54 protein-coding genes (2 of these 54 only partly in view) are annotated in these 55,869 nt (G+C 70.4%); 25 read left to right on the top strand and 29 right to left on the bottom strand.

The window, feature by feature from the left end:
- The 4 genes in view from ACIPSE_RS05160 to ACIPSE_RS05145 are tightly spaced (at most 52 nt apart) and all read left to right on the top strand, a layout consistent with a single transcriptional unit that may run on beyond the window.
- On the top strand, window positions 1-609 hold the 3' portion of the coding sequence (locus tag ACIPSE_RS05160; RefSeq protein WP_401657503.1) for a cytochrome c biogenesis CcdA family protein. The gene continues 177 nt to the left of window position 1, outside the view; 609 of the gene's 786 nt are visible here — the last part of the coding sequence; its start codon lies beyond the left edge, outside the window; its stop codon occupies window positions 607-609.
- Between the two features lie 4 nt (window positions 610-613).
- A complete protein-coding gene (locus ACIPSE_RS05155) occupies window positions 614-2,362 on the top strand; it encodes a cytochrome c biogenesis protein ResB (RefSeq protein WP_401657501.1) in 1,749 nt (582 codons plus the stop codon).
- Window positions 2,359-3,462 (top strand): c-type cytochrome biogenesis protein CcsB, encoded by a 1,104-nt coding sequence (gene ccsB / locus ACIPSE_RS05150; protein ID WP_401657499.1) that lies wholly within the window; start codon window positions 2,359-2,361, stop codon window positions 3,460-3,462. The genes ACIPSE_RS05155 and ccsB overlap by 4 nt, the downstream gene beginning before the upstream one ends.
- Window positions 3,463-3,514: 52 nt before the next feature.
- Window positions 3,515-3,916: an SRPBCC domain-containing protein gene (locus ACIPSE_RS05145; protein WP_401657497.1), complete on the top strand. Its 402-nt coding sequence runs from the start codon at window positions 3,515-3,517 to the stop codon at window positions 3,914-3,916.
- Between the two features lie 19 nt (window positions 3,917-3,935).
- Here the strand turns inward: ACIPSE_RS05145 and ACIPSE_RS05140 are convergent, their stop codons facing one another.
- Together ACIPSE_RS05140 and ACIPSE_RS05135 are read right to left on the bottom strand one after the other, a co-directional pair.
- Window positions 3,936-4,913, bottom strand: a complete 978-nt coding sequence (locus ACIPSE_RS05140) for an isopenicillin N synthase family dioxygenase (protein ID WP_401657495.1) — start codon at window positions 4,911-4,913, stop codon at window positions 3,936-3,938.
- Entirely contained in the window at window positions 4,906-5,349 is a 444-nt protein-coding gene (locus tag ACIPSE_RS05135; protein ID WP_401657493.1) for a nucleoside deaminase, read from the bottom strand. Before ACIPSE_RS05135 ends, ACIPSE_RS05140 begins: the two co-directional genes overlap by 8 nt.
- Before the next feature lie 91 nt (window positions 5,350-5,440).
- On the opposite strand from ACIPSE_RS05135, the gene ACIPSE_RS05130 reads away from it, so the two are divergent.
- Complete coding sequence (locus tag ACIPSE_RS05130) at window positions 5,441-6,694, top strand: PucR family transcriptional regulator (RefSeq protein WP_401657491.1); 1,254 nt, start codon at window positions 5,441-5,443, stop codon at window positions 6,692-6,694.
- A gap of 32 nt (window positions 6,695-6,726) precedes the next feature.
- Here the strand turns inward: ACIPSE_RS05130 and ACIPSE_RS05125 are convergent, their stop codons facing one another.
- The 8 genes from ACIPSE_RS05125 to ACIPSE_RS05090 form a co-directional block, all read right to left on the bottom strand.
- The gene (locus ACIPSE_RS05125; RefSeq protein ID WP_401657489.1) at window positions 6,727-7,089 is read right to left on the bottom strand and encodes a hypothetical protein; all 363 of its coding nucleotides are present in this window, start codon (window positions 7,087-7,089) and stop codon (window positions 6,727-6,729) included.
- Window positions 7,086-7,691, bottom strand: a complete 606-nt coding sequence (locus tag ACIPSE_RS05120) for a DUF6232 family protein (RefSeq protein WP_401657487.1) — start codon at window positions 7,689-7,691, stop codon at window positions 7,086-7,088. Before ACIPSE_RS05120 ends, ACIPSE_RS05125 begins: the two co-directional genes overlap by 4 nt.
- Before the next feature lie 204 nt (window positions 7,692-7,895).
- Window positions 7,896-9,350 (bottom strand): argininosuccinate synthase, encoded by a 1,455-nt coding sequence (gene argG / locus ACIPSE_RS05115; RefSeq protein ID WP_401657485.1) that lies wholly within the window; start codon window positions 9,348-9,350, stop codon window positions 7,896-7,898.
- Window positions 9,351-9,450: 100 nt separating this feature from the next.
- A complete protein-coding gene (locus ACIPSE_RS05110; RefSeq protein ID WP_401657483.1) occupies window positions 9,451-11,103 on the bottom strand; it encodes a bifunctional aspartate transaminase/aspartate 4-decarboxylase in 1,653 nt (550 codons plus the stop codon).
- 24 nt (window positions 11,104-11,127) lie between these two features.
- Window positions 11,128-12,831, bottom strand: coding sequence for an aspartate-alanine antiporter (aspT, locus tag ACIPSE_RS05105; protein ID WP_401657481.1), 1,704 nt, complete (start codon window positions 12,829-12,831; stop codon window positions 11,128-11,130).
- Between the two features lie 21 nt (window positions 12,832-12,852).
- Window positions 12,853-14,532, bottom strand: a complete 1,680-nt coding sequence (gene aspT / locus ACIPSE_RS05100) for an aspartate-alanine antiporter (RefSeq protein WP_401657479.1) — start codon at window positions 14,530-14,532, stop codon at window positions 12,853-12,855.
- Window positions 14,533-14,641: 109 nt separating this feature from the next.
- Window positions 14,642-16,063: a purine-cytosine permease family protein gene (locus ACIPSE_RS05095; protein ID WP_401657477.1), complete on the bottom strand. Its 1,422-nt coding sequence runs from the start codon at window positions 16,061-16,063 to the stop codon at window positions 14,642-14,644.
- Window positions 16,064-16,175: 112 nt separating this feature from the next.
- Window positions 16,176-16,565 carry a PLD nuclease N-terminal domain-containing protein gene (locus ACIPSE_RS05090; RefSeq protein WP_401657475.1) on the bottom strand — a complete coding sequence of 130 codons (390 nt, stop codon included), beginning with the start codon at window positions 16,563-16,565 and terminating at the stop codon, window positions 16,176-16,178.
- Between the two features lie 96 nt (window positions 16,566-16,661).
- Between ACIPSE_RS05090 and ACIPSE_RS05085 the strand changes: the two genes are divergently transcribed.
- The 8 genes from ACIPSE_RS05085 (at window position 16,662) to ACIPSE_RS05050 (ending at window position 23,113) form a co-directional block, all read left to right on the top strand.
- Entirely contained in the window at window positions 16,662-18,119 is a 1,458-nt protein-coding gene (locus ACIPSE_RS05085) for a menaquinone biosynthesis decarboxylase (RefSeq protein ID WP_401657473.1), read from the top strand.
- Window positions 18,116-19,018, top strand: coding sequence for a menaquinone biosynthesis prenyltransferase MqnP (gene mqnP, locus ACIPSE_RS05080; protein WP_401657471.1), 903 nt, complete (start codon window positions 18,116-18,118; stop codon window positions 19,016-19,018). The genes ACIPSE_RS05085 and mqnP overlap by 4 nt, the downstream gene beginning before the upstream one ends.
- Before the next feature lie 107 nt (window positions 19,019-19,125).
- On the top strand, window positions 19,126-19,797 hold the full coding sequence (locus ACIPSE_RS05075; protein ID WP_401657469.1) for a UbiX family flavin prenyltransferase: 672 nt from the start codon (window positions 19,126-19,128) through the stop codon (window positions 19,795-19,797).
- A gap of 58 nt (window positions 19,798-19,855) precedes the next feature.
- The gene (locus tag ACIPSE_RS05070; RefSeq protein WP_401657467.1) at window positions 19,856-20,311 is read left to right on the top strand and encodes an Lrp/AsnC family transcriptional regulator; all 456 of its coding nucleotides are present in this window, start codon (window positions 19,856-19,858) and stop codon (window positions 20,309-20,311) included.
- Window positions 20,312-20,364: 53 nt separating this feature from the next.
- Window positions 20,365-21,528 (top strand): aminofutalosine synthase MqnE, encoded by a 1,164-nt coding sequence (gene mqnE, locus ACIPSE_RS05065; RefSeq protein WP_401657465.1) that lies wholly within the window; start codon window positions 20,365-20,367, stop codon window positions 21,526-21,528.
- Window positions 21,529-21,532: 4 nt separating this feature from the next.
- Window positions 21,533-22,060: a GNAT family N-acetyltransferase gene (locus ACIPSE_RS05060; RefSeq protein WP_401657463.1), complete on the top strand. Its 528-nt coding sequence runs from the start codon at window positions 21,533-21,535 to the stop codon at window positions 22,058-22,060.
- 98 nt (window positions 22,061-22,158) lie between these two features.
- Window positions 22,159-22,458, top strand: a complete 300-nt coding sequence (locus tag ACIPSE_RS05055) for a DUF4229 domain-containing protein (RefSeq protein ID WP_401657461.1) — start codon at window positions 22,159-22,161, stop codon at window positions 22,456-22,458.
- 10 nt (window positions 22,459-22,468) lie between these two features.
- Window positions 22,469-23,113 (top strand): TetR/AcrR family transcriptional regulator, encoded by a 645-nt coding sequence (locus tag ACIPSE_RS05050; protein ID WP_401657459.1) that lies wholly within the window; start codon window positions 22,469-22,471, stop codon window positions 23,111-23,113.
- A gap of 9 nt (window positions 23,114-23,122) precedes the next feature.
- On the opposite strand, the gene ACIPSE_RS05045 is transcribed toward ACIPSE_RS05050, so the two are convergent.
- On the bottom strand, window positions 23,123-23,968 hold the full coding sequence (locus ACIPSE_RS05045; RefSeq protein WP_401657457.1) for a MaoC family dehydratase: 846 nt from the start codon (window positions 23,966-23,968) through the stop codon (window positions 23,123-23,125).
- Window positions 23,969-24,294: 326 nt separating this feature from the next.
- Here ACIPSE_RS05045 and ACIPSE_RS05040 point away from each other — a divergent pair, with 326 nt between their 5' ends.
- Window positions 24,295-26,220: an AMP-dependent synthetase/ligase gene (locus ACIPSE_RS05040; RefSeq protein WP_401657455.1), complete on the top strand. Its 1,926-nt coding sequence runs from the start codon at window positions 24,295-24,297 to the stop codon at window positions 26,218-26,220.
- Here ACIPSE_RS05040 and ACIPSE_RS05035 read toward each other — a convergent pair.
- Both ACIPSE_RS05035 and ACIPSE_RS05030 read right to left on the bottom strand, forming a co-directional pair.
- Window positions 26,217-26,408 (bottom strand): DUF397 domain-containing protein, encoded by a 192-nt coding sequence (locus tag ACIPSE_RS05035; RefSeq protein WP_401657453.1) that lies wholly within the window; start codon window positions 26,406-26,408, stop codon window positions 26,217-26,219. The genes ACIPSE_RS05040 and ACIPSE_RS05035 overlap by 4 nt on opposite strands.
- Entirely contained in the window at window positions 26,405-27,259 is an 855-nt protein-coding gene (locus ACIPSE_RS05030; RefSeq protein WP_401657451.1) for a helix-turn-helix domain-containing protein, read from the bottom strand. Before ACIPSE_RS05030 ends, ACIPSE_RS05035 begins: the two co-directional genes overlap by 4 nt.
- Before the next feature lie 189 nt (window positions 27,260-27,448).
- Between ACIPSE_RS05030 and kstD the strand changes: the two genes are divergently transcribed.
- Window positions 27,449-29,206, top strand: coding sequence for a 3-oxosteroid 1-dehydrogenase (kstD, locus tag ACIPSE_RS05025; protein ID WP_401657449.1), 1,758 nt, complete (start codon window positions 27,449-27,451; stop codon window positions 29,204-29,206).
- Here kstD and ACIPSE_RS05020 read toward each other — a convergent pair.
- From ACIPSE_RS05020 to ACIPSE_RS05010, 3 genes are all read right to left on the bottom strand, one after another.
- A complete protein-coding gene (locus tag ACIPSE_RS05020; RefSeq protein ID WP_401657447.1) occupies window positions 29,203-29,901 on the bottom strand; it encodes a class I SAM-dependent methyltransferase in 699 nt (232 codons plus the stop codon). The two genes, kstD and ACIPSE_RS05020, sit on opposite strands and share 4 nt — an antisense overlap.
- Window positions 29,902-29,968: 67 nt before the next feature.
- Window positions 29,969-30,283, bottom strand: a complete 315-nt coding sequence (locus tag ACIPSE_RS05015) for an AzlD domain-containing protein (RefSeq protein WP_401657445.1) — start codon at window positions 30,281-30,283, stop codon at window positions 29,969-29,971.
- Window positions 30,280-30,954: an AzlC family ABC transporter permease gene (locus ACIPSE_RS05010; protein WP_401657443.1), complete on the bottom strand. Its 675-nt coding sequence runs from the start codon at window positions 30,952-30,954 to the stop codon at window positions 30,280-30,282. The genes ACIPSE_RS05015 and ACIPSE_RS05010 overlap by 4 nt, the downstream gene beginning before the upstream one ends.
- An 82-nt stretch (window positions 30,955-31,036) precedes the next feature.
- On the opposite strand from ACIPSE_RS05010, the gene ACIPSE_RS05005 reads away from it, so the two are divergent.
- Entirely contained in the window at window positions 31,037-31,594 is a 558-nt protein-coding gene (locus tag ACIPSE_RS05005) for a helix-turn-helix domain-containing protein (protein ID WP_401657441.1), read from the top strand.
- A gap of 105 nt (window positions 31,595-31,699) precedes the next feature.
- On the opposite strand, the gene ACIPSE_RS05000 is transcribed toward ACIPSE_RS05005, so the two are convergent.
- Window positions 31,700-31,903, bottom strand: a complete 204-nt coding sequence (locus tag ACIPSE_RS05000) for a cold-shock protein (protein WP_003992177.1) — start codon at window positions 31,901-31,903, stop codon at window positions 31,700-31,702.
- Between the two features lie 285 nt (window positions 31,904-32,188).
- Between ACIPSE_RS05000 and ACIPSE_RS04995 the strand changes: the two genes are divergently transcribed.
- Both ACIPSE_RS04995 and ACIPSE_RS04990 read left to right on the top strand, forming a co-directional pair.
- Entirely contained in the window at window positions 32,189-33,037 is an 849-nt protein-coding gene (locus tag ACIPSE_RS04995) for a menaquinone biosynthetic enzyme MqnA/MqnD family protein (RefSeq protein ID WP_401657439.1), read from the top strand.
- Window positions 33,038-33,143: 106 nt separating this feature from the next.
- Window positions 33,144-34,838, top strand: a complete 1,695-nt coding sequence (locus ACIPSE_RS04990; protein ID WP_401657437.1) for a serine/threonine-protein kinase — start codon at window positions 33,144-33,146, stop codon at window positions 34,836-34,838.
- Window positions 34,839-35,496: 658 nt separating this feature from the next.
- On the opposite strand, the gene ACIPSE_RS04985 is transcribed toward ACIPSE_RS04990, so the two are convergent.
- The gene (locus tag ACIPSE_RS04985) at window positions 35,497-40,080 is read right to left on the bottom strand and encodes an FtsK/SpoIIIE domain-containing protein (protein ID WP_401657435.1); all 4,584 of its coding nucleotides are present in this window, start codon (window positions 40,078-40,080) and stop codon (window positions 35,497-35,499) included.
- 357 nt (window positions 40,081-40,437) lie between these two features.
- On the opposite strand from ACIPSE_RS04985, the gene ACIPSE_RS04980 reads away from it, so the two are divergent.
- The 5 genes from ACIPSE_RS04980 to ACIPSE_RS04960 all read left to right on the top strand — a co-directional run bounded on the left by ACIPSE_RS04980 (window position 40,438) and on the right by ACIPSE_RS04960 (window position 44,095).
- Window positions 40,438-40,737, top strand: coding sequence for a WXG100 family type VII secretion target (locus ACIPSE_RS04980; protein ID WP_401657433.1), 300 nt, complete (start codon window positions 40,438-40,440; stop codon window positions 40,735-40,737).
- A 97-nt stretch (window positions 40,738-40,834) separates the two neighbouring features.
- Window positions 40,835-41,140, top strand: a complete 306-nt coding sequence (locus tag ACIPSE_RS04975; protein WP_401657431.1) for a hypothetical protein — start codon at window positions 40,835-40,837, stop codon at window positions 41,138-41,140.
- A 2-nt stretch (window positions 41,141-41,142) separates the two neighbouring features.
- Entirely contained in the window at window positions 41,143-42,459 is a 1,317-nt protein-coding gene (locus tag ACIPSE_RS04970; RefSeq protein WP_401657429.1) for a putative T7SS-secreted protein, read from the top strand.
- Complete coding sequence (locus ACIPSE_RS04965) at window positions 42,459-43,193, top strand: hypothetical protein (protein ID WP_401657427.1); 735 nt, start codon at window positions 42,459-42,461, stop codon at window positions 43,191-43,193. Before ACIPSE_RS04970 ends, ACIPSE_RS04965 begins: the two co-directional genes overlap by 1 nt.
- On the top strand, window positions 43,190-44,095 hold the full coding sequence (locus ACIPSE_RS04960) for a hypothetical protein (protein WP_401657425.1): 906 nt from the start codon (window positions 43,190-43,192) through the stop codon (window positions 44,093-44,095). The genes ACIPSE_RS04965 and ACIPSE_RS04960 overlap by 4 nt, the downstream gene beginning before the upstream one ends.
- 69 nt (window positions 44,096-44,164) lie before the next feature.
- Here the strand turns inward: ACIPSE_RS04960 and ACIPSE_RS04955 are convergent, their stop codons facing one another.
- The 8 genes from ACIPSE_RS04955 to ACIPSE_RS04920 all read right to left on the bottom strand — a co-directional run bounded on the left by ACIPSE_RS04955 (window position 44,165) and on the right by ACIPSE_RS04920 (window position 50,213).
- A complete protein-coding gene (locus tag ACIPSE_RS04955; protein WP_401657423.1) occupies window positions 44,165-44,863 on the bottom strand; it encodes a hypothetical protein in 699 nt (232 codons plus the stop codon).
- A 17-nt stretch (window positions 44,864-44,880) separates the two neighbouring features.
- On the bottom strand, window positions 44,881-45,744 hold the full coding sequence (locus ACIPSE_RS04950; protein WP_401657421.1) for a hypothetical protein: 864 nt from the start codon (window positions 45,742-45,744) through the stop codon (window positions 44,881-44,883).
- A gap of 17 nt (window positions 45,745-45,761) precedes the next feature.
- Window positions 45,762-47,009 carry a hypothetical protein gene (locus tag ACIPSE_RS04945; protein ID WP_401657419.1) on the bottom strand — a complete coding sequence of 416 codons (1,248 nt, stop codon included), beginning with the start codon at window positions 47,007-47,009 and terminating at the stop codon, window positions 45,762-45,764.
- Complete coding sequence (locus ACIPSE_RS04940; RefSeq protein ID WP_401657417.1) at window positions 47,006-47,284, bottom strand: hypothetical protein; 279 nt, start codon at window positions 47,282-47,284, stop codon at window positions 47,006-47,008. The genes ACIPSE_RS04945 and ACIPSE_RS04940 overlap by 4 nt, the downstream gene beginning before the upstream one ends.
- A 543-nt stretch (window positions 47,285-47,827) precedes the next feature.
- Window positions 47,828-48,907, bottom strand: a complete 1,080-nt coding sequence (locus tag ACIPSE_RS04935) for a hypothetical protein (RefSeq protein WP_401657415.1) — start codon at window positions 48,905-48,907, stop codon at window positions 47,828-47,830.
- Entirely contained in the window at window positions 48,904-49,575 is a 672-nt protein-coding gene (locus ACIPSE_RS04930) for a hypothetical protein (protein ID WP_401657413.1), read from the bottom strand. The genes ACIPSE_RS04935 and ACIPSE_RS04930 overlap by 4 nt, the downstream gene beginning before the upstream one ends.
- Before the next feature lie 219 nt (window positions 49,576-49,794).
- The gene (locus tag ACIPSE_RS04925) at window positions 49,795-49,977 is read right to left on the bottom strand and encodes a hypothetical protein (RefSeq protein ID WP_401657411.1); all 183 of its coding nucleotides are present in this window, start codon (window positions 49,975-49,977) and stop codon (window positions 49,795-49,797) included.
- On the bottom strand, window positions 49,974-50,213 hold the full coding sequence (locus ACIPSE_RS04920) for a hypothetical protein (RefSeq protein ID WP_401657409.1): 240 nt from the start codon (window positions 50,211-50,213) through the stop codon (window positions 49,974-49,976). Before ACIPSE_RS04920 ends, ACIPSE_RS04925 begins: the two co-directional genes overlap by 4 nt.
- A gap of 163 nt (window positions 50,214-50,376) precedes the next feature.
- Between ACIPSE_RS04920 and ACIPSE_RS04915 the strand changes: the two genes are divergently transcribed.
- A complete protein-coding gene (locus ACIPSE_RS04915; RefSeq protein ID WP_401657408.1) occupies window positions 50,377-50,655 on the top strand; it encodes a winged helix-turn-helix domain-containing protein in 279 nt (92 codons plus the stop codon).
- A 99-nt stretch (window positions 50,656-50,754) separates the two neighbouring features.
- On the opposite strand, the gene ACIPSE_RS04910 is transcribed toward ACIPSE_RS04915, so the two are convergent.
- Window positions 50,755-53,130, bottom strand: a complete 2,376-nt coding sequence (locus ACIPSE_RS04910) for an endonuclease/exonuclease/phosphatase family protein (protein WP_401657696.1) — start codon at window positions 53,128-53,130, stop codon at window positions 50,755-50,757.
- 334 nt (window positions 53,131-53,464) lie between these two features.
- On the opposite strand from ACIPSE_RS04910, the gene ACIPSE_RS04905 reads away from it, so the two are divergent.
- Window positions 53,465-53,941 (top strand): hypothetical protein, encoded by a 477-nt coding sequence (locus ACIPSE_RS04905; RefSeq protein WP_401657406.1) that lies wholly within the window; start codon window positions 53,465-53,467, stop codon window positions 53,939-53,941.
- Here ACIPSE_RS04905 and ACIPSE_RS04900 read toward each other — a convergent pair.
- Complete coding sequence (locus ACIPSE_RS04900) at window positions 53,904-55,235, bottom strand: hypothetical protein (protein WP_401657404.1); 1,332 nt, start codon at window positions 55,233-55,235, stop codon at window positions 53,904-53,906. The two genes, ACIPSE_RS04905 and ACIPSE_RS04900, sit on opposite strands and share 38 nt — an antisense overlap.
- Window positions 55,236-55,308: 73 nt before the next feature.
- Window positions 55,309-55,869: the end of a hypothetical protein gene (locus ACIPSE_RS04895; protein WP_401657402.1), read on the bottom strand. It continues 1,542 nt past the right edge of the window; the window shows 561 of its 2,103 coding nt (coding positions 1,543-2,103); the start codon falls outside the window, past its right edge; it ends in the stop codon at window positions 55,309-55,311.

Here is a 55,869-nt window from a genome sequence, read left to right as displayed (position 1 = left end):
GTCAGCGGCACCGATCTCGCCGAGGCCCGGCGCGGGCGGATGGTCGCCGGGGCCTCGCTGTTCGTCCTCGGCTTCACCGTGGTGTTCGTCTCCGGCGGAGCCCTGTTCGGGTTCTGGGGGCAGAACCTCCAGGACAACAAGGACGTCCTGTCGAAGATCCTCGGCGTCCTGATGATCCTCATGGGTGTCTTCTTCATGGGGCTCATGCCCTGGCTCACCCAGCGGGAGTTCCGCTTCCACAGGCGGCCCGCGAGCGGGCTCGTCGGCGCCCCGCTGCTCGGCGCGCTCTTCGGCATCGGATGGACGCCGTGCATCGGGCCGACCCTCGCCTCCGTGCAGACCCTGGCGATGACACAGGCCAGCGCCGGCCGCGGCGCCATACTGACCGTCGCCTACTGCCTGGGTCTGGGCATCCCCTTCGTGCTCGCCGCAGTAGCCTTCCGCAAGGCGCTCGGCGCCTTCGCCTGGGTGAAGAAGCACTACGTCTGGGTGATGCGCATCGGCGGCACCATGATGATCGCGACCGGCGTACTGCTGCTCACCGGCGCATGGGACCGCATCGTGCAGGAGATGCAGGTCTGGTCCAACGGCTTCACTGTGGGGATCTGACGCGATGAGCAAGACGACAACGGACACACCCGAGGGGACCGGGCCCGCCGGACCGGCCGGTGACGAGGATCTCGGCGCCGCCGGCTCCCAGCTCTCCACCGCGCCCGAGGACAGCCTGAACATGCCCTCGCTGGGCCTGATCGGCTGGGCCCGCTGGTTCTGGCGGCAGCTCACCTCCATGCGGGTCGCGCTGCTGCTGCTCCTGCTGCTGGCCCTGTGCGCGATCCCCGGCTCGCTGATCCCGCAGACCGGCAACGACGAGACGAAGGTCGCCGACTTCGCGAAGGCGCACACCACGCTCGCGCCGGTCTACGAGAAGCTCGGCCTCTTCCACGTCTACAGCTCGGTGTGGTTCTCCTCCATCTACATCCTGCTGTTCGTCTCCCTCATCGGCTGCATCGTCCCGCGCACCTGGCAGTTCGTCGGCCAGCTCCGCGGCCGTCCGCCGGGCGCCCCCCGGCGGCTGAACCGGCTGCCCGCGTACACGACCTGGCGCACCGGCGCCGAGCCCGAGCAGGTCCGTGAGGCCGCGCTCGCGCTGCTGAAGAAGCGCCGCTTCCGCGCCCACCCGGTCGGGGACGCGGTCGCCGCCGAGAAGGGCTATCTGCGCGAGGTCGGCAACCTCGCCTTCCACATCGCGCTCATCGTGATGCTGATCGCCTTCGCCTGGGGCCAGCTCTTCAAGATGGAGGGCAACAAGCTGATCGTCGAGGGCGACGGCTTCTCCAACACCCTCACCCAGTACGACGACTTCAAGTCCGGCAACCTCTTCGACCAGGACGAGCTGGAGCCGTTCAGCTTCACCCTCGACGACTTCCTCGGCACCTACGAGAAGAGCGGCCCCAACAAGGGCACCGCCCGTACCTTCCAGGCCACCGTCGACTACAGCCTCGGCGCGTACGGCAAGGCCGAGAAGCATGTCGTCAAGGTCAACGAGCCGCTGAAGGTCGGCGACTCCAAGGTCTATCTCACCGCCCACGGCTACGCCCCGGTGATCACCGTCAAGGACAGCGCGGGCAAGGTCGTCTACAGCGACGCCGTCCCGCTGCTCCCGCTCGACTCCAACGTCACCTCCACCGGTGTGATCAAGGTCCTCGACGGCTACAAGAGCGCCAAGGGCGTCAGCGAGCAGCTCGGCATCTCGGCCTTCTTCCTGCCGACGTACACGGCCGGCAGCGAGACCGTCTCGACCTTCCCGGCGCTCGACAACCCCGTCCTGAACCTCACGCCCTACTACGGTGACCTCGGCGTCAACTCCGGCATCCCGCAGAGCGTGTACCAGCTCGACAAGACCCATATGAAGGGCTTCAAGGACGCCGAGGGCGAGCAGGTCCGGGAGAACCTCAAGCCCGGCGAGACCATGAAGCTCCCCGGCGGCAACGGCACCATCACCTACGAGAAGACCGTGGAGTGGGCGAACTTCCAGGTCACCCGGCAGCCCGGCAGCGGCTGGGCGCTGGCCGGTGCCATCGCCGCCATCTTCGGTCTCGCCGGGTCCCTGTTCATCCAGCGCCGCCGGGTGTGGGTGCGCGCGGTGAAGGGCGCCGACGGCGTCACCGTCGTCGAGATGGCCGGGCTCGGCCGCAGCGAGTCCGCCAAGGTGCCCGAGGAACTCGGCGACCTCGCCGGGATCCTGTACGACCAGGCGCCGGGGGCCCCCGACCCGGACCCCGAACCCGACGGGGGCGCCACCGACGCCTCCGACACCCCCGAACCCCCAGTCGTACCTGCCGAAGGGGCTGACCAGCAGTGACCCCCGCTTCCGTGACGACGACGCTCGCCGTTGCCACCAACGAACATCTCGCGAACCTCAGCAACACGCTGATCTACTCCGCGATGGCCGTCTACACACTGGCCTTCTTCGCGTACATCGCCGAATGGATCTTCGGCAGCCGCAGCAAGATCGGCCGTACCGCGGCGGCGCTCACCAGCAAGCCGGGCGGCGCCAAGGCGGCACCCGCGGTCACGGTGAAGAAGGGCGGCTCCACCGCCGTACTGGAGCGCCCGCAGGTCGTCGTGCGGGCGGCTGCCGGGCAGCGGGACGTGCCGGACGGGCCCGGTGCGCACGGCGGTGACGAGCAGGGCGACCTCTACGGCCGTATCGCCGTGTCCCTCACCGTCCTGGCGTTCCTCGTCGAGTTCGCCGGGGTGCTGGCGCGGGCGCTGTCGGTGCAGCGGGCGCCGTGGGGCAACATGTACGAGTTCAACCTCACCTTCTCCACGGTGGCGGTCGGCGTGTACCTGACGCTGCTGGCGCTGAAGAAGAACGTGCGCTGGATGGGCCTGTTCCTGATCACCACGGTCCTCCTCGACCTCGGCCTCGCCGTCACCGTCTTGTACACCGCGAGCGACCAGTTGGTTCCCGCGCTGCACTCGTACTGGCTGTACATCCACGTCTCCACCGCGATCCTGTGCGGTGCCGTCTTCTACGTGGGCGCGGTCGCCACCCTGCTGTACCTCTTCAAGGACAGCTACGAGGCCAAGCTCGCGGGCGGCGGCAAGCCCGGCCGGTTCGCCACCTCGTTCCTGGAGCGGCTGCCCGCCTCGTCGTCCCTGGACAAGTTCTCCTACCGCGTGAACGCGGCGGTCTTCCCGCTGTGGACGTTCACGATCATCGCGGGCGCGATCTGGGCGGGCGACGCCTGGGGCCGCTACTGGGGCTGGGACCCCAAGGAGACCTGGTCCTTCATCACCTGGGTCGCCTACGCCTGCTACCTGCACGCCCGCGCCACCGCCGGCTGGAAGGGCCGCAAGGCCGCCTACCTGGCCCTGATCGCCTTCGGCTGCTGGCTCTTCAACTACTACGGCGTGAACATCTTCGTCTCCGGCAAGCACTCCTACGCCGGGGTCTGAACCGTCCGTCACGCGGGCTGCGGATCGCGCGGTCCGGGGTCAGGCTGGTGTCATGAGCGGATCCGTCGAGCAGGGCACCGGCCAGACCCACGGCAGCACGCGCCTCCTCCACTTCCTGGTCCGTCTGTCCGGGCCCATGGGGGAGGTCTGGACGGCGGTGGCCACCCCGGAGGGGCTCGCCGCCTGGTGCACCACCGTCGACGTCCTGGAACCCCACCTCGGCGGCGCGGTCACCCTCGGTGACGGCGGCGGGGGCCGCATCACCGCCTGGGACGTGGACCGGGTCGCCGAGTACACGCTGGAGAGCGGCGGCCGTCTCCGCTTCCACCTGGAACGCGACGGCGACGCGGCGACCGTCCTGCGCTTCACCCACGAGTCCATTGGCGCACAGGCCGACGAGCCGCTCTGGCGTTCCCGCTTCGAGCGGCTCGTCGCCGTGTTCGGCCCACCGTGACCGAGGCCGGCCGGCGTGTTCAGCCCACCGTGATCGAGTCCAGCTGACCGCGCAGGTACACATGGGAGTCGACCGGTTCGTACGCCACGCGGCCGATCGGGGCCGGGACCGACTCCACGAGGGTGCCCGGGGTGCACTCGCCGAAGTAGACGAGGGACATGAGTTCCTCGGCCGGGGCGTCGGCGGGCGGGGGCAGGACGCGGTGGCGGCCCGAGCGCCAGCGGTCGCCGGTCCAGCGGGCCATCAGATCGCCGATGTTGATGGTGAACGCGTCGGGATCGAAGGGTGCGTCCTCCCAGCCGCCCTCGTCCGTCCACACCTGGAGGCCGCCCTTGCCGGCTTGGCGGTCGAGGATGGTGACCGTGCCGAAGTCGGTGTGCGGGCCGATGCGGAACTGGCCGGGCTCCGGCGCGCCGACGACGTCCGTGCCCGGGTACCAGTTGATGTTGAAGCCGTACGTCGGGTGCCCCATGTGCCGGGAGAAGAAGTCGGGTTCGAGGCCGAGCGCCTCGCCCAGCAGCGACAGCAGCTCCTTCTCCAGGTCCTCCATCCGGGCCAGGTACTCCTCGACGAGCCCGCGCAGCTCAGGGGCCTCGTCCGGCCACACGTTGGGCGCGGACCACTCGGCGTTCACGGCCGGGTCGTCGAACGGCTCGTGCGTCGCGAACGACAGGGACTCCTTGAGGTCCGGCGGGGTCTCGGTGCCCTCCGAGTAGCCGTTGGCCTCCGCGCCCGGGCCGAGCCAGCCGCGTCCGCCGACCTTCACGGCGTACGGCTCCTTGACCTCGGCGGGCAGCCGGAAGAAGGCCCGTGCGGCGTCGCGGATCGCGGTCCGCAGGGCGGGGTCCACGCCGTGCCCGGTGACCAGCAGGAACCCGGCGGTCTGGAGCGCCGAGTCGACGGTCCGGGCGATGGCGGCCCGGGCCTCGGGGCCGCCCTCGACCCAGGGCCGGAGGTCGACGGTGGGGATACGGGGCTGCGTTTGCGGTTCAGACACCGATGTCCTCGTTCCAGAGTGCCGGGTTGTTCTCGATGAAGTCGCGCATCAGCGCGGTGCATTCGGCGTCGTCCAGCAGGACGATCTCCACGCCGTGCTCGGCGAGCCAGTCGTGGCCGCCGTGGAAGGTGGCCGCCTCGCCGATCACCACCCGCGAGATCCCGAACTGGCGGACCAGACCGGAGCAGTACCAGCAGGGGGAGAGGGTGGTGACCATGGTCGTGCCGCGGTACGACCGCTGCCGCCCCGCCGCGCGGAACGCCGCCGTCTCCGCGTGCATGGAGGGGTCGTCGTCCTGGACGCGCCGGTTGTGGCCGCCGCCCAGCAGGGTGCCGTCGGCGCCGTAGAGCGCCGCGCCGATGGGGATGCCGCCCTCGCCGAGGCCGGTGCGGGCCTCGGCGACGGCGGTCGCGAGCCACGTGCGGAAAAGGTCCATGTCCTTACTCTCCTGTGGCCGAAACACGAGGGCAACGTGCGGAAAGTACTCTCCGGGCAGCTCACAGCCGGACGAACTGTCGGGAGGCGCGATGCCCGCTCTCACCCTCCGCGAGATCCTCGCCCTCGACCCCGTCCGCGCCACCGAGCCCGAGCTGCTCGCCGGAGCCGGGGGACTGGACCGCCCCGTGCGCTGGGTGCACTCCAGCGAGGTGTACGAGGGCGCCAACTTCCTCGACGGCGGCGAACTGCTGCTCACCAACGGGTTCGGGCTCGCCGAGCACGGTGACGAGGAGACCCGGCGGCGCTACGTCCGGGAGCTGGCGGCGCGGGGCGCGGCCGGGCTGGCCGTGGAGGTGGGCCGCTCCCTGCCCGCCATGCCGGACGAGGTGACCGACGAGGCCCGGCGGCTGGCGCTGCCGCTGCTGGCGCTGCACCGGGTGGTGCCGTTCGTCAGGATCACCGAGGCCGCCAACCGGGCGATCGTCGCGCGCGGCCTGTCCGGGCGCTCGGTGGTACGGCCCTGGGGCGGGGACCACACGGCGGCCCTGCTGGCCGACCTCGCCGACCGGGCGGCGCTGAACCAGCCGGAGGTGGAGGCGCGGGCGGCGCTCGCCGGGTTCCACCCGGGGCCGGGGGCGCGGCTGGTCGGGGTGTCCGTGCACGGGACGCGGGAGACGGCGGTCGTGGACCGGGCGGTGCGGACGCTGGGCGGGCCCGCGGCGCTGCGGGCGGTGTTCCCCGGTGACGTGCTGGCGCTGCTGTCCCTGCCGTCGGGGCGGTCGGGGGACCTGGTGCGGGCCGTGCAGGAGGCGTTCCGCGCGCGGGCCTCGGCCGGGGTCACGGTGGCCGTCGGGCACGCGGTCGCCGCGGGCGGGGGCTGGCTGCGCTGGAGCGACACGCTGCGAGCGGCCCGCACGACCCTGGAGCTGGCCCTGACCGTGCCCGCCGCCGAACCCGGCGCCCCCGAGGGGCCGTTGGTGACCTCCTCTCGCGCCCTCGCCCTCGAACGCGAGCTGACCCGGGGCGGGGTGGACGCCAACCGCGAACGTCTGACGGCCATGGTCCAGCACGTCCTCGGCCCCCTGCTCGACTGGGAGTCGGCGCACGCCAGCGACCTCGTCCGCACCCTGGAGACCCATCTGCGCAACGGCTGTTCCCCGACCCGCACCGCCGCCCTGCTCCACATCGGCCGTCAGTCCCTCTACCAACGCCTGGAGCGCATCGAGTCGTTGCTCGGCCTGGACATCGGGGACCCGGAGCTGCTGGGCGAGCTGCTCTCGGCGGCCTGTGCGCACCGGGTGGTGCGCGGCGAGGTACGGGACCGGCTGCGGAGGGTGGCCTGACTCCGGCGCACCCTCCGACGGCCCCTTGCCGCCTACGGGTTGCCGAGCAGGCCGAGGATGCGGTTGACGGCTTCCAGGACCGGCTGGCCCACCGCGCCGATCGTCGCCGCGATGCCCGCGACGGCCATCAGCGCGCGGTGGCGGTCCTGCGGCACCGCGTCGGCGCCGGTACGGATCGCGGGCAGCGAGTCGTCGATGGCCTCGGCGCTCGCCTCCGGGACCTGGCCGCGCAACTGCTCGACGAGCAGGCGCAGTTCGTCGACCGCTTCCTGGAGGGCGGAGGAGGCCGCCGCCGGGTCCGCGGCCGGGCCGTGGTGGTGGACGATGCCGGTGTTGCCGGTGCCGCCGTGGATGTTGACGTTGTCGCCGTAGTAGTGGTTGTCGCCGCCGCTCATCGGTTCGCCACTCCTACGTTGCCGCTGCCGCCGTACATGTTGACGTTGTCGCCGAAGTAGTAGTTCCTGGGGTTGACCATGAGGCGGTCCACCTGGACGAGGAACTCGGTCTCGGGGTTCTCGATGGCGTGCACGACGGACCCGACGAGCTGGTCCAGGACGCGCGGGTCGGCGCTGGTCACGATGGCCATGGACGGGCCGGACGTCTCGACGGCCAGCACGTACCTGTCGGGCGACGTCAGCACGGAGATCAGCTCGACGGCGCTGAAGACGAGCGCGGCCAGCGCGCCCAGCCAGACGGCGGTGACGATCCCGCCGGCCGCGTCCTCGCTCGCGAGGCTGGTGATGCCGCCGAGGATCGTCATGGCGAACGCCACCGACAGGATGATCGCCAGCCGCTTGAGGAAGGTCACGGTGGCGTCCCGGCGCCGGGGCGTGAGGGTGAACGTGTGCACGCGGGTGACGTTGGCCAGCGGGTACGCGGCTCCGTCGACCCACAACAGGTGCTTGCCGACGCGCAGTTCGACGCTGCCGTGTGTCCGGGGCGGGACGGGGGGCGGCGGCGGGACGGCGGGCGGCGCGGGCGGTTGTGTTCTCTCCATCGGCTCCCCCGAGCTCTGCTGTCTCTGACTTCTCGTCATTAACCACCTGGCGCGGCGGTCGGCGCAAGCCGGTATTCGCGAGCAACTGTGAGGCGGACGGGGAGAGTTGGACGGGGAGAGTTGAGAGGGAATCGCAGAGGGCCGGCCCACGGTCGCGTGGGCCGGCCCTCTGCGAGTGCTCCGGCTACGGGTGCTCCGGTGACGTCAGTCCGTGCCGAACTCCATCGCCGCGCTGTCCAGCAGCTCGTCGTGGTCGGAGACCTCGCCGCGGGAGGCGATGGCCTCCGCGCCGCCCTCGGGAAGTTCGGGCATGGTGCCGATGAGGCCGGTGGCGGCGGCCTGGGCGGCGCCGATGGCCGGGTTGCCGGCGCCGAGGAGGCCGAGGCCCGCGTACTGCTCCAGCTTGGCGCGGGAGTCGGCGATGTCCAGGTTGCGCATGGTCAGCTGGCCGATGCGGTCCACCGGGCCGAACGCCGAGTCGGCCGTCCGCTCCATGGAGAGCTTGTCGGGGTGGTACGAGAACGCCGGGCCCGTGGTGTTCAGGACCGAGTAGTCCTCGCCGCGGCGCAGCCGCAGGGTGACCTCGCCCGTGATCGCCGCGCCGACCCACCGCTGGAGCGACTCGCGGATCATCAGCGCCTGCGGGTCCAGCCAGCGGCCCTCGTACATCAGCCGGCCGAGGCGACGGCCCTCGATGTGGTACTGGGCGAGGGTGTCCTCGTTGTGGATGGCGTTGACGAGACGCTCGTAGGCGGCGTGCAGCAGGGCCATGCCGGGGGCCTCGTAGATGCCGCGGCTCTTCGCCTCGATGATGCGGTTCTCGATCTGGTCGGACATGCCCAGGCCGTGGCGCCCGCCGATGGCGTTGGCCTCCATGACCAGGTCGACCGCCGTCGCGAACTCCTTGCCGTTGATCGTGACGGGACGGCCCTGGTCGAAGCCGATCGTGACGTCCTCGGTGGCGATCTCGACCGACGGGTCCCAGAACTTGACGCCCATGATCGGCTCGACGGTCTCCAGGGAGACGTCGAGGTGCTCCAGCGTCTTCGCCTCGTGCGTGGCGCCCCAGATGTTGGCGTCGGTGGAGTACGCCTTCTCCGTCGAGTCCCGGTAGGGCAGGCCGTGGGCGACCAGCCACTCCGACATCTCCTTGCGGCCGCCCAGCTCGGTCACGAAGTCCGCGTCCAGCCACGGCTTGTAGATCCGCAGGTGGGGGTTGGCGAGCAGGCCGTAGCGGTAGAACCGCTCGATGTCGTTGCCCTTGTACGTCGAGCCGTCGCCCCAGATCTGGACGTCGTCCTCCAGCATCGCCCGCACCAGCAGCGTGCCGGTGACGGCACGGCCCAGCGGGGTGGTGTTGAAGTACGCCCGGCCGCCGGAGCGGATGTGGAACGCGCCGCAGGTGAGCGCGGCCAGGCCCTCCTCGACCAGCGCCGCGCGGCAGTCGACCAGACGCGCGATCTCGGCGCCGTAGGCCTTGGCGCGGCCGGGGACCGAGGCGATGTCGGGCTCGTCGTACTGGCCGATGTCGGCCGTGTAGGTGCAGGGGATGCCGCCCTTGTCACGCATCCACGCGACGGCGACGGACGTGTCGAGACCGCCCGAGAAGGCGATGCCGACGCGCTCGCCGGCGGGCAGGGAGGTGAGGACCTTGGACATAGGAAGATTATGCATCGGAACGCATGGTCATGCAAACCCCTGTATGCCTTCCTCCGGAGTGGTCCCTGTCACTCTCCCCGCCGCTCCGGACTCCGTCCGGCTAGCCCTTCGTCGCGCGCCATTCCTCCGCGTAGTCGTCGAAGATCCGGCGGAGATGGTGGCCGATCTTCAGGTAGTCCAGGTCGTCGAGGTTGGCGAGGGAGACGCGGACGGACCATTGCGGGCCGTCGAAGCCGCCGCCGTTGAGCAGCACCACATGGGTCTGCTCGGCCAGCCGGAACAAGGGGTCGATCGGCTCGTAGGTCTTCTCCAGGAAGGCGGCGAAGTCCTTGCCGTGGACGCGTTCGGCCTCGGCGAGCAGGTCCAGCTCGATGTAGTAGCCGGCCCGGCGCGGATCGTCCGCGATCTTCATACGGGCGCCTTCGAGGAGCAGGTCCAGGCGCTGCTGGACGATCGAGCGGACCTTGAGCTTGTAGGCCTGCCCCTCCTCCAGCAGGTCGAAGAGGGAGAAGAGCGTCATCATCACCTGCTGGGGCAGCGACAGCCCCGCGGTGTGGTTGAGGGCCACCTGCCGGGAGTCCGCTACCAGCCGGTCGATGAACCTGATCCGCTCCGGCTCCAGGGTCAGCGTCCCGTACCGCCTGCTCAGCCGGTCCTTCTCCGCCTGCGGGAGGTTCGCGATCATCTCGTCGACGACGTTGTCGTCGTGCAGCCCGATGACGCCCAGCCGCCAGCCGGTCGCGCCGTAGTGCTTGGAGTAGGAGTAGACGAGCAGGGTGTTGCGGGGGAGGTCCGCGGCGATCGAGCGGAAGTTCTCCACGAAGGTGCCGTAGACGTCGTCCGTGACGATCAGCAGGTTGGGGTTCCGCGTCGCGACGATGTCCTTGATCTGCTCCGTGACCCGCTCGCTGAGCGCCAGCGAGGGCGGGTTGGACGGGTTGACCAGGCACACCAGCTTCACCGAGGGGTCCGCCAGCTTGGCGACCTCCTCGGCCGGATAGCGCCACTCCCGCACCCCGACCTCGGTGAACAGACTCGCGTTGACGTGGACGACGTCGAACTCGTACGTGTCGAGTTCGGGGATCTCGATGTACGGCGTGAAGACCGGGACCATCAGCGCGATGCGGTCGCCCCTGTGCAGCAGCCCGTTCTTCATCAGGGAGTCGAAGATGTAGCACATCGCCGCGGTGCCGCCCTCGGTGGCGAACAGGCTCAGCTCGTTGCCCTCCGGGGGACGCCGGTCGTACAGCTCGTCGCCCACGTAGGCCCGGACGACCTGCTCGGCGTGGGCCAGCATGCGGTCCGGCACCGGGTAGTTGTCGGCGGTGACGGAGTCCGTCAGCTCATGGACGAAGGCGTCCTTGTCGAAGCCGAACCGCTCCAGCGCGTACGCCACGCACTTCTCCAGCAGCGGCACCCCCGGCAGATCCGGATGCTGCCGCACGAAGAGGTCGAACCGTTCGCCGCAGCCCGGGAGTTCGGGCATCCCGCCGAGGTTGTCCGCGGTCCACACCCGGCGGGACTCGGCGAGCGCGAAGTAGCCGAGCGCGTAGAACGCCTCGCGCGGTCCGGTCGCCACCCAGTTGGGGTTGCCGCGGCCCGCGTTGAGCATCTGGACGCTGGACTTGCCCTTCTGGCCCGGCTTGTCGGCCTGCACGGCCTGGGCGAGCCGGATGAACCTGTCCTTCAGCTCGAAGGGGGACAGCTGGGCGAGGGACTGGATCTCCTCGCGGGAGAAAGAGGTTTCGGGCATGGTGTCGGGGCTCCTCGGCGGAGGTCAGTGGTGGATGAGGACGATGACCGCGCCCCAGATGGTCAGGAGCACGTTTCCGACGGCGTACGGGATGGTGTAACCGAGCGTCGGGATCTGGGACCTGGAGGACTCGTTGATCGCGCCGATGGCGGCCGTGGTGGTCTGCCCGCCTGCCAGGACGCCCATCAGGATCGGGAAGCGGATCTTCTGGACGTAGTGGCCGTACAGGAACCCGACGATCAGCGGCAGCACCGTGGCGACCGCGCCCCACAGCAGCAGCCCCCAACCCGCCTGGGACAGACCGGAGGTGAAGCTGGGGCCCGCGTTGATGCCCACGACGGCCACGAACAGGCACAGCCCCAGCGTGTCCATGAACCACTGGGCGCCGGGCGGCACATTGCCGTACGTCGGGTACTTGCCGCGGATCCAGCCGAAGACCAGGCCCATGATCAGGGCGCCGCCCGAGGTGGACAGGGAGATCGGGGCACCGGAGACGGTCAGCGCGGGGATGCCGATGCAGCCGCCCAGGAAGATGCCGAGGCCGACCCAGGTCATGTCCGTCGCGAAGCTCGTCGGCACCGGCTTGCCGAGTTCCCGCGCGGCCGGGTCGACCAGACGTCTGGGCCCGGACAGGACGAGCGTGTCCCCGCGCTCCAGCCGGGTCGAGAGCCGGTACGGGAACTCCGCCCCGGAGCGGTACAGCTTGTCGACGTACACCCCGACCATGAACGGCTCGCGGCGCAGCTCCGCGACCGACTTGCCCAGGTGGGCCTTCTCGGAGGCGACGACATGCATCGACTCCGTCTGGTAGCCGAGGAGTTCGACGTCGTCGGTCTCCGCGCCGATGTGGGTGCGGGCGTCGAAGGCGACCAGGTCGTGGCGGAGCGCGGACACGGCGACCACGTCTCCCTCGCGCAGGGTGGTGGCCTGCGAGTGGCCGAGGACCGTGCCCTCGCGCCGGACCTGCGTGAGGTAGACGCGCCGGCCCAGTTCCTTCTGCTGGTTCTCGAAGTCGTCGATGCTCCGGCCCACCAGGTCGGGCCGCTGCACCGTGTAGGCCCGCAGGACGACCTCGTAGTAGCCCTCGCCCAGGTCGGGGTCCTCGTCCGGCGAGTCCAGCTCCTTGGCGAGCGCGGCGCTCTCCGCGGCCAGGTCCCGCCGGTACAGCCGGGGCAGCACACTGGCCAGCAGCAGCGCGCACAGGATGGTGCCCAGCGGGTACGTCACCGCGTAGGCGACCGGGACCAGGTTCTCCTCGCTCTTCAACCGGGCCGCGCTGTAGCCGGGCAGGGTGGCGATGGCGTCCTGGGCGACACCGATGACGGCGGACTGGGTGAGCGCCCCGCCGAGCAGGCCGGCGGAGAGCCCCGGCCCGTAGCCGAGCATCGCGGCGAAGCCCCAGCACACCAGCAGACCGGTCACACAGACGACGACGGCGTTGACCACCTGCGGCAGGCCGTCCTTGCGCAGTCCGCGGAAGAACTGCGGCCCGACCCGGTACCCGAGGGCGAACAGGAACATGATGAAGAACAGGCTCTTCACCGTGTCGTCGATCTCGACCTTGAACTGCGCGCCGAGGAAGAGGCCGACGACCAGACAGCCGGTGACCGCGCCGAGCGCGATCGCCTTGTAGCGGATCCTCCCGACGAGGAAGCCGAGGGCGACGGTGATGAACACCAGCAGCTCGGGGTGGGGTTCGAAGATGTTCCGGTTGAGGAAGTCGATCACGGACAGGCCCTTTCCGGGGGTTCAGGACCCGAGGACGCCGACGAGGACCGGCCCGGTCAGCGGGAGGAGGAAGTTGGAGATCGTGTAGGTGATCGTGTAGCCGAGCAGCGGCACCGTGGACCGGGCGACCTGGCTGATCGCCGTGATGGCCGGGGTCGAGCACTGCTGCCCGGCGATCGCGCCGACCAGCAGCGGCTTCTCGATCCTCAGCAGCTTCAGCCCGACCACGAGGGAGAGCGTCGCCGGGACGAGGACCATGAGGACGCCCGCGACCGGCAGCAGCGCCCCGTGCTCCTTCAGCAGCGGCCCGGCCTGCGGCCCCGAGGTCAGGCCCGTGCAGGCGATGAAGACGGCGAGCCCCATGTCCTTGAGCGTGGTCGCGGCCTGGGGCGGGAAGGCACCGAAGGTCTGCCGGCGGGAGCGCAGCCAGCCGAAGACCAGGCCGGAGATCAGACAGCCGCCGCCGGTGCCCAGCGACAGCGGGATGTCGCCCAGGTGCACGACCACCTGGCCCAGCAGCGACCCCGCGACGATCCCCAGCCCGAGATAGATGAAGTCCGTGGCGTCGTTCCTGACGACGGCGCCGATCTTCCGGGTCAGCCGGTCGAGGCCGGACCGGGCGCCGACCAGGGTGAGGACGTCCCCCCGGTGCAGGGTCGTCTCGCCCGTCGCGGGCAGGTGCTGGTCGTTGCGCAGCACCTCGGTGATGTAGACACCGGACCGGGTGAACTCCGGGTGCTCGCCGCGCATCCGGTCGATGGTGAGCCCGTCGGTGCCCTTCTCGGTGACGGCGACCTGCCGGGTGGCCAGCGGCGCGTCGACCCCGGGGATGCCGGGTGTCTCGGGGCCCAGGTGCCGTCCGGCGTCCAGCACCTGCGCGCGCCGCCCGACGACCAGCACCAGGTCGGAGAGGGTGAGTGCGAGGTCGTCGGAGGGCGTGAGCAGCCGGCTGCCCCGCTTGACGGCCTCGACGGTGACCAGTCCGTGGGCGGCCTCCTGGAGCCGCCGTACGGTCATGCCGTCGCCGGCGGTCACCAGATACGTCCGGCCGACCAGACCCGGCAGCGACTGCTGCTCGTCGCTCTCCAGCCCGCCGGCGCCGCCGCGCATCCTCTCCCACAGCCTGCGGGACTCCTCGCGCAGGTCGAAGCGGAGGAGCATCGGCATGATCTGGCTGCTGTACAGCACGATCGTGATGAGCCCGAACAGGTAGCAGACCGTGTAGGCGGTCGCCACGTTCCCCTGGTAGGCGCTGATCTGCTCGCCGCTCAGCCCCGGCAGCTTCCCGATGGCCTCCGTCGCCGTACCGACGACCGCGGACTCGGTGGCGGCGCCCGCGAGGATGCCGGAGGCGGTGCCGACGTCCAGGTCGAAGGCGCGGGCCAGGCCGTAGGCGAGGCCCAGGACGCAGACGAGCTCGATCAGGCACAGGACGCCGAACCGCAGGCCCCTGCGGTTGAGGTTGGCGAAGAACTGCGGCCCGCCCATGTATCCGAGGGCGAAGATGAACAGCGCGAAGAACACGGTCTTCACGTCGTCGGACACCTGGGCCTCGGTCCACGCGCCCAGGGCCAGCGCCACGATCAGTGTTCCGGCGATGCCGCCGAGGGTGATCGGACCGACGCGGAGCCTGCCGAGCAGATGGCCGGCGGCCAGACACAGGAACAGCGCCAGCTCCGGATGATCCTTGATGACGCCCATGCTGCCGATCCTCGGAGGCGTCGCCGCAGGTCACCAGCCATGAGGTCCGATCAGGTGAGACACGGCGGCGAAGCGTCGCCGCCGCTGCCGCGTCCCCCTGGTGCCCCGCTCAGACCGAGGCGGCAGAGGCGTCCGGGGCGTCCGGGGACCGGCGGCGCCTCCCTCGCAGCGCCGCGTACAGTCCCGCGCTCACCGCGAATCCCACCAGGCAGGTGACGTCACCGAAGGACGCCCACCGCTCCGGCACCCAGCCCACGTACCGCTCCTGGTTGGAGAAGAGCGGCACCGACACCGCGACGCCGGTCAACAGGGCCGCCACCCCCGGCCAGTTGGAGAACGCCGGGTCGCCGAGCCGGCCCGCGAGCTCCGGTGCCGGTGTCCGTACCCGCAGCCACCGCTCGACCAGGACCACGCCGAGCCACGGCCCCACCCAGTAGGCGATCACCAGCAGGAACGCCTCGTACGCGTGCCCCGCGTCCGCGAGCGAGGCCCACGCGGCCCCCGTGCCCGCCAGCCCGCACAGTACGACGATCGCGCCCCGCCCGAGCCACGTCGGCAGCTTCAGACCGAGCGAGGTGATCGACATGGCCGACGAGTACACGTTCAGCGCGTTCGCCGAGACCGCGCCCAGGATGATGGCCAGCAGCACCAAGTGCGCGAGCCAGCTGGGGAGATGGCCCGTGAAGGCCGCCGTCGGGGTCGCGTCCGCCGGGGCGGCGATCGTCGCCGAGGCCGCGCCGATCACCGAGACGACCGCGACGGACACGAACAGACCCACCGCCGGGTACACGGCCGTCTTCAGCCGGCTCGCCGTGCGCGGGAGGTAGCGGGAGTAGTCCGAGGCGCCCGGGTTCCAGCCCGCCGCGTACCCCCACGCCGTGCTGAAGGCGAGCAGGAAGCCGCCGATGCCGCCGCCCGCGCCCGCGGCGCCGCCCAGGTCGGCCTCCTGGAAGGTCCACACCCCGGCCAGCAGGAAGATCACCGCCAGTGCCGGGAACGCGTACCGCTCGAAGGCGTGGACGAAGTTGTGACCGATGAACCCGATCACGATCTCCGCCGCGACCACCAGCAGCAGGGACGGCAACGGGCGCAGCCCGGTCAGCGTGTTCAGCGCGAACGCCGCGCTCACACTGTTCACCGCGAACCAGCCCACGCCCGCGACCAGCGCGTTGACCCCGGACGGCAGCACGTTGCCCCGGTAGCCGAAGGCCAGCCGGCCGATCGCCATCTGCGGGACGCCGAACCGGGGGCCGTCCAGCGACAGCACGCCCTGCGTCACCGCGCCCAGCGCCGTGCCGAGCAGCAGCGCGGCCGTCGCCTGCCAGAAGCTCAGCCCGAAGAACAGCACCGAGATCACGCCGATGTACACCGTCGCGAACTCGATGTTGGGGGACGCCCACGTCCACAGCAGCTGAAGCGGGCCGCCGTGGCGTTCGGCGTCGGGGATCGGCTCCGCGCCGGCCGTCTCTACGGCGATGACCTTGTCCCCGTACTCGGGGGCGGCCGTGGAGGCCGTGGTGGCAGTCGTCATACGTCGTTAGTGTCCGGACCGTACGGTCCGCCCGGCAGGGACGCGATGTCCGTACCGGAAGCCCCACCGGCGTACAACCTGCACGCACCGGCCCCCGCCGGTGCCCGCCCCGTCAGCGGTCCTTGGGGTCCTCGTCCTTCTCGGCGTCCCGCTCGGGCTCCTTCTCGGCGTCCCGCCCGGACTCCTTGCCGCCGTCCTGGTCCTTGGGCCTGTCCGTGGGCCTGTCCTCGCCCAGGGACTTCAGGAACTCGGGGTTGTCGTCCGGGGCGACCCACTGGGTCCGGCCCCGGTCCCGTACCCCGGACCAGCCCTCGGCGGCGGGACTGCGCTTCTTGCCGGCGATCAGCCAGGAGACCGAGCCGACCAGCGGGAACAGCAGGACGAGGATCGCCCACAGCGGCTTCGGCATGTGGCGGATGTCCTCGTCCCGGGTGCTGATGCAGTCGATGAACGTGTACACGCTCAGCGCCAGCGGCACGAGGAACATGAGCACCCGGAGCATGGGCCCCTCCAGCGGAACGGTCCGAATCGGTCGTCGGCCCGGCGGCACGGCCCCCGGGTTCAGGGCCAGGGTAGCCGCTCGGGGATACTTGACCGCATGGCTTACGACGATCTTCGCTCCCTGCTCAGGGCCCTGGAGCGCGAGGGTGACCTCAAGCGCGTCAAGGCCGAGGTCGACCCGTACCTGGAGGTCGGGGAGATCGTCGACCGCGTCCAGAAGTCCGGCGGCCCCGCGCTCCTCTTCGAGAACGTGAAGGGCAGCTCCATGCCCCTCGCGATGAACGTCTTCGGCACCGACCGGCGGCTGCTGAAGGCCCTCGGCCTGAAGTCGTACGGCGAGATCAGCGACAAGATCGGCGGGCTGCTGCGGCCCGAGCTGCCGTACGGGTTCGTGGGTGTGCGGGAGGCCTTCGGTAAGCTCGGCGCGATGGCGCACGTGCCGCCGAAGAAGGTGAAGTCCGGGGACGCGCCGGTGCAGGAGGTCGTGCTCACCGGGGACGACGTCGACCTGGACCTGCTGCCCGCGCTGTTCACCTGGCCGCAGGACGGCGGCTCCTTCTTCAACCTGGGGCTCACGCACACCAAGGACCCCGAGAGCGGCATCCGCAACCTGGGCCTGTACCGGCTCCAGCGGCACGACAAGCGCACCATCGGGATGCACTGGCAGATCCACAAGGACAGCCGCAACCACTACCAGGTCGCGGCCCGGCGCGGTGAACGGCTGCCGGTCGCCATCGCCTTCGGCTGCCCGCCCGCCGTCACGTACGCCTCGACGGCCCCGCTGCCCGGTGACATCGACGAGTACCTGTTCGCGGGGTTCATCGCGGGCAAGCGGATCGAGATGGTCGACTGCAAGTCGGTGCCGTTGCAGGTGCCCGCGCAGGCGGAAGTGGTCATCGAGGGCTGGCTGGAGCCCGGCGAGATGCTGCCGGAGGGGCCCTTCGGCGACCACACCGGCTTCTACACCCCGCAGGAGCCGTTCCCGGCGCTGAGGATCGACACGATCACCATGCGGCGGCGTCCGCTGCTCCAGTCGATCGTCGTAGGCCGCCCTCCGACGGAGGACGGACCGCTGGGGCGGGCGACGGAGCGATTCTTCCTGCCGCTGCTGAAGATCATCGTGCCGGACATCGTGGACTACCACCTGCCCGAATCGGGCGGATTCCACAACTGCGCGATCATCTCGATCGACAAGAAATACCCCAAGCACGCCCAAAAGGTGATGCATGCTGTGTGGGGCGCCCACATGATGTCGCTGACCAAACTGATCGTGATCGTGGACTCCGACTGCGACGTCCACGATCTGCACGAGGTCGCGTGGCGGGCGCTCGGCAACACGGACTACGCGCGTGACCTGAGCGTCGTGGAAGGTCCCGTGGACCATCTCGACCACGCCTCCTACCAGCAGTTCTGGGGCGGCAAGGCGGGCATCGACGCGACGAAGAAGTGGCCCGAGGAGGGCTACACACGCGACGGCGGGTGGCCGGACATGGTCCTGCCGGACCCGGAGACGGCGGCGAAGGTGGACCGCCGGTGGAAGGAATACGGACTGTGAGCTCAGCGTCTGCCGCGATCCCCCAGCCGGGACGTACGAAGGCATTCCTCCGACTGGTGATGATCGAGCACTCGGTGTTCGCGCTGCCCTTCGCGTACATCGCCGCGCTCACCGCCATGTTCCAGACGGACCGGAACATCCACTGGGGCGAACTGCTCCTGGTGACGATCTGCATGGTCGGGCTGCGCACCTTCGCGATGGCCGTCAACCGGATCATCGACCGCGAGATCGACGCGCGGAACCCCCGGACGGCCCAGCGCGAACTGGTCACCGGCGCGATGTCCGTGCGGCACGCCTGGACCGGCGCGCTCGTCGCCGTCGTGATCTTCCTCGGCTCGGCCGCCCTGCTCAACCCGCTGTGCCTGGCGCTCGCGCCCGTCGCCGTGATCCCGATGGTCGTCTACCCGTACGGCAAGCGGTTCACGAACTTCCCGCAGGCCATCCTCGGCCTCGCCCAGGCCATGGGCCCGGTCGGCGGCTGGCTCGCCATCACCGGCGAGTGGTCCTGGGACGCGGTGATCCTCGGCCTCGCGGTGGGCATCTGGATCGGCGGCTTCGACCTCATCTACGCCTGCCAGGACGTCGAGACGGACCGCGAGATCGGCGTCATGTCCGTCCCCGCGCGCTTCGGCATCCCGGCCGCCATCTGGGGCGCCCGCGTCTGCCACACCCTCGTGATGGCCCTGTTCATCTGGTACGCCGTCGCCACCGACGCCGGTTTCTTCCTCTGGTTCGGCCTGATGATCGTCGCGGGCGCGTTCGTGTACGAGCACAACATCGTCCGCCCGCACGACCTCTCCCGCCTGAACCGCGCGTTCTTCAGCGTCAACGGGTTCATCGGCATCGCCCTGTTCGTGTGCGCGCTGCTGGACCTGCTGGTGCGGGGGCTGACGGTCTGACGCGGGGGGCCGCTCCGGGGCCGGAGCGGCCTTCCGCCGGAGGGCGCGGGTGTGTGCGTGGGGCGCCCGGTCCTGAGTACGTTTCGTTCCGCCGGTACGCTCAAGATGTGAACGCAGGAGAAACGCAGCGCGCGCCTTGGATCGTGGGGGTGTCCGGAGCATCCGGGACGCCATACGCGGCTGCTGTGCTGCGGGGCCTGCTGGAGGCCGGGCAGGACGTCGACCTGGTCGTCAGCAGGGCGTCGCGGCTGACCCTCCTGGACGAGACCGGGATCTCCTTCCGGGACGCGCACTGGCGGGACGACCTGGGGCAATGGCTGAGCCGCGGCGCCGACGGCAAACCGGGGACCTTCGACGTCGACCTCGCGCGGATGCGCTACTGGAACGCCGGGGACCTGGCGGCGGGCCCGTCGTCCGGGTCGTATCCCAGCAAGGGCATGCTCATCGTCCCCGCCTCCACCGCCTGCGTCGCCGGGGTCGCCCTCGGGCTCTCCAAGGACCTGCTCCAGCGCACCGCGGCGGTGACGCTCAAGGAACGCCGCAGGCTCGTCGTCGCCGTACGGGAGACCCCCTTGAACGGGCAGACGCTGCGGCACCTCGTCACCCTCGACGACCACGGCGCGAGCGTCGTCCCCGCGTCGCCCGCCTTCTACGCCGGGGCCACCCACATCCAGGACCTGGTGGACTTCGTCGCCGGACGGGTCCTCGACGCGGCGGGTGTGCCGCACGGGCTCTACCGCCGCTGGAAGGGCGACCTCGGCGGCGCGCGCACCACCTGAGCGGCACCCAGCACCACCCCTCTCACGTAATCCTCTTCAGCGGAAGGCTTCGAATCGCATGGACGCGGTGGACAGGCAGCTCATCCAGGCTCTGCGGGAGAACGGCCGGGCCTCCTACGCGGAGCTGGGACGCCTCGTCGGACTGTCGGGGCCGAGCGTCACCGACCGGATCAACCGGCTGGAGGCGGCGGGGGTCATCACCGGCTACCGCGCCACCGTCGACGCCGCCTCGCTCGGTCTCGGCGTCACCGCCCTGATCGGCATCTCGCTCTCGGACGCCGTCGACCACGAGGACGTGGCCGCCCGGCTGAAGGACCTCTCGGAGATCGAGGACTGCTGGTTCATCGCCGGCGACGACTCCTACATGCTGAAGGTGCGGGCGCCCGACGTCGACGGGCTGGAGAAGACCATCCGCCGGCTCAGCGGCACCAAGGGCGTCTCCCGCACCCGTACCACCATCGTGCTCTCCACGAAGTGGGAGAACCGCGTGGGTGAGCTGCCCGAAGAGGTGTAGCAGCGGGGCAGTACGGTGGGTCGGGACTGTCGTGGAAAGGTCGAGGGAGCGGTATGGACGTCGGACTCAAGCGCGAGCTGGAACAGAAGGTCGCGGCCGGTGAGCGGCTGACCCGCGAGGACGGCGTCGCGCTGTACGAGTCGGACGACCTCGCCTGGCTCGGCGGACTCGCCCACGAGGTGCGCACCCGCAAGAACGGCGACGTGGTCCACTTCAACGTCAACCGGCACCTCAACATGACCAACGTGTGCACGGCGTCCTGCGCCTACTGCTCCTTCCAGCGCAAGCCGGGGGAGAAGGACGCGTACACGATGCGCATCGAGGAGGCGGTGAAGCTCGCCAAGTCGATGGAGGCGGAGAACCTCACCGAGCTGCACATCGTCAACGGGCTGCACCCGAACCTGCCGTGGCGCTACTACCCGCGGTCGCTGCGCGAGCTGAAGGCGGCGCTCCCGGACGTCTCCCTGAAGGCCTTCACCGCCACGGAGATCCACCACTTCGAGACGATCAGCGGCCTGTCGGCCTCCGAGATCCTCGACGAGCTGATCGACGCGGGCCTGGAGTCGCTGACCGGCGGCGGCGCGGAGATCTTCGACTGGGAGGTCCGTCAGCACATCGTGGACCACCGCACGCACTGGGAGGACTGGTCCCGCATCCACCGCCTGGCGCACGAGAAGGGGCTGAAGACCCCCGCCACGATGCTCTACGGCCACATCGAGGAGCCCCGCCACCGCGTCGACCACGTCCTGCGGCTGCGTGAACTCCAGGACGAGACCGGCGGCTTCCAGGTCTTCATCCCGCTGCGCTACCAGCACGACTTCGTCGACATGAAGGACGGCAAGGTCCGCAACCGCCTCCAGGAGCGGACGCAGATGGCGACCGGCGCCGAGTCCCTGAAGACCTTCGCGGTCTCCCGCCTGCTGTTCGACAACGTCCCGCACGTCAAGGTCTTCTGGGTGATGCACGGCGTCCAGACCGCGCAGCTGGCCCTCCAGCACGGCGCGGACGACATGGACGGCTCGGTCGTCGAGTACAAGATCACCCATGACGCCGACAACTACGGCACCCCCAACAAGCTGACCCGCGAGGACCTCCTGGACCTCATCCGCGACGCCGGCTTCCGCCCGGTCGAACGGAACACGCGGTACGAGATCATCCGCGAGTACGACGGCCCCGACGCGGGCCGGCGCGAGTCGCCGCAGCCGATGCGGGTGTGACGCGGTGACCCTGTCCTTCGAACTGGACCCGGCGGTCTCGCCCGCCCTCCGCGACGAGGTGCTCGCCCTGTGGGCCGACGTCTCCAACGCGGGCGGCTCCGTCGGCTTCGTACCGCCGGTGACGCCCGAGGAGATACGGCCCGAGCTGGTGAAGCACCTCGTGGCGATGGCGGAGGGCCGTACCCGGCTGCTCGTGGGCCGTGACGAGGCGGGCGCCGTCGCCGCGACCGCGTTCGTCGCCCACAACACCCACCGTCTGATGCGGCACTGGGTGTGGCTCTACACGGTGATGGTCCACCCCCGGCACCAGGGCCGCGGCTACGGCCGTGACCTGCTGGCCTCGGCCGCCTGGCACGCGACGCACTCCCTCGACGGCATCGAGGCGATCCGCCTCACCTGCCGCGGCGGGAGCGGCCTGGAGGACTTCTACGCCTCCTGCGGCTACAAGGAGGTCGGCCGGATCCCCGGCGCGATCCGGGTCGCCCCCGGCGACGACCGCGACGACATCCACCTGCTGCTGCCGCTGGCCTGAGGGCGCCCGGGACCCCCCTGCGGGACCGGCCGCCCGGCGTGCTTCACTGGAAGACGCCTGTTTCGAGTTGCCCTTTTTGATCGGAAGAGTGGATTGAGATGCTCCGCTACACACTGAAGCGCCTCGGGATCCTGGTGGGCTGCCTCGTGGTCGTCTGGGCGCTCGTCTACTTCGGCGCTCTCCCGCGCGGCCTCGGTGACTCCAACGGCATGTGGATCGTCCTGCTCGCGCTGGTGATCTCCGCGCCCATCAGCTTCGTCGCCCTGCGCAAGGAGCGCGACCGGGCCTCCGTCCAGGTCGCCGACCGCGTCGACCGCATGAAGGCCAACCTGGAGGCCAACCGCAACCAGGAGGACGGCGCGGACGACGCGGCCCGGGCGCAGGGGCAGACGTCATAACCTAGCCCTCATGGGTGCCGTGAAGACCAAGCGGATGCCGCGGGCCGTCCGTGAGCAGCAGATGCTCGACGCCGCCGTGCGGATCTTCGGGCGGCGGGGGTACATGGCCGCGTCGATGGACGAGATCGCCGAAGTCGCGGGTGTGTCCAAGCCGTTGGTGTACCTGTATCTCCATTCCAAGGACGATCTCTTCGTCGCGTGCATCCGCCGTGAGGCGCGTGCGCTGACGGACTCCATCCGGGCCGGGGTGCGCTCGGAGGAGCCCGCGGACCGTCAGCTCTGGGACGGGCTGCTGGCGTTCTTCACGCACACCGCGCGCCATCCGGACGGCTGGTCGGTGCTGCATCTCCAGGCGCGGATACACGGGGAGACGTTCGCGGCGGAGGTGTCCGCGATGCGGGACGAGATCGTGGTGTTCGTGACCCAGCTGATCGCCGTCGCCGCCCGTGAGGCGCACCGGGACCCGGACCTCGGCGAGGGCGAGGTCGCCGGGCTGGCCGTGGCGCTGGTCGGCGCCGCCGAGTCGCTCGCCGCCTGGGCGAACGCCACTCCCGGGGTCACCGCCCGGCAGGCGGCGGCGACGTTGATGAACTTCGCGTGGGCCGGGCTCGGGGACCTCATGGAGGGCCGGCCCTGGGCGGCGCCGGCCGGCTGACCGGTTCCGTCAGTCGACCGTGCCGGTGAGGTGGAGGCGGCCCTCGGTGCCGCGCAGTTCGAAGCGGTTCCCGGACGCCGCGTAGGTCACCGTCTCCGGGAGGAGCACCGGGGATCTGAACTCCGCCCGGACCAGGGTGGTTTCGGGGGTGCCGTGGGCGGCCAGGCAGCGGGCCGCGGTCCACATGCCGTGCGCGATCGCGCGGGGGAAGCCGAAGAGGCGGGCCGTGAGCGGGTGCAGATGGATGGGGTTGCGGTCGCCGGACGCACCGGCGTAGCGGCGGCCGATGTCCCCGGCCAGGCGCCATTCGGCGAGGGCCGGGAGCGGGGGCCGGTCGTCGGCGCGGTCACGGGCGGACGGCCGCGTCCGCGGCGGTGCGGTGCGGTGGCGGGCCAGGTAGGTGCTCGTCGACTCCCACAGGACCTCCCCGGCGGCCCGTACCTCGGTGACGACCGCCGCCTCGGTGCCGCGCCGGTGCGGTGCCAACCCGTCGACGTACACGGTGAGTTCGTACGGTTCGCCGGTGGCCGGCAGGGAGCGGTGGCGGGTGAGGGAGAGGGACGTGTGGACCAGGCCCAGCAGCGGCAGCGGGAAGTCCCGGTCGCTCATCAGCCGCATGGCCAGCGGGAAGCCGAGCACATGCGGGTAGGTGACCGGCAGCGCGTCGTCGCCGGTCGCGAAGCCGCACACCCGCTCGTAGGCGGCCAGTCGCGCGAGGTCGATCCGCAGCGCGGGCAGCACCAGCCGGGTGCGGGGGAACGGGGCGTCCGGGCGGGGCCGTTTGGCCGGGGAACGCAGGGCTCCGCGCGCCAGCAGCGGCCCGAGGGCGGGGGGTCGGCTCAGGATGACGGTCATGCGATCCCCCGTACGGTCGTCCTGCCCCTGTTTCTTACTCCGAAGTAAGGTTACCGTAGGTAAGGCAACGTCATGGACGCAAGACCCCCTCGTGCACGCATAGCTGACAAAGGCTCACTTTAAGTTGAATGCTGCACAGACCTGGCCCGGGAACCTCCCCGAACCCTCACAAGCCCGCCACCTGCGCCTCCTAGGATCTCCGGTCTGAACCGCCGGTAACCCCACACCCCACCCCAAAGCCGCACGCACCGGTGAACGCCCGAGCACATACGGCGCGTACCCCTCCCCAAGGAGCGGTATCGAGCTGCGCGCCCCAGGAGCTGCCCATGTCGTCATCTCTGCCCTACGTCGCCGCGACCGATTACGACGGCGCGCCCGTACTTCTGGAGCCGGAGATCCGACGACTCGACGGCGAGGTCCGCGAGGTGTCCGTCCCGCTGATCGTGCCGCCGGTCACCCACGGCTCGCTGGCCGACCTGCCGTTCGAGAACGCGGTCGCCGCACCGCACGACCGGGTGCTCAGCCGCCGTACCCAGGACGGGAGTTGGGAGGACGTGTCGGCGGACCGGTTCGCCGCCGAGGTACTGGCGCTGGCCAAGGGGCTGATCTCGGAGGGGCTGTCGCCGGGCGACCGCATCGCCGTCATGGCCCGCACGGTCTACGAGTGGACACTGCTCGACTTCGCGGCCTGGGCTGCGGGACTGGTCACCGTCCCCGTCTACCCCACCTCCTCCGTCTTCCAGACCCGCTGGATCCTCCACGACTCCGGCGCCGTGGCCCTGGTGACCGAGAGCGCCGCCCAGGCCGCCGCGCTCGGTCCCGAGCTGCACCGGCTGCCCGACCTGCGCCACCTGTGGGTCATCGAGAAGGGCCATGTGGAGCGGCTCGCCGAGCAGGGGCAGGGCGGCACCGTCTCCGACGCCGAGATCGACGTACGCCGGGGCATGCTGGTGCCCGACACCCTCGCCACCGTCATCTACACCTCCGGCACGACCGGACGGCCCAAGGGCTGCGCCATCTCGCACGGCAACTTCCTCGCCGAGGTCGACAACGCCGTCGAGATGCTCCACCCGGTCTTCCGGTCCAGGTCGGACGAGGAACTGGCGACCCTGCTCTTCCTCCCCATGTCCCATGTCTTCGGCCGCATGGTGGCCGTCGCCTGCATCCGCGCCCGGGTGCGGCTCGGGCACGCGCCCAGCCTCAAGTCCGAGGACCTGCTGGGCGATCTGGCGAGCTTCCGCCCCACCTTCCTGCTCGCCATCCCGTACATGCTGGAGAAGGTCTTCAACAGCGCCCGCGCCAAGGCCGAACTCGGCGGCCGGGTCTCGGCGTTCGACCGCGCGGCGAACGTGGCCGTCCGCTACGGCGAGGCTCTGGAGGCCCGCGCCACCGGCCGCGGCGGCGGCCCGAGCACGGCGCTGAAGACCGCCCGCACTTTCTACGACCCGCTCGTCTTCCGCCGCATCCGCAACGCCATGGGCGGCCGGGTCCGCCACATCATCTCCGGCGGCTCCCCGCTCAGCCGCACCCTCGCCGCGTTCTACACCGGCGCCGGGATGGAGATCTACGAGGGGTACGGCCTGACCGAGACCACCGGCGCGGCCACCGTCACCCCGCCCCTCAAGCCCCGCCTGGGCACGGTCGGCTGGCCCATGCCGGGCACCCGGGTGCGGATCGCCGCCGACGGGGAGATCCTCCTCCAGGGCGGCCAGGTCTTCCGCGGCTACTGGGACCCCAACGCCGGCGGTGTCGTCCCCGCCTCCACGGACGGCTGGTTCGCGACCGGCGACATCGGCTCCCTGGACGACGAGGGCTACCTGACCATCACCGGACGCAAGAAGGAACTCCTCATCACCGCGGGCGGCAAGACCGTCGCCCCCGCCCCGCTGGAGAACTGGCTGCGCCAGCACCCGCTGATCTCCCAGTGCATGGTCGTCGGCGACCGCCGCCCCTACGTCGCGGCCCTCCTCACCCTCGACATGGAGGGCGTGAGCCACTGGCGCCGGATGAACGGCAAGCACCCCGTCCCCGCCGAACTCCTCCTCGACGACCAGGAGTTGCAGGCCATCCTGGGCCGCGCCGTCGACGAGGCCAACAAGCTGGTGTCCCGCCCGGAGTCCATCCGCCGCTTCACCGTCCTGCCCCGCGACTTCACCGAGGCGGAGGGCCATCTCACCCCGTCGATGAAGCTCCGGCGGGAGACGGTGATGAAGGAGTTCGCAGCGGACGTCGAGGGGCTGTACGAGCGCTAGCGGGTTCGGGAGCGCACGTCGCCGAGGAACACGGACCAGGCGGCGGGGGAGAGCGTGAGGTGCGGGGCGCGGGGGGTCTTGGAGTCACGGACGCGGACGAGCCGGGAGCCGAAGGCGGCCTCCAGGCATTCGCCGCCCTCACCATCGCTGTAGCTGGACTTGAACCACGTCGGCCGTTCGTCAGTCATCGCCCCTCCAGCTTCTTCTCGATCAACACCCTTGACTCCACGGGAGCGAGTGCTATGGCCCGCATGATCCCATAGCGGTCGGCGATCTTGCGGACCTCCTCCGAGTCGGTGATCAACCGGGGGTGCCCCTGCGCCTCCGTGTAGGCGACTTGTGGGTGCTTCCGAGGTGTCAGGAGGTTGAACGCGCCTCCGAGATTGGGATGTTCCTCAAGGCTGGTGGGCATCACCTGGATCTCGACGTTCCGCAGTTCCCCGATCTCCAGCAGTCGCCGCAACTGGTCCGCGTGGACGAGACGGCCGCCGATCGGCCGGTCAAGCACCACTTCCTCAAGGACGTAGCTCACGCTCGGTGGGGGCCAGCGCTCGAAGATCTGCTGCCTTGCCAGCCGGTCCGCGACCCGTTGCTCGATCGTCTCCTCCGCGAGGAAGGGCCGCCGCTTCGCGAACACCGATCGTGCGTGCTGCTCCGTCTGGAGCAGCCCCGGAACTCCGTTGCTGGCATAGAAGTGCAGCTCGACCGCCTCCGCCTCCAGCCCCGCGTAGCTCCGGTACCACTCCGGGTGCCGTGTGCGGGTCTTGGCCATCGCGCGTTCGACCTCGGGGATCACCGCCCGCAGCAGCCCGCCCGCGTCGAGCACCTCGTCCGCGCGGGAGAGGAACTCGGGCCGGGGTGTGCGCACTCCGCGTTCCACCGCGGAGACCTGGTCCGTTCCGTAGCCGACGAGTTGACCGAACTCCTTCTGGAGCAGCCCGGCCCGTTCCCGGAGCAGTTTGATCATCTTGCCGAGGGCGACGAAGAGTTCGGTCGTCCCCTCGACCTCCCCCGGAGTCTCCGGCCTCCGCTCGCTCATGCCCCTCGCCTCTCCCGCCCGACAGACCGCACCCACAACCCAAAGTACTCGTATCGCTACCCATGGTCGCCAGGTCCAGCCGCGCTGCACGGCACTTGACTTCACAAGGTCCCCGCGTCACATTCCCCTTTCCGACACGCCATCTGACGCCATGTCAGAAATGTGTCATCGGACAGGGGGGACAAACCCATGACGGGCAGCCCGGACGCCGCAAGACCGACCCGGAGACAGGTACTCGGCACCTCGGTGGCGGCCGGGCTCGCCGTCACCGCCAGCGCCCCGCAGACCGCCCGCGCCGCGGACCTGCCCCTGCTCGGCACGTACGACGTCGTCGTGATCGGCGCGGGCGCGGCCGGGATGACGGCCGCGCTGACCGCCGCGAAGGCGGGACTGAGCTGTGCGGTGCTGGAGAAGGCGCCCACCTTCGGCGGGTCCGCGGCCCGTTCGGGCGCGGGCATCTGGATCCCCAACAACCCGGTGATCCTGGCCGCCGGGGTGCCGGACACGCCCGCGAAGGCCGCCGCCTATCTCGCCGCCGTCGTCGGCCCCGACATCCCCCTCGCCCGCCGGCAGGCGTTCCTCGGCCACGGCCCCGCGATGATCTCCTTCGTCATGGCCAACAGCCCGCTGCGCTTCCGCTGGATGGAGGGGTACAGCGACTACTACCCCGAGCTGACCGGGGGCCTGCCCAACGGGCGTTCCATCGAGCCGGACTACCTCGACGGGAACATCCTCGGCGCCGAACTCGCCCGCCTCAACCCGTCGTACATGGAAGTCCCCGACGGCATGGTGGTGTTCGCCGCCGACTACAAGTGGCTGAACTTGGCGCTGGTCAGCGCCAAGGGGCTCGCCGTCGCGACCGAGTGCCTGGCCCGCGGCACGAAGGCGCTCGCGCTCGGCCAGACCCCGCTGACCATGGGGCAGTCGCTCGCCGCCGGCCTGCGCAAGGGGCTCCTCGACGCCGCCGTCCCCGTCCTGCTGAACACCGCGCTCACCGACCTGTACGTCGAGAACGGCACGGTCACCGGGGCCGTCACGGCCGGAGGGCTGTACCGGGCGCGGCGCGGGGTGATCGTCGGGTCCGGCGGCTTCGAGCACAACCTCGCCATGCGGACGCAGTACCAGCAGCAGCCCATCGGGGTCGACTGGACCGTCGGCGCCAAGGAGAACACCGGCGACGGCATCCGCGCCGGGCAGCGCGTCGGCGCCGCGCTCGGCCTGATGGACGACGCCTGGTGGGGCCCGGCGATCCCGCTGCCCGACGAGCCGTACTTCTGCCTCGCCGAACGCACCCTGCCCGGCGGGCTGATGATCAACCAGGCGGGCGGGCGGTTCGTCAACGAGGCCGCGCCCTACAGCGATGTCGTGCACGTCATGTACGAGCGGAACGCCACGGCGCCCGACATCCCGGCGTGGCTGGTCGTCGACCAGAACTACCGCAACCGGTACCTGTTCCGGGACGTCAGTCCGACGCTGCCCTTCCCCGACGACTGGTACAGCTCGGGCGCCGTCCACAAGGCGTGGACGCTGGACGCCCTCGCCGGGTCGATCGGCGTCCCGGCCGCGGCCCTGCGTTCCACCGTCTCCCGCTTCAACTCCCTCGCCGCGCAAGGCAAGGACACCGACTTCAAGCGGGGCGACAGCGCCTACGACCACTACTTCACCGACCCCGCGGTGCTGCCCAACTCCTGCCTCGCACCGCTGTGGCTGCCGCCGTACTACGCCTTCCGGATCGTCCCCGGCGACCTCGGCACCAAGGGCGGCATGGTCACCGACGCCCGCGCCCGCGTGCTGCGCGCCGACGGCACGGTCATCCCGGGCCTGTACGCCGCCGGGAACGCCAGCGCCGCCGTCATGGGCCGCAGCTACGCGGGGGCGGGCTCGACGATCGGCCCCGCGATGACGTTCGGGTACATCGCGGCGCGGGACCTCGCCGGGGTGCTCTAACTCTGTTCCTCCCGGGCGGGCTTGCGGAGGATCAGCATCGCCTGCTCGGTGCTCTCGTTGGGGGCGGGGGCGCGCACGATCCGTGCGACGGGCGTGAACCCGGCCGCCACGAGCAGCTCCTGCACGGGTTCCGGGCGGCGCCGCTGGAAGTCCAGGGTCACCTCGTGCCCCCAGGGGTTCTCGTGGCGGCGCGGCTCGTCGCCGATCTGGAAGCCGATGAGGAGATGGCCGCCCGGGGCCAGGACGCGGTGGAACTCGCGGAAGAGGCGGGGAAGTTCGTCCACAGGGGTGTGGATGGACGAGTACCAGGACACCACTCCGTCGAGGGACTCCCCGGGCAGGTCGAGGTCGAGCATCGAGCCCCGCTCGAACCGCAGCCCGGGGTTCTCCCGGCGGGCGATCGCCAGCATCGACTCCGACAGGTCGAGCCCGAGGACCACCTCCAGCCCCAGCGACGCGAGATGCGCGGTCACCCGCCCCGGCCCGCATCCCAGATCCGCCACCCGGCCCCCGTGGCCCACGAGTTCGGTGAACCCGGCGAACACCGCCCGGTCCAGGGGCTTTCCGGTGATCTCGGTGCGGAAGAGGTCGGCGTAGTCCTCGGCGATGGCGTCGTAGAAGGCGCGGGTGGCGGTCACGAAGCCGGGGGTGGCGTCGTCCGCCGGGTCGGGTCGGGTCGCGTCGGTGTCGGTCATGGGCGGCGACCCTAGTCCCCGGGACCGACAACCGGCCCCGCCGGGCGCCCCGCCGAGGCGCGGACCCTCACCCCAGTCCCGCCGCCCGCAGCAGCGCCGTCGTGCCCGCCGCGCCGAGGACGATCACCACGAACGGCGCCCGGCGCCAGGCCAGTACGGCGCCGGCGAGCACGCCGAGCGGCCGGGACCAGCCCGCGAAGCCGTCGCCCTCGGTCAGCGCGCCGGTCGCGAGGAGGGCGGTGAGCAGGACGATCGCGCCCGCGGCGAGCAGCTCCCGCACCCGGGCGGGGAGTTCGACGCGCCCGTGCAGCATCGGTCCCACCAGCCGGAAGGCGTACGTGCCGACCGCGAGCACCAGCAACAGCACCACCGTGGGGCTCATGCCGTCCTCCGGTGCAGGAGCAGCCCGGCGAGCGCCAGCAGCACCGGCACGCCCGCCGGGACGAGAGGCGTCACCGCGAGGGCGACACCGGCGCCGAGCACCGCGGACCGCCGTACCGCCGCGTCCTGGCGCAGGGCGGGCAGGACCAGGGCGACCAGGACGGCGGGGAAGGCCGCGTCGAGTCCGTAGCGGGCGGTGTCGCCGAGGGCGCCGCCGGCCAGGGCCCCGGCCAGCACGCCCGTGTTCCATACGGCGAACAGGCCGAGCCCCGACACCCAGAACGCCGTACGCCGCCGCAGCGGATCGGACTGGGCGAGGGCGAAGGCCACCGTCTCGTCGGTGACCAGGTGGGCGCCGAGCAGACGCGCGAGACGGCCGCGGCCGAGGACGTCGGCGACGGCGAGGCCGAAGGCGACCGTGCGGGTGTTGAGGAGCAGACCGGTGACCGCGGCGGCGAACGGGCCGCCCCCGGAGAGGAGCACGCCCACCGCGCTGAACTGGGCCGATCCCGCGTACACGAACAGGGACATCACCACCGGCACCCAGACCGGCAGACCTCCGGCCACCGCGATCGCGCCGAAGGAGACGCCGACGATTCCGCTGGCCAGCCAGACGAGGGAGGCGTCGCGGACCAGATCGGCGGGGAGTCGTGTTCGCCATACCGTACGCATGTTCTCTACAGTGGACGGAAGGCGCCGCGTTCGTCAAGGCGGACCGTCGTACCGACACAGCGAACGAAATGAGTGCGTGACCGTGGCCGACAGCCGTCTTCCGCTGGAGTGGATCGCCGCTTCCCTGCGCCGCGAGCGCACCCGTGTCGGACTGTCCCTGTCCGAGCTGGCCAAGCGGGCCGGGATCGCGAAGTCGACGTTGTCCCAGCTCGAAGCGGCCAGCGGGAACCCCAGCGTGGAGACGCTGTGGGCGCTGGGCGTGGCGCTCGGGGTGCCGTTCAGCGTGCTGGTCGAGCCGCCGTCGCCGTCCGTGCAGGTCGTCCGGGCGGGGCAGGGCCCGTCGGTCGCCTCCGAGCAGGCGAACTACGTCGGCACGCTGCTGTCCTCCAGCCCGCCGGGCGCGCGCCGGGACATCTACCGGGTCGCCGCCGAGCCGGGCGCGGCCCGTGACTCGGAGCCGCACATCCCGGGCTCGGTCGAGCATCTGATCGTCGCCACGGGACGGGTCAAGGCCGGGCCGGCCGGCGAGGAGGTCGAACTGGGGCCCGGGGACTACATGACGTACCGCGGGGACGTGCCGCACTCCTACGAGGCGCTCGCGCCGGGCACGGCCTTCGTCCTGGTCATGCAGCACAGGTGAGGTGCGGGGCGGGCGGCAGGGGCGGAAAAGGCAGGAGCCCCATCGCCTTGCGGCGCGGGGCTCCTTGGGTACTGCTCTCAGGTCCGGATCAGAGACTCAGGAGTCTCAGACGGGGGTGACGTTCTCCGCCTGCGGGCCCTTCGGACCCTGCGTCACGTCGAAGGAGACCTGCTGGTTCTCCTCCAGCGAACGGAAGCCGCTCGCGTTGATGGCGGAGTAGTGGACGAAAACGTCCGGGCCGCCGCCCTCCTGGGCGATGAAGCCAAAGCCCTTTTCGGCGTTGAACCACTTCACGGTTCCGGTAGCCATAAGCCCTCCTTGGGCCCAAAGGGTTGCCCTGCTCCAGAACCTGCGATTGTGAAAACAGTGCTGCACAACTGCATACTTCTGAAAACGACTAGAGCCCGCGGTTACATGCTCCGCAGGCTCTGTACTGCAAGGGAAACCAAACTGCAACTTGCGGCGAGCCTAGCATGCGGGCACCCGAAAGCAATAGAGGCCAAGATCACGTCACTCGGATGTTTGACTCCGTCGTGTCGTGTTGACTGCGGGGCCGACCATCGTACGTCAACGGACAGGGTCTAGCCTCGCGATGTGGACAATTCTCGCACTCGGCCGCGTGTCGGCCACATCCAGTTCCTGAACTGCCTGCCTCTGTACTGGGGGCTCGCGAGAACGGGCACGCTCCTCGACTTCGAGCTCACCAAGGACACCCCTGAGAAGCTCAGCGAGCAGCTCGTGCGGGGCGACCTCGACATCGGGCCCATCACCCTGGTCGAGTTCCTGCGCAACGCCGACGACCTCGTCGCCTTCCCGGACATCGCCGTCGGCTGCGACGGCCCGGTGATGTCCTGCGTGATCGTCTCGCAGGTCCCCCTGGACCGGCTGGACGGCTCCCGGGTCGCCCTCGGCTCGACCTCGCGCACGTCCGTACGACTGGCGCAGCTGCTGCTGTCCGAGCGGTACGGCGTACGCCCCGACTACTACACGTGCCCGCCCGACCTCAGCCTGATGATGCAGGAGGCGGACGCGGCGGTGCTCATCGGTGACGCGGCGCTGCGGGCCAACCTGCTCGACGGGCCGAAGTACGGGCTCGCGGTCCACGACCTCGGAGCCCTGTGGAAGGAGTGGACGGGCCTCCCGTTCGTCTTCGCCGTGTGGGCCGCCCGCAAGGAGTACGCCGAGCGCGAGCCGGAGATCACCCGCCAGGTCCACGAGGCGTTCCTCGCCTCCCGGAACCTGTCGCTGGCGGAGGTCGGCAAGGTCGCCGAACAGGCCGCCCGCTGGGAGGCGTTCGACGAGCGGGTGCTGGAGCAGTACTTCACGACGCTCGACTTCCGCTTCGGCGGGCCCCAGTTGGAGGCCGTCGCCGAGTTCGCGCGCCGGGTCGGGCCCACGACCGGGTTCCCGGCCGACGTGAACGTGGAACTGCTTCAGCCGTAATCTGCGTGTTGCCCAGAGCGCCGTGCCGCTCATGGCGTCGTGCTCGTCCACGACGTCGTACCGCGCATGCCGCTTACGGCTGTTTCCTGTGGGGGAGGGTGACGCCATGCAGCCGCTCGGAGCCGACGAACCCGCCGCCGTGGGGCCCTACCGCCTCCTCGGCCGGCTGGGCTCGGGCGGCATGGGCCGGGTCTACCTGGGCCGCAGCGCGGGCGGGCGGACGGTCGCGGTCAAGATCGTGCACCCGCACTTCGCGCTCGACGAGGAGTTCCGCGCCCGCTTCCGGCGCGAGGTCGAGGCGGCGCGGCGGGTCGGCGGCGCCTGGACCGCCCCCGTGCTCGACGCCGACCCGGACGCGCCGGTGCCGTGGGTGGCCACCGGCTATGTGGCCGGGCCGTCCCTCTCGGCGGCGGTGACGGAGTGGGGCGCGCTGCCCGAGCGGTCCGTACGGGCGCTGGGCGCGGGCCTCGCGGAGGCGCTCGCCGCCGTCCATGAACTGGGGCTGGTCCACCGGGACGTGAAGCCGTCGAACGTCCTGCTCACCCTGGACGGCCCGCTGCTGATCGACTTCGGTATCGCGCGGGCGACGGACGGGACGGCGTCCCTGACCTCGACCGGCGTCTCCATCGGCTCGCCGGGATACATGTCGCCCGAGCAGATCGTGGGCAAGTCGGTCACCGGCGCGGCGGACGTCTTCTCGCTCGGCGCGGTGCTGGCGTACGCGGCGACGGGCGAACCGCCGTTCCCCGGGGACTCCTCGGCCTCGCTGCTCTACAAGGTCGTCCACGAGGAGCCTGAACTCGGCCCGCTGAGCGGTGAGTTGCGGGACGTGGTGGGCGGATGCCTGGCGAAGGACGCGGCGGCCCGTCCCACGCCCACCGGTCTGGCCCGGCGGCTGGCGCCCGAGGGCGCGGCGCGGCTCGTCGCGGGCGGATGGCTGCCGGGGGCGGTGGTGGAGCAGGTCAGCCGGAGCGCGGTGCGGCTGCTGAACCTGGACGCGGAGTCGACGCCCGCGACCGGCCTGTCGGGACCGGTGGGGTTCAGCCAGGTCTCGGTGGCCGAACCCGGGGTGCGGGCCGGGGAGTTCGGGCCCGCGCCGGTGATGCCGGTCGCCGACGCGGTGCCGGGGCCGCGCGGGGCCACGCCCGTGGACACGCCTCCCGGGAAGCTCTCCGTCTCCGTCGCGGCGACCTCCGTGCCCGGGGAGGGCGGGCGCGGGCGGCGGCTGAGCTGCACGGTGGCCCTCGCGGTGGCCGGGGCGCTGGCGGCGGTCACGGTGGGGTCGGCGTTCGTCCTCGACCTCCTTCCCGGCGGCGGGGGCGGCGGCACGGACAGCGGGGCGGCGGCGGAGAGCCCGCACTCCACGGCGCCGAGCGCGTCCTCGACGGTGGGACGGGAACCGGGGGACGAGGACACGGCGAGCGAGGAGCCCGGGGGGACAGGGGGTACCGGGGACGAGGTTCCGGCCCGCTACCTCGGCACCTGGGAGGGGCAGGCCACCGGGTCCGGCATCCCCATGGGCACCTTCCGGCTCACCGTCCGCAAGGCCGCCGTCGGCGAGGAACTGGGCAAGCTCCGGCAGACCGACATCCTCGGCGGGGTCTGCAACGACGTCCTCACCCTGAAGCAGGTCACCGCGACCCAGCTCGTCGCCACCTCCGTCGGCGCGAAGGACAACCACGACGGCTGCAACCCGGCCCCGCACACCGTCCGTCTCGAGCCGACCGGCGACGACCTCACCTACCTCTCGGAGAGCGAGGCGGAGGGCCGCCCGGAGGCACGGCTGTCGAAGGTCGGGTAGCGGCCGGGCGGCGGCGGTTCAGAGGGCGGCGGTTCCGGGCGACTTCTCGGCGCCGGGCTCGGTCCCCTGCCTGTCGTCCTTGATCCCGTACCTCAGTACCTCACGAACAAGGTGAGCAGCAGCGCGCCCACGGTGAGGGTGGCGGCGAGTCCGACGGCCCACAGGTACGGATACCGCTCGCGCACCCGGCAGGGGCCGCCCACGCCGTAGCAGCCGGAGTCCCGGTCGCTCCGCCGCTTGGGCCGTGCCGTCGTGCCGATGACCCCCGCGACCAGACAGCAGGCGGCGAGCCCGGTCGGCGAGGCCGCCGTCCAGGCGAGCGAACAGGGCTTGCTGCTCCTTCACTTCATCCGGGTCAGCGGAGCCGGCCGAACGAGCGGGGCCAGTGGTGGCGTCGCACCGACGGGTGGCCGCGACGACGTACGCCCCGCCGGGCCACGAGGGCGCCGAGCCGCCCCGGATGCCGGGGCGCAGCGCATGTCGATGAGAACCAGCGGCAGGAGGAGGACCACGAGGACCGGCGGCACCAGTCAGCCGAACACCCGGTCTCCGAGGCTCATCCTGGTGCGGTCCGCGGACGGAGGCCGCCCCGGCCGGTGTGCGCAGCGCAGCGCACTCCGAGCCGCGCGAGGCCGCTTGGGACGGGCCGAACCTTCGCTCACCCCGGTACGACCACCGTGCGCAACTCCCCGTCGCCCAGGTGCAGCATGCCCTTGCCCGGGGTGACCTGGCCGCCGACCAGGCCCCGGTTCAGGCGGACGCCGATCAGGTCGCCGGAGGACGTCTCCTGGGGGGAGAGCAGGATGCCGCGGCGGGCCTTCTTGGCGTCGACCTGCCAGCCGGAGAAGCCGGAGCAGACGTCCTCCTCGTCACCGGCGATGACCATGGCCAGGCCGCGCTCGGCGCCGCGCGAGATCAGCTTCTTGAACTGGCTCGCGGCGTCCACGTCCTCCAGCAGCTCACCGTCGTCGATGAGGACGACGATCGGCTCGTCCAGGGTCGGTTCCGCGTCGTCGATGAGCTCCTCGAACTCGTCCTCGTCGATGTCGTCGCCGGTGTACACCTTCAACACGCCGTCCGTGCCGTCCAGTTGCCGCAGCGGGGACTGGCGCGGGGCGGCGACGACCAGCCGTACGCCCTGAGCGAGATAGGACTGCGCGAAGTTCCACAGCACCGTCGAGCGGCCCGACTTGGCGGGACCGGCGACCACGAACGTCGGGACGCCCTGGGCGAGGTCCGGGCCGAAGCCGACGATCTCGTCGCCGCCGATGCCCACCAGACCCCACAGCTTGGCGCGGGACGCGTCCGGGTCGCGCATCTCCCACGCCTCCGGGAAGGAGATCCGGCTCGGCAGGCTGTCCACGCGGAACGGCCGGTGCGTGCGCGGCACCGCCGCGTCCCGCGCCGCGGCGGCCTCGCCGATCGCCGCGATCGCCGCGGCCTGGCCCTGACCCGTGGTGTCCTCGGCGAGCAGCGCGAACTGCGTCTCCGTACCGAACTCGTTGCGGTAGGCGCGCCCCGGCGGGATCTCCTCCGGGACCTTGCGCAGCGGGATGCCGAGCGCGGAGAAATCGCTGCGGTCGGAGAGCCGCAGACCGTACTTGTCCTCGGTCAGGGTCGCGATCCGGCCCACCAGGAGGGTGCGGTCACCGGTCAGGATCAGATGGATGCCGAGGCTCGCGCCCTCCCGCATCATCGTCTGCAACTCGTCGGTCAGCGACCCGTGGTCGACCTCGCCGAGCGTGGGGACCCAGCCCTCCCAGCGGTCGAGCAGGACCACGATGTGCGCCAGCCGCTCCTCCTCGGCGACCGCGGCCCGCTGCTCGCCGATGTCCGCGAAGCCCTTCTCCGACAGCAGGTTCTGCCGCCGTTCCATCTCGCCCTTGAGCCGGTTGACCAGACGGACGACCCGCTCGGTCTGGTTGCGCCCCACGACCGCGCCGCAATGCGGCAGCCGGGTCAGGGCGTTGAGGGCGCCGTTGCCGCAGTCGATGCCGTACATGTGGAGGTCGGCTACGGAGTGCGTACGGGCGAGGGAGCCCGCGATGGTCCGCAGGACCTGCGAACGGCCGCTGCGCGGCGCGCCCCCGATCATCAGATGCCCGAACGTCGCGAAGTCGATGACGACGGGACGGCGTGCCTGCTGCGCGGGCAGGTCCTCGACACCGTAGGCGGCGGGCGGGAGTTGACCCGCGCCGCCGCTGAACGCGGGCACCGGGACCTCGTCCAGGAGCAGCGTCTCGTCGAGGGCCGGCAGCCACGGGCTGTGCTGCGGCGGGATGCCGACGACCCGGTTGGCGTCACGGATGGTGTCGACGAGGACCTTCAGGTCGGTGATCTCCTCGTCCTCGCGCGACTCCGCCTTCGGCTTGACGAGCGCCGTCCGTCCCAGGTCCTCCCAGGACAGCGCGCCCACCCACGGCATCAGGACGGCAGGATCGGCGGCGCCGGGCCGGCGGCCACCCACGCGTCCCGACTGGAAGGGGACGAGCGAGGCGTGCCCGAGCCGCGCGTACGCCCGGCCCGGTGTGCTCTTGGAGATGTGCCCGGCCTCGGGCGAGTCGATGACGTCCGAGGACTCGCCGCCGTCCGTCACGCGCAGCGCGATCCGGAGGTTGGTGTTGGCGCGGATCTCCGGCGACACGACACCGGAGGGGCGCTGCGTGGCGAGCAGGAGGTGGATGCCGAGGGAGCGGCCTCGCTGCGCGATGTTCACCAGACCCGTGACGAAGTCCGGCAGGTCACGGACCATCGACGCGAACTCGTCGATGACGATGAGGAGTCGGGGCACCGGCTGGTGGGACGGATCGCGCCGCACCAGGTCCTGGTAGTCCTCGATGTCCTTGGCGTCGGCGGCGGCGAGGATGTGCTCACGGCGGTGCAGTTCGGCGCCCAGCGACTCCAGCGCCCGTTCCACCAGGTGCGCGTCGAGGTCGGTCACCATGCCGACGGTGTGCGGGAGATGGACGCAGTCCTTGAAGGCCGCGCCGCCCTTGTAGTCGACGAGGACGAACGTCATGTTCTCCGGCGTGTTCGCCACGGCGAGCGCGGCGACGATCGTCTGGAGCAGCTCCGACTTGCCCGAACCGGTCGTACCGGCGATCAGGCCGTGCGGCCCGTCCTTGCGGATGTCGATGCCGAACGCGCCGTCGTAGGACTCGCCGATGACCGCGAGCGTCGACTGCCCGCCCATCCGCCAGCGGGCCACGATCGCGTCGCTGGTGGGCGGTTCGAGCTGGAGGACGTCGAGCAGCCGGGACGCGCCGGGCAGCGCCGAGTCCTCGGTCTCCCCGCTGATGTCGCGCAGCGCGGACAGGGAGCGGGCGAGCCGCAGACACCAGGCGGGGGAGACGAAGTCGGGCCGTACGTCCTTGATGCGTTCGGCGCCCGCCTCCTCCACGCGCAGCCGCAGCCGGTCGGCCCGCGCGGCCTGGGCGGTGTCGTCGGTGCTCTGGTGGTGCCAGGCATGGAAGGAGGGGAACCCGCCCGCCACCTGCTGCTGTTGGGCGGCCTGCTGCGCGAAGTCGTACTCCTGGGCGGGCGGTTCGGCGACGACGTACGCCTGGCACTCGCCGGGCAGGAACCGTTCTTCCGCGTCCAGGCAGAGGGCGTAGACGGAGACGGCCGGTCCCTCGCGCAGGATCCGCACCACGCCGGGCAGCGACCGCAGCCGCCGCGAACCGTCCCAGACGACGACGATGTCCGGGTCGCTGAACGCCGTTCCCTGGCCCTTGTTCTGCTCGGCGGCCTTCTTGCGCGCGTCGAGTATCTGGGTCAGTTCGCCGATGCGGGCGCCGACGGTCTCGGCGTCCGTGCCGATGAGCAGGTTCACGTCCTGGCCGGAGCCGGGCCGGGAGTGCGGCAGCCAGCGGGCCCAGTCCCAGGACTCCCGGGCGGAGTTCTCGCTCAGGACGTAGAACTGCACGTCCATCGGGCTGTGCAGGGCGGCGGTCTGCGCGATGGCCCAACGCCCCATGGAACGCGCCGAGTCGCCGGGTCCGGCCATGCCGATGACGCCGAGTCCGCGCAGGTTCAGCGCGACGGGCGCGTCCTCGATCTTCCAGGTCACCTCCCGCTTGTGGTCGAGCTGTTCGGGGTCGTCGAGGACGACCTCGGAGGGGAGTTGGCCGGTGCCGACGCGGATGAGGAGATGGTCGCGGTCGGTGCGGCGGCGCTCCCACAGCCGGGTGCGGGGGCCGGTGCCGAGCGAGAGGACGGTCGCGGGGTCCGGGACGGCGTGCCGCCGGTCCTTGCGCTCGGCGGTCAGCGCGTCCTGGGCGTCCTGCTCGATCTTCTCCTTCTGCTCCTCGTACTCCTTGACCTGCTTGGCGTGCGACTTGCGGCCGTGCTTCTTGTCGTTGAAGTAGTTCGCGAACAGGAGGATCGGGCTGAGGCCCGCCATGATCAGGTAGTACCAGCGCTGGAAGATCAGCACCGAGACGACCGCGCCGACCAGCGGCGTCATCGCCATCAGCCAGGGCAGCGGCCGGGCCTCGTACTCACGCGGCTTCGACGGCAGCCGGAACCGGGTCTGCCGCTCCGGCGGGCGCAGCCGCGGGGGCCGGTTGTAGTCGAGGCCGACGCCGTCCTCCGACCACTTGAGCGCGGCGTTCGGCGGTGCGTAGCGGGCGAGTTCGAGCAGCGTGTTGCCGACGGCGATCTGTCCGCCGAGGGGCCAGTCGGTCTTCTCGCCGTCCCCTTCCAGGGGTTCGCCGTCGAGGGTCACGGGGACGGTCTCGTCGTCCTCGTCCTTCTTCTTCACGTGCACGGCGACCTGGCAGGTGCCGTCCGTGGTGATGGAGAGGGTGAGGGCGCGGGCGTCGACCTCGGGGTCGTCGACGCGGACGTACGACGCCGGCCCGCTGCCGATGTCGTACCGGCCGACGCCGAGCCGGTGCACGAAACCGGCGACCGGGCCGCCGACGACGCGGAGTTCGACGAGGCCGGTCGGTTCGCCGGGCAGACACCCGGCGGGGTCCTGGAGGGAGACGACGGCGCCGTCGCGCAGGGGCGAGTTGACGACCGTCGCGGACGGGTCGACGCCGTACCCGTCGACGTAGAGGAGCGGCGCGTTGTTCGCCGGCGCGTGCTGCCCGATGGGGATGACCTGCGCCCCGCTCACGCCGACCTGCTTGGCCAGCTCCTGCGCGATGTCCCCCACGGTGGACTCGGGATCGGCGTCGAGTACGACGTCCGCGGTGCCGCCGCCGAACGGATCGACGACGGTCAGAGTCAGGCGCACGCTATGTCCTCCCCACGGCCACTGTGGCCCCCGTGGCTGCTTCTGCAACGCAGGCCACGGTCCTCAGCGACGATATCCGCTCGGTACGGGGGGTGGGGAGCGGGCCGGCGCCCCGATCACGGCCGGGACGCGGATCCGTGCGCTCCCCTTCCCGATGGCAACGGCGTGTGCACGAGTTCACGACGTCTTGTTCACAACGGGGGATGTGACACCTCAGGTCCCACCCGTAAGCTGCTGTCGCAGGAGCGGACGATCACACCGGGGGCCGCGGGCGGTCGCCGGGGGCGAACCGGTTGATATCCGCAAACAGGGAGCCACGGGGGTAGGCCCTGCGGCGTTGTGATGGGGAGCGGCTTCATGGCCAAGGACCTTGACGTTACATATCAGGACATGCGCGATGCTGCCAAGCATGTCGTGAAGGAGAAGGAGAAGCTCCAGGAGAAGCTGGACGGACTGAAGAAGTACATCAACAACCTCGTCCAGTCCGGCTACGTCACCAAGAGCTCCTCCAAGGCCTTCGACGAGAACTTCGACGAGTTCGTCCGCGGCACCAAGGACACCCTCGACGGCCTCGACGGCATGGGCGACTACCTGACCATGGCGGCGGACAAGTTCGAGCAGATCGACGACGAGCTGGCCAAGTCGGCTCGTAAGTGACGCTTCGCTGACGTCGCAGGTAGGTGCGGTGGACACACGTGGTGTCCACCGCACCTGTCATGTACTCACGTTTTTTGTAGGGACGCACGGGGGCAACATGAGTGACTTGTCGGCCGACTACGCGACGCTGAACCGCGTGCGGCACAGCCTTGATCACATAGCTGAACTGATGAAGAAACCCGGCCGGGAGATGGAGCACGTCACCGGCGACTCCATGGGTGTTCCCAAGCTCGCCCAACGTATGGACGACTTCGGCGACGAGTGGTCCTACGGGATAAAGCAGTTGACGAAATTCTCGGAGGCAGCCTCCAAGGCGCTGCTCAAGGTCAAAGAGTCCTTCGAGAAGCTGGACGACGAACTCGCCGATGCCAACCGGAAGCAGGGCAAGGGGGGCAGGAAGTAGTCATGCCCCAGGCGCAATTGGAGGACTTCCCGGGACTGGGCTTTGTGCCCTGTCCTGGCGATCACGCCGTTGCCGATGACGTGGCCAAAACGGTCCGCAGGACGGCGAAGGCGCTCAGCGAGATCTGCCAGGTTCTGCATGGGACCGGGGTCGGCGACTGGAAAGGGAAGGCCGCAGAGGCATTCCGGGAGAAGTTCGACGACGAGTTCCGTCCACGCATGGACGAGGCCCGCGACTCGTTCGGCGACGCCGCCGGTGCTCTTGAGGACTGGGCGGACTACATGGAGCGCAAGCAGGCTGCCGCCGTTCGTCTGGAGGGGCAGGCGGCGGAGTTGGACAAGGACCTGGGCAGCGCGTACGAGAAGGCCGACAAGCTCAAGGATGCCGACGCCGACAAGAACGACACCCAGGACCGCAAGGACAAGCTCCAGGACGCCAACCGCGCGGTGAACACCAAGAAACTAGAACTGGACGCGCTGCGTGACAAAGGCCGTCGCATGGCCTCCGACTACCGGACGTACGGGGAGGAGATCGCCGGGCGACTGAAGAAGGCCATGGACATCGCCCCGAACGAACCCGGAATGTGGGACAAGCTCGGCGACGCCATCTCGGATCTCGGCAAGGCCCTCGCCGATCTACCGGGACAGGTGGGAGACCTGCTTTCCGATATCGGGGACTGGATCAAGGCCCATGCGGACTGGATCACGGTGGCTGCTTCGGTCATCGGTGTTGTGGCGATTTTCTGCCCGGTGCTCGCGCCGCTGGCGATCGGACTGAGCGCCGTGGCGCTCTTCGCCCATGCGGCAGCCTATGGAGTGGACGGACTCTGGCCGCCCACGGGCGAACGGATCGGTAACTGGCTCACTCTGGGTGGAGACATGCTCGGCATGGTGCCCGGCGTCGGCGCCGCGAAGGCAGGCATCATGGCCGGCGCCAAGGCAGGGCGTGGAGCAGGCGGACTCGTCAACGGCGCCCGAGTCGGCATCAGGACGGGTAGCTCCGTGGCGAAGAACGCGATGAAGGCAGCCGATCCGGTCGCTGCCGTGATCGACAAACCCGTCATGGCGGCTGCCGCCAAGCTGGGCCTGTCACGCGGCGCCGCCCTCACGGCAACCGAAGGGGTCCAGGCCGCCGCACAGCTGGCATGGACCGCGCCGACCGCGATCAACGCCTATGAGACGAGCACCGGCCGCTACGACGCCGCCACCTGGGGCACCGGCGTCGCCAACATCGCCACGGGTGCCGGCGGCGGCAAGGTCGGAGGGATCGTCGCTGTGGGCAGTGCGATCGGTCTGGGTGCCTGGGAGCTGACGGACTGATGACACCGACCGAGTCGTATGCCGCGGCCACGCTCTCCGGCGCCACCTCTGTGTCGCCTGCCGAGGTGCCGGACTTCTGGTTCGAACTGCCCCCTGGATTCACAGAGTTCGACCTTGCCGAGGAGCCGGTATCGCGTGCGCTCCGCATGACCGAGGCGATCGACGCGATGTTCGCGACCGCGACCGCGACCGCCGAGCAGAAGCTCAGCCTCATCGCTTCGGGCGAGTACATCCTGCAGAGCATGATCACGGCGGGCGCCGAGCATGTGTCGAGCTGTCTGCTGCGCATGCCCGACGGAGAGCTCTCCCAGGGCACACTGTGCGTCCTCGTCGAGCGGCCGGAGACTGGTCCGCAGGTCCAGGACCGCAAAGGTGCGGCCCGGCGGACGGCTGCCCAGTGGCACAGTCTGTATCCGGATGCAGAAGTCGGGATGGTGATGCTGCCGTACGGTATAGCCGCTCTGTGCATACGTGAACAGCAGCTCTGTGTCCCCGGCGCGCTGTTCGGCCAGGAGAGCGCCATATCCACCACGGTCAAACAGGCGCAGTTCTGCATACCGACGAAGATCGGCCCCGGATCGGTCCTCTTCGTCTTCATGACCGAGGACACCCGGCACTGGGCTGAGTACCTCGAAGTACTCAGCGGCATCATGAAGTCGGTCTCCCAGGAGGAGCCGGGCACCGAGCAGCTCTCGGGGGCCGGAAATCCGGATGCCGAAGGAACGGAGAGATGACGATGAGCGCGGTCGAGGACGAGGCGCGGCAGCGGCGTGCACGGTATCCCGGCCTGCTGGCGCTCGCGCTCGGTTGCTACGTGCTCGCTGTGATCACCGGACTGTTCCTCCTGGCGGACGACTTCAGCCCGGTCGTGCTGGTGCCCCTGTGGATCGTGCATGCCGTGCTGCTCGTTGTACTGCTCCGCAAGCTGGGGGCCAGGGAATCGAGCACTTACGCCATGCTGTTCATCGTGGCCGCGTCCGTGATGTCGGTCTACATCGCCGACATGGCCCGTGACGGTCTCACTCTGCAGCGGCGCGGCGAGAGGATCACGGCCACGGTCGTACGCGAGTGGCGCGACCCGGCGCAGGGGCGCAAGGCCCGCGACTATCACTACGAGCTCGAGCGGCAGGACGGTACGAAGGTGCCGGGGCCGGCCCTGCGGGAGTCGAGCGACCGCTACGACGTCGGGCAGACCGTGACGGTGATCGCTGACCCCGAGGGCGTACTCCGGCCCCGGACACCCGGCGAGGCGGACGCGACCGGAGACGCGCTCGGAGCGGCGGGGTTCGCCCTCGCCGCACTCGGCTCCGTCGGCTGGATGACCTGGCGCGGATCTGACGCGGCCAGGCGCCGGACCCCGCAGAAGAGGGCGGGCGCCTGGCGCAAGGCGTACAAGACTGTGACCCGCGACCGGTCAACGGCGCAGGAACAGGAGGCGAAGCTGCGTGAGGTGCTGCGCTCCGCCCCTACCGACCGTCGCGGTTACATCAAGGTGCAGCCCGAGGAATTCCCTGACCTGACACACGGGGAAGCCGCCCGGATCGCCTGGGAGGCGGGGCTGAAGGCGGAAGCGGTGGGAAACCGGGGGTCGTGGCGTTTCGGGGAGCGCGTGGTCGAGGAGGTCCCGCACGACTGAGCCGGCTCCGAATGGTCCGCCACCGGCGTGGGCCGAGGTCTGATCGAGCCCGATCGGCCACGGCTCAGCTCATGTGGTGGTCAGGCGTCCGGCCCCCGGAACCTCTTCCGGCGTCTGCTCCGGGTCGGTGAAACTGACCGTGCGGAGGATGAGTGACGTCATGTCGCAGATCTCTCCCCAGTGGTCCATGGCTGCTGTGTCGAGGGTGAAGACAGCGGTGAAAGGGGCGTTGGGGAAGGGGACGAGGATCTGGATCTGGCCGGTGAGGAGTTTTGCCTCCTCGCCCGAGGCGGTCAGTTCCGCGCCGATCGTCACCTCGCGGATCGTGATGTTCGATACGGCGGGGCCGCAGGGCAGAGTGATGCGACGGGTATCGGTGAGCGGATCGCGGGAGAGGCCCAGTGCGATCGCCTCGACGGCCTGTTCGGGTGTCCTGTGCGAGGACTCGACGCCGCCCACGGTGAACGAGACGTGCACGATGCCGCCGTCGTCGTCGCCGAAGACGCCCATGGCCGAGTACGCCAGACCGAAGTCCGCGAAGACTTCGGTGAGCGCGGCGTAGAAGGGACCCGCCGAGTCCCAGATGTGGCTGTCGCCCTCGGGGAACAGGCCGCGGACGAACTCGTCCGCCGCGGCTCCTCGTTCGTCCGGATCGGCGAGCACGGGCAGGGCGTGGAAGCCGTCCGGGGCCACGAACCACATGGGGGGTATGGCCGGGTCGTCGATGACGATCGGTATGCCGGACGCGTCGTTGGTGTCGGTGGTCACGTTTCTGCCTTGCCTTGTCACATGTCGCCGGGGCGCGGTGTGGCGTCCCTGCCGCTCTCGTCCATCACGAACCCGCGGGATTCGGAGACGACGCCTGGTGTGGTGCCGGGAGCTGTCGACTGAACCTTCACCAGCCCACTCGGCAGTGCGGTGAGCACGGGCGGTTCGGCGTCGGCGGGCAGGGCGGCGGTGAAGTCCGCGACCCGCTTCTGCTGCTCCGCCGACAGCTCGGATTCCGGCAGACGGCGGTGGCTCCCGGTGAGCAGTCCGACCAGCTCTGTGGTGCGGGAGGACAGACCCGTGGTCAGCCGTACCCAGGAGCCGTCCTGGAAGCGGAGTCGGAAGTCCGAGCGGCCGATGCTGAACTGCCTGACCTCCGCCCCAGCGATGTCGTCCCGCGAGCATTCCCACAGCAGGTCACTGGCGCCGAGGAGGAGGACGCGCCGGGTGGTCAGTACGATCCTGGTGTCGTAGCCCCGCGGGCGGCGCGACGGGTCGAGCTGCCAAGGGAGTGCGCGGGCGGTGTCGCCCGCGTCGGCCCACATGACGGGGAAGTCGTCGACCTCGTTCTCCCGTTCCTCCAGCTTTCCGCGGCCCGGTTCCGGGTTGACCGTGCTGCCGCCCAGCAGGTCGGAGACGATCCCTCCGACGACCGCGAAGACGCCGGACACGGCACCCCCCGCGTGTACTCCTGCCTTGCCGGGGAGGCCGCGTACCGCGAACGCGGGACCTGCGGGCCAGTCGGGCAGCTCGGGCTCGATGTCGTTGCGGCGGCGGTCGCGGAAGGACCGTCGGCCCTCCACCGAAGCTGCGGTGCCGGTCGCGAACGAGACCGGGTAGCCAGCGAGTTCCGTCTCGCCGGGTTCCGGATGCCAGGCCATGGGGAGTTCCGTCCTCGTCAGGAAGCGACCGCTGCGTCGAAGCGGTCACCGGGGTTGATGACGTCGCCGATGTGCTGAGGGATGGACACCAGCTTAGGAGCGATTTTGAGACCCGCGTCGATGCCCCGTCCCAGGTCGCTCATCGGGTCGATCGCCCACCGCCCCCTGCTGGCCAGATTCAGGCCCCGGGTGCCGAGCCACTGGCCGTTGTGGACGGTCTGTTCGGCAACGAGGGTCATGCGGCCCATGAGTCCCTCGGCCTTGATGAGGCCGCCACCCTTGATGCCCCACAGGCCGATGTTCTTGCCCTTGACGGTGAAGTTCACGGCGCCCGCGACGTTGTCGCCGAAGCCGATGATGTTCCGGCCGATGGTGTTGACGCCCCGGAAGCCCGCTCCCAGCTTCGTCGCCCTGGTCACCGCGACCGCACCGTCGGCCACCTTGACGCCCTTCGCGAACGCGCCGATGCCGGGGACCGAGCCGAGCGCGTCCAGGCCGATGCTCAGCCAGCTCACATCGGCCCCGCCTGCCTTCGCCAGGAGATGGCCGATCAGGGCCAGGCCGCTGGTCACCACCGCAGCCGTGGCGAAGATGGCGCCCAGGGGTGGGAAGGGCATCGTGATGATCGCCAGCATTCCGAGGATGCCGCTCAGGTCGCCCATGAAGTCCGCGATCGTCTTGAACAGCTCGGCGTTGTCCTCGACCCAGCCCTTCACGTCGTCCCAGAAGCTGTCCTCAAGGTCGTCGTCGAGCTCGTCGCGGATCTTGCCGGCGAAGTGCGAGGCCCGCTCGTCCCGGTCGGAGACGATCCGGCTGAGCTGGAGCCGGAAGTCCGTGAGCGGATCATGATCCGTGCCGCTTGGCGAGGGGTTCGGTTCCCCGGCCGATGCCTTCTTCTTGTCGGCGTCGGCTTCGTCCTGAGCCTTCTTCGCCTGGGCCAGAACCTTGTCGGCCTGGATCTGGAAGTCCTCCAGCTCGCCGGCCCAGCTGGTCAGGTAGCCGTGAACGCGCTCGTACCGCTCCGCGACCTTGACCAGCCGGCCTTCCAGCCCGCCGGCCTCCTCGCGGAGGGAGGCGACGTACTTGCCCTTCAGTTCGTTGTCGTCACCGATGCCACGCAGCAGCCCCGCCTGCTCGCGGAGCGAACCCGCGACGGCCTTCATGTGTTTGACCTCGCCGCGTATCTCGTCCGCGTCACCCGGTACGGGATCCGATTCGGCGAGGGGGTGCCAGTCGCGGGGGCGGGTCTTGGGAGCCGTCGTCACTTCTTGTTCCTCTTGCGCAGTTGCTTGGCGAGCTCGGCGTCCAGCCCCGTGAAGCCGTCGATGGTGGCGTTCACCAGCTTGCCCACGGTGTCGATGTTCTCCAGCAGGCTCTTGCGGTGTTCGTCCCAGTTGTCCACGAATTCGTCCATGGCGTCCGTGACGCTTCCGGAGCCCCAGTGCTCGCGCATGCCGTCGCGGCGATTCCCCAGGTCCTTGAACTCCTTCTTGATTTTCCGCAGCCGGGTTTCCGACTCGACAAGAAGGTCGACATTCACTACGAGATCTGAGTCATTGGCCATTCTGATTGCTCCGGTACTCGGGTCGCTCCGGCCGAGCCGGGCCTCTTCCATTGAGGAGATCGCGGTCGGCACCGGTCCAGGTGCGCCCCACTGCGGACTCCCCGTGAGGCATGAGTTCAGTCGAGGGTTCTGACGGTAGCGGTGGGGTTCGTGTTCTCGCCAGGGCGAACTTCTCTGTGAACAGGTGCGATTCGGAATAAATGGGTGTGATTCCAGGGTGGTGCACGCTGCGCAACGCCGGACCGGCAGGCCGTCCGGTCGACCCGTCCTGGATGTCGCCGCGCTGAGGGATCCGGAACCGTTTGTCGCCCGCCACGGCCGGAGGCGCACCTCGCGGCGGAGCGGAGTAGCGGTTCCTCGTCGGCCGCGGGCTGCCGGCTCATCAGCACGCCGTCGCGGGTGTGAGGGGTTCGGGGGAGAACTGCGCGGATTTCCCGAGCGGCAGCATTTGTGCCTGATCTGGCGTGGTTTATCGGTTTGGTCGGATCCTGCGTCTTCTTTGAAGGGCCCAAGAGTTCGTCAGCGGTTGACGGACTGGATTTCCTGGACCGTCACGTCCTGTGTCGTTCCGAAGGTGCCGTTGGGGAGGTCGCCGCCGGCTCCGCCTGTGCCGGTCCAGGTGATGTCCCAGGTGAGGGTGGCCCGGAGCTCGAAGGTGCCGTCTCCGGAGGAGCGGAGGTACTTCAGGCCGCAGGGTGGGGTCCGGTCCGACTTGCCCTTGGCGTAGGGCTCGCCGATGGAGCCGTCCGCGTTGATCGCGCACTCGCCCGAGGCGGGGTAGGCGACGGCGTCGTCCGTGCCCGGCTCCAGCTTCAGGGCGACCGGCTTGGCCGTCGTCGTCGCCGAGATGTTGAAGCCCGGGACGTTCACCGCCGCCGTCGCCTGGACCTCGTCGAAGACCGCCTTGTCCAGCCAGGCCCAGGTCGGGAGGTTCACTTTGGTCGTCACCGCGGGGGCGAGGGTGACCTTCGTGTCCGGCAGTTCCATGTGCTGGTAGGCCAGGGCCGCCAGGATCTCCGGCCTGATCGCCTGCGGGTAACGCGCCGGTGGGGCCTCGCCGTTGTCCACCCAGAAGGGGAGGTCGGTGCAGGACATCCGCTTGAGCGCGTCCGTCTCGTTGGGGTTCTCGACCCCGGCCCAGAACATCCCCTCGCCGTCCTTGTCGACGTTGTAGTCGTCGTAGCCGGGGGTGTCCGTCCAGCCGTAGCCGTCCTCGTAGTGCCGCTGCACCTCGCCGATCGCCGAGCCCGCGGTGCCGCCCATGCCGGGAGAGCTGATCGCGTCCCCGATCGACTGGGACATCTTTTTCTTGAAGTCCTTGGCGCCGAGATAGGGGGCGTACCAGCAGGGCGGGGGCGTCCAGTTGACGTCTGAGGACGTGACGTTGCCGGTGCCGCCGTTCTTGGCTACGGAGCCGGAGTACTGGATGCTCGCTGCGGCGTGGATGCCGGTGTCGTCGCTGCCGGCCGACTGCTCTGTGGAGCTGCCGTCACCGAAGCCGGTCCCTTCGCCGGCATAAGCCGGTTCCGCGAGCGTGACGATGCCGAAGCTCAGTGTCAGGGCTGTGACGCCGAGGAGCGCGCGTCGAGACCTACTCACTGGCACTTCGCCGCCTTCTCCTCGACATACACCTTGGAGGCCTGCCAGAGGGTGTCGGACGTCGCGACCTTGACCATGATGATCTTGAAGTAGCCGAAGTCCGTGATGCTGGGCGTGCCCTTGATGACCTTTCCGGTCTTGACTTCCTTGGAGTAGAACTTGCTTGAGTCCACGCAGAACGCGACCTCCACGGCGCTCCCGCTCGTGGTGGACCGGGTGCTGACGTCGTAGTGGCGCCGGGTGCCGGTCGCTGTCCAACCGTTTTTGACCCGATCGCCGATCTGCACCTCTGCGTAGTGCAGGCCGCCGCCGGTGGAGTAGGTGGCGATGGCCGCGTCGTCGGCCGTGCGCTTGACGACGCCGTGGTAGATGGCCCGGATGTAGTTCGCGGCGTCATCCATGGCCGCCGCCTCGTTCTTGTCCTTCGGCTTGTCCCAGTCGAAGACCAGATCGACGTCCTTGGGCAGCGACACGTCCACCCCGTCCGGCTTGTCCTCGGACGGGGCTCCGGAGGCGGATGCCGATGCTGACGGGCTCGCGGAGCTCTGGTCGGCTCCTGCGATCTTGTCGTTGGACTTCGAACCGTCGTCCCCGCTGCCGCAGGCTGTCAGGAGCAGTGCGGTCGTTGCGGCGAACGCGGCAGCAACGGGCAAAGAGCGGCGCTTCACTGTGGACTCCCCGTGAGACATAAGTTCAGTCAAGAACTCTGACGGTATCGGTGGGGTTCTCGTTTTCGCCAGCGTGAAGTCTTCTGTGAACGAGGGCAATTCGGGCTGTATGGGTTGTTGTGGGTATCGGATGTGTCCTGATCGTGCCCGAACGGGCGACGGCCCGGACGCGGGGTGTGTCGCGTCCGGGTCGTCGTCGGCGTAGCGGGTTTCGGTTCGCTATTGCGGTGGCGGCGGGAAGAGGTCCAGCACGTCCGGCAGGGGCGGGTAGCCGGGCGCGCACTCGGTGCAGGCGTAGATGTTGAAGCCCGGGCCGGTGGCCGAGTGGATCTCGCCCACCAGGACCGGTTCGGTGGTTGTGCGCTCGCAGCGGGCGCACATGCGGATCGGGGGCCGGGTCATCGGATGATCGCCGGGATGCGGATGCCGTGGATGTGCTTGGGGCCGATGTCGATTCCCGGCGGGATGTCAGGGTGGAGCGTGCGGGACGCGGGGCCGACGAGTGGGGCGGCGAATCGGGGTGGCGGCACCGGAATGAAGCGCAGGGGCGGGTCGGCGTCCAGGCGGTGACGGCCCCGGGGGACAGGGGCGCAGATGCTCAGCATCCACGTGATGAGGCGGACGGTAAGGTCCAGCATGTCGACGCTCCTCAGAGGCGTTGGCCATGCCCCGGGACGGCTTCCCTCCGTCGCCGGGGTTTCTTCGACGTCCGGCACGCTACAGGGTGCACATGTGTGGTGTATAGCGGTGAGGCGCACTCCACCCTGCCGTGCTATGCGATGGTGTCGTACGTTGTTCGATATGACGCCGGAATCAGGGCAGTCCCCGATCGACCCGAACAAGATCGCGTATGTCTACATGCAGATGGCCGACCACATCGCTGAGCGGATCTCCAAGGGGGAGCTGCGTCCCGGTGCCCGACTGCCCGGTGAACGTGATCTCGCGGCGGAGTACGGGGTCGCTCATCTGACCGCTCGCCGCGCGACGCGCGAACTCCGCGAACGCGGCCTCGTAATCACTCTCCCTGCTAAGGGCACGTTCGTCGCGTACCCCGAGAGCGGCGACTCCGTGGAGGAGTGACGCCGTCAGGAGCAGGGCGGCCGGCGGGGCGAAGCCCGCGTAAACGGCACGGTCCCGGACGCGCATGCCTCACGGCGCGTCCGGGACCGGTCCCCGCCCCTACCGGCAGCGGTTGACGTCGATGCGGACGATCTGGGGGTCGTGGTCGCTCGCCTGGTCGGCGAACTCGGCGTTGATGTGGACCACGTCGTAGTCGAAGTGCGTGACGGCCGGGGTCGTCAGGGTGTGGTCCAGGGTCTGGGAGTTGCCGTCGTAGACGTAGGTGTAGCGCTCGGCGACGGGGAGGGTGGTGACGAGGTCCTTGAGGACACCGCCGGAGGTGAGAGTGGTGACCGTGTCCGAGAACTCGTAGTCGTTCAGGTCACCCAGGACCACCGCCTTGGCGTTCTTGTCGGCGGTCAGGAGCGACTTGACGAAGGTGTTGACCTCCGCCGCTTGGAGCGCGCGCTGGGTCTCCGAGCTGCGCGTCGGGGGCTGGTAGCGGCTGTGGAGGGACTGGTCGCCGCCCTTGGAGTTGAAGTGGTTGGCAATGACGAAGATCGATTCGCCGTGGAAGACGAATTCGCCCACCAAGGGCTTGCGGCTGCTGTCCCATGCCGTGCTCGTGGGGTTGATGCGGCCGGGGGAGTACGTGAGCGTCGCGCCCTTCCTCGTCTTCACCACCGTCGTGGCCGTCGTCGCGTCGCCGCCCGCGCGGTCCACGAACGAGACCCGCTTGGGGTTGAAGAGGAACACCTGGCGGATGTTGCCGCCGGGCTCGCCGCCGTCCTGGTTGTTCGACGGTGAGACGTAGCGCCACGAGTAACGCGGGCCGCCCGCCGCGACGATGGCGTCGGTGAACTTCTTCAGGGTGCCCTCGGCGGTCACCGTGCCGTCGTCGGTGGCGCCGGTGTCGTCCTGGATCTCCTCCAGGGCCACGACGTCGGGGGAACTGAGGTTCACCGCGACGCCCTTGGCGAGGCGGTCGAACTTGGTCTGGTCGTCCGAGGGGTCGAGGTTCTCGACGTTGTACGTCGCCACCGCGAGCTCGTCGCCCTTCTGGCGGCGCGTGATCTCCTGCTTGAGGCCCTTGCCGGCCAGGACGCCGAGCTGGGTGGCCTGGACGTTGTAGCCGCCGTAGGTGGAGTAGTCCAGGGGGCCCGTGGTCACGCCGGCCAGCTTGTCGCCCACGTCCGCCGTCGGGAAGTCCGTCGTCTTGTCGAGGGACATGACCTCCACACGGCCGGTGTTCTGGCCGGCGTAGGAGGAGTAGAGGGTGCCGCCGCGCTTGGTGGGGTGCTCGTCCGGCTTGACCGTCACCCACAACTCGTCGTACGCGTCCGTCGCGCCGACCACGCGCGCGTCCGAGAACGTCGTGCGCATGCCCTCCAGGGACTCGTAGAAGTCCAGGGCGTAGGTGGTGGGTTGGAGGGTCAGGGACTCGATGCTGCCGCCGTCCGCGGTGGGCGCGTACGCGTCGGGGACCGAGGTCGCGTCCAGGGTTACGGGGGCCGGGAGTTCGTTGCCGGAGGAGAGGACCGTGGTGACCGGGCCGGTGATCTCGGTGAGCGACTGCTGGCCGCTCGCCGGGTAGTACTCGCTGACCTTGCCGGTGACCAGCACCGAGTCGCCGACGGCCACGGCCGGGGCGGCCGAGCCGGTGTAGACGAAGACGCCCTCGCTGGTCGCGGGGTCGGAGTCCGCCTGAGGGTCCTGGATCCAGAAGCCCTTCGAACCGGACGTGCGCACGCCCGTGACGATGCCGGGGACCCGGGTGACCGCCTTGCCCGCGTACGGGGACAGACGCGTGGTGCCCTGGATGTCATGGACGCGGACCGTGCCGGGGTCCGTGGAGCCGCCGCCCCCGCCACCGCTGCCGTCGCCCGGATCCGGGCTCTGGCCCGCCGAGTTGACCGGGGAGGGCGTGGCCGCCGCGAGGTCGGTCGCGTTGTCGTCCGTGTCGGCGAGGCTGTCGGCACGGGCCACCGAGGCCGTGTTGGAGGCGCCGGTCGCCGGGCCGCTGCCCTCACGGACGACCGCGGTGCCGTAACCGACGATGTCCACGACCCTGCTGTCCGCCGTGCAGTCCGCGGCCGTCTTGCAGGTCAGCGCGGTGGTGCCGGAGACGAGGGCGATCGTGCCGGTGGTGGCGCTCATCGCGATCGAGCCGGAGGCGTCGGGGGTCGGGAGGGCGGTCGTGCCGCCGGTGCCCGTGCCCTCGCCCACCAGGTAGCGGTTGCCCGCGGCCAGGGCGCCGCCGAGGGCGGTCACCTGCCACTGGGAGGACGCGGACGCCGAACCGGGCAGGTACTGCACGCTGTAGCCGGACAGGTCGAAGACCTCGGAACCCGCGTTGGCGAGCTCGACGAAGTCCTGGGTCAAGGTGGCTCCCGAGTTGCCTCCGCCGCCGTACACCTCGGAGATCACCACGGTGGCCGACGGGGCGGCGTACGCGGCGGGGAGGGCGGTGACGGCGAGTGCGCTCGCCGCGCTCACGGCGATGAGCGGGTACGCGGCGCGGCGGGCGCGCGGGCTTCTTCCATCGGGGGTCGACACGTCGACGGTCTCCTCGGGTCGGACATCGGCGCCGGCAACGCGCCGTCGGACGGGGGTGTTTGAGCCGTGCTGTGGGGAGTTGGCTCAAGTTACGCGCGTAGAAAGGGCGGTGCCAAGAGGGCGTAGGTTAAATCCTGGGAACGGGAGGGTGCGGTGCCCGCGGGGTGGGGACGGCTCCGCCGCCCCGGGAAGCCGGGCCGCGAGACGTCGGCCCTGGCCGACTGCCGTGCCCGTGCGCCGAGTTGGCGCCTCACCTGCGTTAACCTCCTCCGTCATGCACATGCGCAAGGTGGGGATGGGGTTGGGCGCGGCTGTCGCCGTGGGCGGGCTGCTGGGGGTCGGTGCGCTCGTCGCCGTGAAGTCACCCGTGGGGGAGCTGCTGCTCAGGTACGGGTGCGGCGGTGACGAGGAGCAACTTGGTGAACTCCTTGCCGCGGAAGGCGTTCTGGAGGACGCCCCGGACGGCGCCGCCCTCGACGGGGACACGTACCGCACCTGCGACGACGACGATCTGTTCGTGGCCGTCGGGAGGACGTACGCGTACTCCGGCTCGCGGGCCTCGGCGCTCGACCACTACAGGGCCGCTCAGGGGTGGAACACCGTCGGTGGCCCGGGCGACGGATGCTTCAGCAGGCCGGTCGGGGTGCTCGCCGGGGACGTCACCGCCTATCTGACCGTGGACGGGCCGCGCGAGGGCACGTTGCGCGTCGAGATCATCGCCGATCGGGGCGGGAGCGCGTGGTGCGGGTGAAGTCGCCCCTCGCCACCCGCGCCGACAGCGTGTCACCGTCGCTCAGCAGCGAGCCGTAACCCGTCTCCGCCCATACGCTGCCAGGGACTTCGAGGTACGGGACCCCGTCCGTGCCCGTGAGGACCTCCGGTGCGCGGCGGGCCCGCAAGGCCGTCGCGCAGGTCGCGCACACCGCCACCCGGGCCCGGTCGGGGCGGCCCGGCGGACGCCAGGTCGCCCGGCGTTCCGCCCTGCCGTGCAGGGGGTTGAAGAAGCACAACGGGAGGGGCGTGGCCTCTGACGCGGCGTCCGGGAGGGGCGTGGACCTCGTTCCGGTCTCCGGGAGGGGCGTGGACGTCGATCCGGTTCCCGGGAGGGGCGTGGACGTCGATCCGGTTCCCGGGAGGGGCGGGGACGTCGATCCGGTTCCCGGGAGAGCATCTCGGCCCTCCGCGGCCAGGGCCAGGACACCCGCCAGGTCCGGCGCGTCACGCGCCGCGTCCAGGACCTTGCCCGCCTCCGCGTACGCGTCCAGGGCGCGGGTGTCGGTCACCTCCGCGGCCAGGACCGCCTCGCCGAGCGCGATCACCTCCGCCTCCGCCCGCCGCCGCAGCGCCGATTCGTCCGCCGCGCGGGCCGCCTTGAAGACCGACGGGGACGGGGTGCGCGCCGTCGGCCGGGCGGTGCGGTGCCGTCGTACGAGGAACAGGGCGGCGCAGGCCGTCAGCAGCAGCGCGAGCAGGGCCGTCCCGGTCGTCGGCCACCCGGACTTCTCCTCCTCCGCCGGGGACGGTTCCTCCGAACGGGGCGTGTCCAGTGACCGGGTCGCCTTCTCGTACGTCTCGGTGCCGTTGCCCTCCGCCACCAACTCCACCGCCTTGGACGTCAGGTCCGCCAGACCGGCGTCGCGCGTCTCGTCGAGGAAACCCGCCGCCGCCACCGCGTCCCGGGTCTGGTGGGTGTCGCTCGGCCACTCGTAGCCGTTGAGGTAGTCGGTGTACCGGCCGTCCGTGGTGATGAGGACGAACTCGCGCAGATCCAGGCGGTCGTGGACGACCGAGGCCAGGGTGTCCGCCTCGCCGTCGAAGGAGTCCCCCTTGGTGAGGGGGACGAGGACCACCTTGACGGGCAGGCCCGTCGCGGCGATCTGCTGCTCCAACTCCCGCTGTCTGGACGGTGGTACGGCGCCCTCGTACGCCTTGTCGACGTACACCGGTGAGGAGCGCAGGGCGTTCGCGATGCGTTCGCCGGGGCTGGGCGGGCCGTCGGCGGCACGGGCGGTGCCACCCGCGAGGAACAGCAACAGGATCGGCATCAGGACCGGGATCAGGACCGGCAAGAGGGCCGGTGCCGGTGCGGCCGCAACTCCCCGTCCGCGTCCGCTTCGGCTACTCCGCATATGTCGCCTCCCGTACCCTCCGGCCGAGCTTGGTGAAGCCGTCGGGGGTGGCCGACAGCAACTCGTCCTCGTAGTAGGGCGTCCCGTCGGGCGGCAGTCTCAGCAGACGGGCCGGGATCCGGTGCGGGTCGTCCAGGCAGACCGGGCAGAGCGGGAGCATGCGCCTGCGCGTGCTCCCGGCGGAGACACGGACATGGCGGCTGGTGCGCGCCGGGCCGTGCAGGGGGTTCACCCCGCAGCACAGCGTGCTGTCGTCCCCGGCCGTCGCGGCGCGCGCCGCCCGGGCGAGGACGATCACGGCGACCAGGGCCGCGGGGGCGAGATCGTCGAGCTCCTCGCCGTGGACCAGGAGTATCGCCGCGTCGTAGCGGTTCCGGGTGCGGGTGTCGGCCGTCTCCTCGTCGAACTCCGCCGTCATCGCACGGAGTTCGGACCGGGCCGTGGCACGCAGATACGACTCCGCCGGCTCGGCCGGGGAGGACAGCGGCAGGGCGGAGGCGGTGAGCGGGGCCGGGTGGCGGCGCAGGCCCAGTCGGCGGGTGACGCCGAG

Source organism: Streptomyces sp. NPDC090106 (assembly GCF_044747265.1).
GTDB lineage: Bacteria > Actinomycetota > Actinomycetes > Streptomycetales > Streptomycetaceae > Streptomyces.
Note: the sequence above shows the minus strand (reverse complement) of the source record. Positions and strands in the feature narration are given on the sequence as shown.

Bases quoted from the DNA above. Each gene is read 5' to 3' on its own strand.
- ACIPSE_RS05135 (WP_401657493.1), bottom strand. From the start codon at position 5,349: ATGGACCTTTTCCGCACGTGGCTCGCGACCGCCGTCGCCGAGGCCCGC.
- ACIPSE_RS05090 (WP_401657475.1), bottom strand. From the start codon at position 16,565: ATGCTCCGGGTGCTCATGTTCCTCGTGCCGCTGGCGCTGAGCGTGTAC.
- kstD (WP_401657449.1), top strand. From the start codon at position 27,449: ATGACGGGCAGCCCGGACGCCGCAAGACCGACCCGGAGACAGGTACTC.
- ACIPSE_RS05045 (WP_401657457.1), bottom strand. From the start codon at position 23,968: ATGACCGTCATCCTGAGCCGACCCCCCGCCCTCGGGCCGCTGCTGGCG.
- ACIPSE_RS04925 (WP_401657411.1), bottom strand. From the start codon at position 49,977: ATGACCCGGCCCCCGATCCGCATGTGCGCCCGCTGCGAGCGCACAACC.
- ACIPSE_RS04990 (WP_401657437.1), top strand. From the start codon at position 33,144: ATGCAGCCGCTCGGAGCCGACGAACCCGCCGCCGTGGGGCCCTACCGC.
- ACIPSE_RS04975 (WP_401657431.1), top strand. From the start codon at position 40,835: ATGAGTGACTTGTCGGCCGACTACGCGACGCTGAACCGCGTGCGGCAC.
- ACIPSE_RS04920 (WP_401657409.1), bottom strand. From the start codon at position 50,213: ATGCTGGACCTTACCGTCCGCCTCATCACGTGGATGCTGAGCATCTGC.
- ACIPSE_RS05020 (WP_401657447.1), bottom strand. From the start codon at position 29,901: ATGACCGACACCGACGCGACCCGACCCGACCCGGCGGACGACGCCACC.
- ACIPSE_RS04980 (WP_401657433.1), top strand. From the start codon at position 40,438: ATGGCCAAGGACCTTGACGTTACATATCAGGACATGCGCGATGCTGCC.
- ACIPSE_RS04950 (WP_401657421.1), bottom strand. From the start codon at position 45,744: ATGGCCTGGCATCCGGAACCCGGCGAGACGGAACTCGCTGGCTACCCG.
- mqnE (WP_401657465.1), top strand. From the start codon at position 20,365: ATGGACGTCGGACTCAAGCGCGAGCTGGAACAGAAGGTCGCGGCCGGT.
- ACIPSE_RS05085 (WP_401657473.1), top strand. From the start codon at position 16,662: ATGGCTTACGACGATCTTCGCTCCCTGCTCAGGGCCCTGGAGCGCGAG.
- ACIPSE_RS04970 (WP_401657429.1), top strand. From the start codon at position 41,143: ATGCCCCAGGCGCAATTGGAGGACTTCCCGGGACTGGGCTTTGTGCCC.
- ACIPSE_RS05015 (WP_401657445.1), bottom strand. From the start codon at position 30,283: ATGAGCCCCACGGTGGTGCTGTTGCTGGTGCTCGCGGTCGGCACGTAC.
- ACIPSE_RS05010 (WP_401657443.1), bottom strand. From the start codon at position 30,954: ATGCGTACGGTATGGCGAACACGACTCCCCGCCGATCTGGTCCGCGAC.
- ACIPSE_RS04900 (WP_401657404.1), bottom strand. From the start codon at position 55,235: ATGCCGATCCTGTTGCTGTTCCTCGCGGGTGGCACCGCCCGTGCCGCC.
- ACIPSE_RS05125 (WP_401657489.1), bottom strand. From the start codon at position 7,089: ATGAGCGGCGGCGACAACCACTACTACGGCGACAACGTCAACATCCAC.
- ACIPSE_RS05030 (WP_401657451.1), bottom strand. From the start codon at position 27,259: ATGAGCGAGCGGAGGCCGGAGACTCCGGGGGAGGTCGAGGGGACGACC.
- ACIPSE_RS05155 (WP_401657501.1), top strand. From the start codon at position 614: ATGAGCAAGACGACAACGGACACACCCGAGGGGACCGGGCCCGCCGGA.
- aspT (WP_401657479.1), bottom strand. From the start codon at position 14,532: ATGGGCGTCATCAAGGATCATCCGGAGCTGGCGCTGTTCCTGTGTCTG.
- ACIPSE_RS05070 (WP_401657467.1), top strand. From the start codon at position 19,856: ATGGACGCGGTGGACAGGCAGCTCATCCAGGCTCTGCGGGAGAACGGC.
- ACIPSE_RS05050 (WP_401657459.1), top strand. From the start codon at position 22,469: ATGGGTGCCGTGAAGACCAAGCGGATGCCGCGGGCCGTCCGTGAGCAG.
- ACIPSE_RS05110 (WP_401657483.1), bottom strand. From the start codon at position 11,103: ATGCCCGAAACCTCTTTCTCCCGCGAGGAGATCCAGTCCCTCGCCCAG.
- ACIPSE_RS05000 (WP_003992177.1), bottom strand. From the start codon at position 31,903: ATGGCTACCGGAACCGTGAAGTGGTTCAACGCCGAAAAGGGCTTTGGC.
- ACIPSE_RS05120 (WP_401657487.1), bottom strand. From the start codon at position 7,691: ATGGAGAGAACACAACCGCCCGCGCCGCCCGCCGTCCCGCCGCCGCCC.
- argG (WP_401657485.1), bottom strand. From the start codon at position 9,350: ATGTCCAAGGTCCTCACCTCCCTGCCCGCCGGCGAGCGCGTCGGCATC.
- ACIPSE_RS05145 (WP_401657497.1), top strand. From the start codon at position 3,515: ATGAGCGGATCCGTCGAGCAGGGCACCGGCCAGACCCACGGCAGCACG.
- ACIPSE_RS04965 (WP_401657427.1), top strand. From the start codon at position 42,459: ATGACACCGACCGAGTCGTATGCCGCGGCCACGCTCTCCGGCGCCACC.
- ACIPSE_RS05055 (WP_401657461.1), top strand. From the start codon at position 22,159: ATGCTCCGCTACACACTGAAGCGCCTCGGGATCCTGGTGGGCTGCCTC.
- ACIPSE_RS04905 (WP_401657406.1), top strand. From the start codon at position 53,465: ATGCACATGCGCAAGGTGGGGATGGGGTTGGGCGCGGCTGTCGCCGTG.
- ACIPSE_RS05095 (WP_401657477.1), bottom strand. From the start codon at position 16,063: ATGACGACTGCCACCACGGCCTCCACGGCCGCCCCCGAGTACGGGGAC.
- ACIPSE_RS05040 (WP_401657455.1), top strand. From the start codon at position 24,295: ATGTCGTCATCTCTGCCCTACGTCGCCGCGACCGATTACGACGGCGCG.
- ACIPSE_RS04915 (WP_401657408.1), top strand. From the start codon at position 50,377: ATGACGCCGGAATCAGGGCAGTCCCCGATCGACCCGAACAAGATCGCG.
- ACIPSE_RS05035 (WP_401657453.1), bottom strand. From the start codon at position 26,408: ATGACTGACGAACGGCCGACGTGGTTCAAGTCCAGCTACAGCGATGGT.
- ACIPSE_RS05130 (WP_401657491.1), top strand. From the start codon at position 5,441: ATGCCCGCTCTCACCCTCCGCGAGATCCTCGCCCTCGACCCCGTCCGC.
- ACIPSE_RS04960 (WP_401657425.1), top strand. From the start codon at position 43,190: ATGACGATGAGCGCGGTCGAGGACGAGGCGCGGCAGCGGCGTGCACGG.